54 protein-coding genes (1 of these 54 running past the window's edge) are annotated in these 55,521 nt (G+C 73.0%); 19 read left to right on the top strand and 35 right to left on the bottom strand.

Annotated elements, in window-relative coordinates; genetic code table 11:
- Positions 1–157 precede the first annotated feature (157 nt).
- The 3 genes from ACZ53K_RS25140 to ACZ53K_RS25130 all read left to right on the top strand — a co-directional run bounded on the left by ACZ53K_RS25140 (position 158) and on the right by ACZ53K_RS25130 (position 3,893).
- Positions 158–988, top strand: a complete 831-nt coding sequence (locus tag ACZ53K_RS25140; RefSeq protein WP_468840620.1) for a Tat pathway signal sequence domain protein — start codon at positions 158–160, stop codon at positions 986–988.
- Positions 989–1,154: 166 nt separating this feature from the next.
- Entirely contained in the window at positions 1,155–2,525 is a 1,371-nt protein-coding gene (locus ACZ53K_RS25135; protein ID WP_468840618.1) for a copper amine oxidase, read from the top strand.
- Positions 2,526–2,627: 102 nt separating this feature from the next.
- Entirely contained in the window at positions 2,628–3,893 is a 1,266-nt protein-coding gene (locus ACZ53K_RS25130; RefSeq protein WP_468840616.1) for an SAV2148 family HEPN domain-containing protein, read from the top strand.
- Between the two features lie 16 nt (positions 3,894–3,909).
- Here the strand turns inward: ACZ53K_RS25130 and ACZ53K_RS25125 are convergent, their stop codons facing one another.
- Positions 3,910–4,344 carry a nuclear transport factor 2 family protein gene (locus tag ACZ53K_RS25125; protein ID WP_468840614.1) on the bottom strand — a complete coding sequence of 145 codons (435 nt, stop codon included), beginning with the start codon at positions 4,342–4,344 and terminating at the stop codon, positions 3,910–3,912.
- Between the two features lie 129 nt (positions 4,345–4,473).
- Here ACZ53K_RS25125 and ACZ53K_RS25120 point away from each other — a divergent pair, with 129 nt between their 5' ends.
- Positions 4,474–5,085, top strand: coding sequence for a hypothetical protein (locus ACZ53K_RS25120; protein ID WP_468840612.1), 612 nt, complete (start codon positions 4,474–4,476; stop codon positions 5,083–5,085).
- Between the two features lie 154 nt (positions 5,086–5,239).
- Positions 5,240–6,022: an exonuclease domain-containing protein gene (locus ACZ53K_RS25115; RefSeq protein ID WP_468840610.1), complete on the top strand. Its 783-nt coding sequence runs from the start codon at positions 5,240–5,242 to the stop codon at positions 6,020–6,022.
- A gap of 40 nt (positions 6,023–6,062) precedes the next feature.
- On the opposite strand, the gene ACZ53K_RS25110 is transcribed toward ACZ53K_RS25115, so the two are convergent.
- Positions 6,063–6,953 (bottom strand): aminoglycoside phosphotransferase family protein, encoded by an 891-nt coding sequence (locus ACZ53K_RS25110; protein ID WP_468840608.1) that lies wholly within the window; start codon positions 6,951–6,953, stop codon positions 6,063–6,065.
- 345 nt (positions 6,954–7,298) lie between these two features.
- Here ACZ53K_RS25110 and ACZ53K_RS25105 point away from each other — a divergent pair, with 345 nt between their 5' ends.
- The 5 genes from ACZ53K_RS25105 (at position 7,299) to ACZ53K_RS25085 (ending at position 12,926) form a co-directional block, all read left to right on the top strand.
- Positions 7,299–8,189 (top strand): carbohydrate ABC transporter permease, encoded by an 891-nt coding sequence (locus ACZ53K_RS25105; RefSeq protein ID WP_468840701.1) that lies wholly within the window; start codon positions 7,299–7,301, stop codon positions 8,187–8,189.
- Positions 8,186–9,028 carry a carbohydrate ABC transporter permease gene (locus ACZ53K_RS25100; protein WP_468840606.1) on the top strand — a complete coding sequence of 281 codons (843 nt, stop codon included), beginning with the start codon at positions 8,186–8,188 and terminating at the stop codon, positions 9,026–9,028. The genes ACZ53K_RS25105 and ACZ53K_RS25100 overlap by 4 nt, the downstream gene beginning before the upstream one ends.
- Positions 9,028–10,434: an ABC transporter substrate-binding protein gene (locus ACZ53K_RS25095; RefSeq protein ID WP_468840604.1), complete on the top strand. Its 1,407-nt coding sequence runs from the start codon at positions 9,028–9,030 to the stop codon at positions 10,432–10,434. The genes ACZ53K_RS25100 and ACZ53K_RS25095 overlap by 1 nt, the downstream gene beginning before the upstream one ends.
- Positions 10,435–10,607: 173 nt before the next feature.
- Entirely contained in the window at positions 10,608–10,868 is a 261-nt protein-coding gene (locus ACZ53K_RS25090; RefSeq protein ID WP_468840602.1) for a GlsB/YeaQ/YmgE family stress response membrane protein, read from the top strand.
- An 822-nt stretch (positions 10,869–11,690) separates the two neighbouring features.
- Positions 11,691–12,926: a S8 family peptidase gene (locus ACZ53K_RS25085; RefSeq protein WP_468840600.1), complete on the top strand. Its 1,236-nt coding sequence runs from the start codon at positions 11,691–11,693 to the stop codon at positions 12,924–12,926.
- Positions 12,927–13,090: 164 nt separating this feature from the next.
- Here ACZ53K_RS25085 and ACZ53K_RS25080 read toward each other — a convergent pair whose 3' ends face one another.
- From ACZ53K_RS25080 to ACZ53K_RS25015, 14 genes are all read right to left on the bottom strand, one after another.
- Positions 13,091–14,035 (bottom strand): glycosyltransferase family 2 protein, encoded by a 945-nt coding sequence (locus tag ACZ53K_RS25080; protein WP_468840598.1) that lies wholly within the window; start codon positions 14,033–14,035, stop codon positions 13,091–13,093.
- Entirely contained in the window at positions 14,032–14,154 is a 123-nt protein-coding gene (locus ACZ53K_RS25075; RefSeq protein ID WP_468840596.1) for a hypothetical protein, read from the bottom strand. Before ACZ53K_RS25075 ends, ACZ53K_RS25080 begins: the two co-directional genes overlap by 4 nt.
- The gene (locus tag ACZ53K_RS25070) at positions 14,151–15,074 is read right to left on the bottom strand and encodes a glycosyltransferase family 2 protein (protein WP_468840594.1); all 924 of its coding nucleotides are present in this window, start codon (positions 15,072–15,074) and stop codon (positions 14,151–14,153) included. Before ACZ53K_RS25070 ends, ACZ53K_RS25075 begins: the two co-directional genes overlap by 4 nt.
- The gene (rfaE2, locus tag ACZ53K_RS25065) at positions 15,071–16,492 is read right to left on the bottom strand and encodes a D-glycero-beta-D-manno-heptose 1-phosphate adenylyltransferase (RefSeq protein ID WP_468840592.1); all 1,422 of its coding nucleotides are present in this window, start codon (positions 16,490–16,492) and stop codon (positions 15,071–15,073) included. Before rfaE2 ends, ACZ53K_RS25070 begins: the two co-directional genes overlap by 4 nt.
- 25 nt (positions 16,493–16,517) lie before the next feature.
- The gene (locus ACZ53K_RS25060; RefSeq protein WP_468840590.1) at positions 16,518–17,165 is read right to left on the bottom strand and encodes a D-sedoheptulose-7-phosphate isomerase; all 648 of its coding nucleotides are present in this window, start codon (positions 17,163–17,165) and stop codon (positions 16,518–16,520) included.
- A 135-nt stretch (positions 17,166–17,300) separates the two neighbouring features.
- A complete protein-coding gene (locus tag ACZ53K_RS25055; protein WP_468840588.1) occupies positions 17,301–18,542 on the bottom strand; it encodes a glycosyltransferase in 1,242 nt (413 codons plus the stop codon).
- Positions 18,539–19,504 carry a glycosyltransferase gene (locus ACZ53K_RS25050; RefSeq protein ID WP_468840586.1) on the bottom strand — a complete coding sequence of 322 codons (966 nt, stop codon included), beginning with the start codon at positions 19,502–19,504 and terminating at the stop codon, positions 18,539–18,541. Before ACZ53K_RS25050 ends, ACZ53K_RS25055 begins: the two co-directional genes overlap by 4 nt.
- Positions 19,501–20,604 (bottom strand): glycosyltransferase family 9 protein, encoded by a 1,104-nt coding sequence (locus ACZ53K_RS25045; RefSeq protein ID WP_468840584.1) that lies wholly within the window; start codon positions 20,602–20,604, stop codon positions 19,501–19,503. Before ACZ53K_RS25045 ends, ACZ53K_RS25050 begins: the two co-directional genes overlap by 4 nt.
- Positions 20,601–21,296: an HAD-IIIA family hydrolase gene (locus ACZ53K_RS25040; RefSeq protein ID WP_468840582.1), complete on the bottom strand. Its 696-nt coding sequence runs from the start codon at positions 21,294–21,296 to the stop codon at positions 20,601–20,603. The genes ACZ53K_RS25045 and ACZ53K_RS25040 overlap by 4 nt, the downstream gene beginning before the upstream one ends.
- A gap of 24 nt (positions 21,297–21,320) precedes the next feature.
- A complete protein-coding gene (locus ACZ53K_RS25035; protein ID WP_468840580.1) occupies positions 21,321–22,376 on the bottom strand; it encodes a glycosyltransferase family 2 protein in 1,056 nt (351 codons plus the stop codon).
- A complete protein-coding gene (locus tag ACZ53K_RS25030; protein ID WP_468840578.1) occupies positions 22,373–24,154 on the bottom strand; it encodes a carbamoyltransferase family protein in 1,782 nt (593 codons plus the stop codon). Before ACZ53K_RS25030 ends, ACZ53K_RS25035 begins: the two co-directional genes overlap by 4 nt.
- A gap of 111 nt (positions 24,155–24,265) precedes the next feature.
- Positions 24,266–25,225: a UDP-glucuronic acid decarboxylase family protein gene (locus tag ACZ53K_RS25025; protein WP_468840576.1), complete on the bottom strand. Its 960-nt coding sequence runs from the start codon at positions 25,223–25,225 to the stop codon at positions 24,266–24,268.
- A 239-nt stretch (positions 25,226–25,464) separates the two neighbouring features.
- Entirely contained in the window at positions 25,465–26,406 is a 942-nt protein-coding gene (locus tag ACZ53K_RS25020; protein WP_468840574.1) for a polysaccharide pyruvyl transferase family protein, read from the bottom strand.
- Positions 26,403–27,464 (bottom strand): glycosyltransferase family 9 protein, encoded by a 1,062-nt coding sequence (locus tag ACZ53K_RS25015; protein ID WP_468840572.1) that lies wholly within the window; start codon positions 27,462–27,464, stop codon positions 26,403–26,405. The genes ACZ53K_RS25020 and ACZ53K_RS25015 overlap by 4 nt, the downstream gene beginning before the upstream one ends.
- A gap of 762 nt (positions 27,465–28,226) precedes the next feature.
- On the opposite strand from ACZ53K_RS25015, the gene ACZ53K_RS25010 reads away from it, so the two are divergent.
- The 4 genes from ACZ53K_RS25010 (at position 28,227) to ACZ53K_RS24995 (ending at position 33,661) form a co-directional block, all read left to right on the top strand.
- Complete coding sequence (locus tag ACZ53K_RS25010) at positions 28,227–29,495, top strand: MFS transporter (RefSeq protein ID WP_468840699.1); 1,269 nt, start codon at positions 28,227–28,229, stop codon at positions 29,493–29,495.
- 255 nt (positions 29,496–29,750) lie between these two features.
- Complete coding sequence (locus ACZ53K_RS25005; protein ID WP_468840570.1) at positions 29,751–31,049, top strand: ATP-grasp domain-containing protein; 1,299 nt, start codon at positions 29,751–29,753, stop codon at positions 31,047–31,049.
- Positions 31,050–31,101: 52 nt separating this feature from the next.
- Complete coding sequence (locus tag ACZ53K_RS25000) at positions 31,102–33,135, top strand: CocE/NonD family hydrolase (RefSeq protein ID WP_468840568.1); 2,034 nt, start codon at positions 31,102–31,104, stop codon at positions 33,133–33,135.
- Between the two features lie 19 nt (positions 33,136–33,154).
- On the top strand, positions 33,155–33,661 hold the full coding sequence (locus ACZ53K_RS24995; protein WP_468840566.1) for a metallophosphoesterase family protein: 507 nt from the start codon (positions 33,155–33,157) through the stop codon (positions 33,659–33,661).
- Here the strand turns inward: ACZ53K_RS24995 and ACZ53K_RS24990 are convergent.
- Positions 33,621–34,274 carry a GNAT family N-acetyltransferase gene (locus ACZ53K_RS24990; protein WP_468840564.1) on the bottom strand — a complete coding sequence of 218 codons (654 nt, stop codon included), beginning with the start codon at positions 34,272–34,274 and terminating at the stop codon, positions 33,621–33,623. The genes ACZ53K_RS24995 and ACZ53K_RS24990 overlap by 41 nt on opposite strands.
- The gene (locus ACZ53K_RS24985) at positions 34,271–34,876 is read right to left on the bottom strand and encodes a hypothetical protein (protein ID WP_468840562.1); all 606 of its coding nucleotides are present in this window, start codon (positions 34,874–34,876) and stop codon (positions 34,271–34,273) included. Before ACZ53K_RS24985 ends, ACZ53K_RS24990 begins: the two co-directional genes overlap by 4 nt.
- A 772-nt stretch (positions 34,877–35,648) precedes the next feature.
- Here ACZ53K_RS24985 and ACZ53K_RS24980 point away from each other — a divergent pair.
- Entirely contained in the window at positions 35,649–36,164 is a 516-nt protein-coding gene (locus ACZ53K_RS24980; RefSeq protein ID WP_468840560.1) for a hypothetical protein, read from the top strand.
- Positions 36,157–36,540, top strand: a complete 384-nt coding sequence (locus ACZ53K_RS24975; RefSeq protein ID WP_468840558.1) for an ATP-binding protein — start codon at positions 36,157–36,159, stop codon at positions 36,538–36,540. Before ACZ53K_RS24980 ends, ACZ53K_RS24975 begins: the two co-directional genes overlap by 8 nt.
- Before the next feature lie 175 nt (positions 36,541–36,715).
- Here ACZ53K_RS24975 and ACZ53K_RS24970 read toward each other — a convergent pair whose 3' ends face one another.
- The 16 genes from ACZ53K_RS24970 to ACZ53K_RS24895 all read right to left on the bottom strand — a co-directional run bounded on the left by ACZ53K_RS24970 (position 36,716) and on the right by ACZ53K_RS24895 (position 52,132).
- Entirely contained in the window at positions 36,716–37,474 is a 759-nt protein-coding gene (locus tag ACZ53K_RS24970) for a sirohydrochlorin chelatase (RefSeq protein ID WP_468840556.1), read from the bottom strand.
- 3 nt (positions 37,475–37,477) lie between these two features.
- Positions 37,478–38,422 carry an ABC transporter permease gene (locus ACZ53K_RS24965; protein ID WP_468840554.1) on the bottom strand — a complete coding sequence of 315 codons (945 nt, stop codon included), beginning with the start codon at positions 38,420–38,422 and terminating at the stop codon, positions 37,478–37,480.
- Positions 38,409–39,248 (bottom strand): ABC transporter ATP-binding protein, encoded by an 840-nt coding sequence (locus ACZ53K_RS24960; RefSeq protein ID WP_468840552.1) that lies wholly within the window; start codon positions 39,246–39,248, stop codon positions 38,409–38,411. Before ACZ53K_RS24960 ends, ACZ53K_RS24965 begins: the two co-directional genes overlap by 14 nt.
- Before the next feature lie 34 nt (positions 39,249–39,282).
- Positions 39,283–40,386, bottom strand: a complete 1,104-nt coding sequence (locus ACZ53K_RS24955; RefSeq protein WP_468840550.1) for an aliphatic sulfonate ABC transporter substrate-binding protein — start codon at positions 40,384–40,386, stop codon at positions 39,283–39,285.
- 101 nt (positions 40,387–40,487) lie between these two features.
- On the bottom strand, positions 40,488–40,625 hold the full coding sequence (locus ACZ53K_RS24950; protein ID WP_468840715.1) for a hypothetical protein: 138 nt from the start codon (positions 40,623–40,625) through the stop codon (positions 40,488–40,490).
- Between the two features lies 1 nt (position 40,626).
- Positions 40,627–41,988: a sulfate adenylyltransferase subunit 1 gene (locus ACZ53K_RS24945; RefSeq protein ID WP_468840548.1), complete on the bottom strand. Its 1,362-nt coding sequence runs from the start codon at positions 41,986–41,988 to the stop codon at positions 40,627–40,629.
- 2 nt (positions 41,989–41,990) lie between these two features.
- The gene (gene cysD / locus ACZ53K_RS24940) at positions 41,991–42,944 is read right to left on the bottom strand and encodes a sulfate adenylyltransferase subunit CysD (RefSeq protein WP_468840546.1); all 954 of its coding nucleotides are present in this window, start codon (positions 42,942–42,944) and stop codon (positions 41,991–41,993) included.
- Positions 42,941–43,474 carry an adenylyl-sulfate kinase gene (cysC, locus tag ACZ53K_RS24935; RefSeq protein WP_468840544.1) on the bottom strand — a complete coding sequence of 178 codons (534 nt, stop codon included), beginning with the start codon at positions 43,472–43,474 and terminating at the stop codon, positions 42,941–42,943. The genes cysD and cysC overlap by 4 nt, the downstream gene beginning before the upstream one ends.
- A gap of 68 nt (positions 43,475–43,542) precedes the next feature.
- Positions 43,543–44,250 (bottom strand): phosphoadenylyl-sulfate reductase, encoded by a 708-nt coding sequence (locus tag ACZ53K_RS24930; protein WP_468840542.1) that lies wholly within the window; start codon positions 44,248–44,250, stop codon positions 43,543–43,545.
- The gene (locus ACZ53K_RS24925; protein ID WP_468840540.1) at positions 44,247–44,444 is read right to left on the bottom strand and encodes a hypothetical protein; all 198 of its coding nucleotides are present in this window, start codon (positions 44,442–44,444) and stop codon (positions 44,247–44,249) included. The genes ACZ53K_RS24930 and ACZ53K_RS24925 overlap by 4 nt, the downstream gene beginning before the upstream one ends.
- On the bottom strand, positions 44,441–46,138 hold the full coding sequence (locus ACZ53K_RS24920; RefSeq protein WP_468840539.1) for a nitrite/sulfite reductase: 1,698 nt from the start codon (positions 46,136–46,138) through the stop codon (positions 44,441–44,443). The genes ACZ53K_RS24925 and ACZ53K_RS24920 overlap by 4 nt, the downstream gene beginning before the upstream one ends.
- Positions 46,139–46,332: 194 nt before the next feature.
- Positions 46,333–46,416 carry a putative leader peptide gene (locus tag ACZ53K_RS24915; RefSeq protein ID WP_312024626.1) on the bottom strand — a complete coding sequence of 28 codons (84 nt, stop codon included), beginning with the start codon at positions 46,414–46,416 and terminating at the stop codon, positions 46,333–46,335.
- Positions 46,417–46,578: 162 nt separating this feature from the next.
- Positions 46,579–47,145 carry a GNAT family N-acetyltransferase gene (locus ACZ53K_RS24910; RefSeq protein WP_468840536.1) on the bottom strand — a complete coding sequence of 189 codons (567 nt, stop codon included), beginning with the start codon at positions 47,143–47,145 and terminating at the stop codon, positions 46,579–46,581.
- 537 nt (positions 47,146–47,682) lie between these two features.
- Complete coding sequence (locus ACZ53K_RS24905) at positions 47,683–48,534, bottom strand: LLM class flavin-dependent oxidoreductase (protein ID WP_468840534.1); 852 nt, start codon at positions 48,532–48,534, stop codon at positions 47,683–47,685.
- Positions 48,535–48,784: 250 nt separating this feature from the next.
- Positions 48,785–50,065 carry a GAF domain-containing protein gene (locus ACZ53K_RS24900; RefSeq protein WP_468840532.1) on the bottom strand — a complete coding sequence of 427 codons (1,281 nt, stop codon included), beginning with the start codon at positions 50,063–50,065 and terminating at the stop codon, positions 48,785–48,787.
- Positions 50,066–50,464: 399 nt separating this feature from the next.
- Complete coding sequence (locus ACZ53K_RS24895) at positions 50,465–52,132, bottom strand: acyl-CoA dehydrogenase family protein (RefSeq protein WP_468840530.1); 1,668 nt, start codon at positions 52,130–52,132, stop codon at positions 50,465–50,467.
- Positions 52,133–52,150: 18 nt separating this feature from the next.
- On the opposite strand from ACZ53K_RS24895, the gene ACZ53K_RS24890 reads away from it, so the two are divergent.
- The 3 genes from ACZ53K_RS24890 to ACZ53K_RS24880 all read left to right on the top strand — a co-directional run bounded on the left by ACZ53K_RS24890 (position 52,151) and on the right by ACZ53K_RS24880 (position 55,187).
- On the top strand, positions 52,151–53,362 hold the full coding sequence (locus tag ACZ53K_RS24890) for a YihY/virulence factor BrkB family protein (protein ID WP_468840528.1): 1,212 nt from the start codon (positions 52,151–52,153) through the stop codon (positions 53,360–53,362).
- A 685-nt stretch (positions 53,363–54,047) separates the two neighbouring features.
- Positions 54,048–54,746 carry a restriction endonuclease gene (locus ACZ53K_RS24885; RefSeq protein ID WP_468840697.1) on the top strand — a complete coding sequence of 233 codons (699 nt, stop codon included), beginning with the start codon at positions 54,048–54,050 and terminating at the stop codon, positions 54,744–54,746.
- A 63-nt stretch (positions 54,747–54,809) separates the two neighbouring features.
- Positions 54,810–55,187, top strand: coding sequence for a VOC family protein (locus ACZ53K_RS24880; RefSeq protein WP_468840526.1), 378 nt, complete (start codon positions 54,810–54,812; stop codon positions 55,185–55,187).
- 50 nt (positions 55,188–55,237) lie between these two features.
- Here ACZ53K_RS24880 and ACZ53K_RS24875 read toward each other — a convergent pair whose 3' ends face one another.
- On the bottom strand, positions 55,238–55,521 hold the end of the coding sequence (locus ACZ53K_RS24875) for an IclR family transcriptional regulator domain-containing protein (RefSeq protein ID WP_468840524.1). The gene runs 1,429 nt beyond the window's last position; 284 of the gene's 1,713 nt are visible here — the last part of the coding sequence; its start codon lies beyond the right edge, outside the window — the gene reads right to left on this strand; it ends in the stop codon at positions 55,238–55,240.

Below are 55,521 nucleotides of genomic sequence, written 5' to 3'. Positions count from 1 at the left end.
TGCGTCGCCGTGTTCGATTGCTGCGTACGGTGCTGCGTCCGTCTCGTGTTTCAACCTGCCCAATACGGCTGGTTTTTCGCGCGATCTGCGCCGAAAGGCGGGCAACCCGCGGCGAAGTCGGATCGTCGTACAGGACGACCGATATGTGCTGAGCACCATGAGGCAGCAGGGGGGAACAGTGCGCAAGATGATGCACCGCCACCTGGGCAAGCTGGTGGCGGGCGCGGCCGTGGCGCTGGCGGGTACCGCCGTGCTGGCCGCGGTGACCCTGCCGGAGGACGCGGGGGCGGCCGGCGGGGGGAGCCGGGCCGCCGCGGCCGAGGGGCCGGGGGCGGGAACGGGCCAGGCGCAGCAGGTACGGCCGGGGGCGGTCGAGCGGGCCCCCGCGGAGGGGCGCGCGGGCGTCGGCCGGGACCCGCTCACGGACGACGAGGCCGCGCGGGCCCAGGCCCTCGCCGCGCCCCGTACGTTCCGCGGCGCCACCGAGGACGTCAAGGGCAGAGCGGGGCCGGAGCGGCTGACCACCGATCTGGCCGAGCCGGGCCCGGACGAGACCGGCCTCGCCGACCCGCCACGCCGGGCGAACGTGTCGTTCTACGACTACCGGACCGACGCGTACGTGACCAGGACCGTCAATCTCACCACCGGGAAGGTGGAGAAGGCGGCCAGTCGGCACGGCGTCCAGCCGCCGCCCAACCGGACCGAGAGCGAAGCCGCGGCCGGACTCCTGATCGCCGCCCCCGAGGGAGCCGGGCTGCGGGAGGACTACAAACACGCCACCGGCAAGGAGCTGACCGGCCCCGGCCAGCTGACCGTGCGGGGCTTCGTCTACCGGGGGGAGGCGGAGGGGCCGGCTCCGGAACGGCTGCGCGCCTGCGGGGAACACCGCTGCGTGCGGCTCTTCACGAAGGTGCGCAACGGCCAGTGGATCGACACCCGGCGCTATGTGGTCGACCTGAGCGCCCGTACGGTCGGCCGGCTGGACTGAGCCGCCCGGGCCCGGGGCGGTGCCCGCACGGCCGCCCGCGTCCGGGACGGTGCCCGCGCAGCCGGCCGGACCCGGGCGGGTGGTCGTGTTCGTGCGCCTGCCACCCGGCCCCGCACCACCCGCGTACTCCGTAGCTTCCGTATCACTGTCGTACAGGAGCGTTTCCATGCACGAAAGACCCTTCCGCCGCGCCGGTGCCGGCCACGGCCGTGTCCCTGCCCGTATCCACGTCCGTACCCACCGTGCCCGTGTCCGGCGCGCCGCACTGCTCGCCGCGCCGCTGCTGCTCGGTACGGCCGCGCTGACGACCGGACCGGCCACCGCACAGGCCGCTCCTGCGCCCGCGCCCACCGCCGCAGGGTGCAGTACCCCGTACAGCATCACGCAGACCCTCGAAGGCGGCACCACTTGGCGCATGTGCTGGCACTACGAGACGAACGCCGGGCTGGCCCTGGACAACGTCTCGTACCAGCCAAAAGGCGAGCCCCGGCCGATCCAGGTGCTGACCGGCGCGAAACTGGCCCAGATCCACGTCCCGTACGACGACGGCGGCATGGAGTACGACGACCTCACCGGGCAGAGCTTCGCCCAGGGGCTGCAGACGCTGGACCCGGGAGAGTGTCCCGGCGGCACCATCAAATCGGTCAAGGTGCCGGACGCCTGGGACCCGGAGCACCCGGACGTCAACGGCCTGTGCGTCACCACGCGCGCCCGCGGCCACGCCTACCGCCTGGGCCGCTACCCCGGCGAAACCTCCAAGACCTACCAGCTCCAGGGCAAGGACCTGCTCGTCTACACGGTCAACAAGACCGGGTGGTACGAATACATCGTCGAATGGCGTTTCTCCGCCGACGGCACGATGAACATGCAGGTCGGCGCCACCGGTACGCTCTCACCCGCCGATTACGACGCGGGTGACGGCCGAGGCTGGCCGATCGGCAAGGGCGCCAAGGACTACGCCACCAGCCACAGCCACAACGTCTTCTGGCGCCTGAACTTCGGGCTGGACGGCTCGTCGGCCAACCGGGTGGAGCAGTTCGACTCCACGACCACCCCGCAGAGCGGCGGACGGACACCCAAGACGCAGACGGTCCGCACGCCGGTGGCCAAGGAACTGGCGGGCGACGCCGGGCCGACCCGCTGGTGGCGGGTCGTCAGCAACATCGGCAAGAACAAGGACGGTCATCCCCGGTCGTACGAGATCGTCCCCGGTCGCTCCAGCAAGTACACCGGACGCGGCTTCACGCAGCACGACGTGTATTTCACCGAACACAACACCTGCGAGCAGTTCGCCAGCAACAACCTCGCGAACTGCGGCGCCGGCGCCGGCACCAGCGTCGACAGCTGGGTCAACGGGCAGCCGCTGCGCCACCCCATCGCGTGGATCAACATCGGGTACCACCACATCGCCCGGGACGAGGACCAGGAGCCCATGCCGGTCCACTGGCAGGGCTTCCAGCTCGCCCCGCGGGACGTCACCGCTATGAATCCGCTCACTCCGCCCGAGCTTTCCGGGCACAACGGTCACGCCGGATAAGGGGAGTTGGCCGAGGACTCGATCCATCCTGCTGCACCGCCTCCCGGACCCGCAGTAGTCTGCCTTGATCGTTGGCACGGGGGTTCGGAAGGCGGTGCGCAGGTGAGCTCGGGCGGGCTGGAGTTGCCCCCTGGTGACGACGGCCATGAAGGCCAGGACGGTCACGAGGGACACGAGGGCGGCTCCGTCGACGCCCCGCCCGGGGCGGTGTCCCTGGCCCGGCCGATGGAGATCGGCGCGGAGCTGGACTGGGGCGCCGAGGCCTGGAGCGAGGTGCGCACCCGCGCCCGGCGGGCCGGGCGCGCCTACATCTGGCTGAACCTCGTCGAACAGCGGCTGCGCGCCGTCGTGGCGGCCGTGCTGTGCCCCATCTACGAACCGGTGCACGGCGACGAATGGGTCATCGCCGCCGCCGGGCCCACCGGGCAGGAGTGGGTCCAGCGGGCGGTCGCGGTCCGCGAGGTCAGCCGCCGCAAGGGCTACCTCCTCGACCCCGCCGACGACAACATCCTCAGCTTCCTGACCCTTCCGCAACTGCGCGAGCTGATGGTGCAGCACTGGCCCTGCTTCGAGCCGTACTTCGACGACCGGCGGGAGGTGGAGCTGGCCCTCGACGAGCTGGAGGTGGCCCGCAACATCGTCTCCCGCAACCGCGCCCTGACCGGCACCGTCCTCGCCCAGGCGGAGCGGGCCTCGGCCCGGCTGCTGGAGATACTCGGCTCCGGCATCGGCACCCGCACCGCGGGACGGCTGCCCATCGACGCCGTCGAGGACCTGGTCGGCGACCGGTACGCGGACGTCGTCGGCGTCCACACCGACCGGGTGCGCCTCCAGCGGCAGCTGCCCGCCGAGGACCTCTTCGGCGGCGCCCGCCGCCTGGACGCCATCGGCATCGGCCTCAACCTCCTCGTGCAGAACTACTCCGGCCGCCGCATGGTCCGCCTCGCGGAGTCCGGCTGCCGGGTCCGGCTGCTCTTCCTCAACCCCGCCAGCAGCGCGGTCCGCCGCCGCGAACGGGAACTGGGCCTCAAGAAGGGCGAGATGAGCCGCTCCATCGAAATGAACATCCTGCACATGCGACGGGTACGGGCCCGGCTGCACGACCCTGGCGCCTTCGAGATCCAGGTCTTCGACGAGACCCCGCGCTTCACCGCCTATCTGGTCGACGGCGACGGCCCGGACGGCGTGGCCGTCGTCCAGACCTACCTCCGCCGGAGCCGGGGCATGGAGTCACCGGTCCTCGTCCTGCGCGGCGGCGCCCGCGAGGTGCTGCGCCAGGAGGCGGACCGGGATGACGACCACGGCCTTTTCGCGACATACCGGGAGGAATTCGAGAACGTGTGGGCAGACTCGCGGCCGGTGTCGTGAGGGGGAGGGCGGGGGACTACGGTGCCGCGTCCTGCACGACGGTCCCCTGGTGGTAGAGGACGCGCCAGTCCTCGCCGTCGCGCTGCCAGAGGGTGGCCCGACGGGTGGTGCGGCCGTCGAGGACCAGGGTGTACGTCAGCAGGTAGACGCTTTCGGCCGGCTCGCGGCAGTGGAAGCCGGAGGTGTGCCATGTTCCGGCCGGCGGGGCGGTCGGGGTGGCCGTGGCCGCCGGGGTGCGGAAACGTTCCTCCAGGGCGTCGAGCACGTACGCCCTGCTGTAGCGCCGCCCGGACGCGCCCACTTCCCAGAAGTCCGGTGCCGTCATGCGCTCGAAGTCGGCTCGGGCGGTACCGAACTCAGGGCGGTGGAAGAGCGGCTCGCGGGCGGTGAGGGCTTCCAGCACGGGCGTGAGGCGTGCTTCCGTAGTGGGGAATGTGCCGGCGTCGTCCATGGCACAGACCTAGCAGAAGCGGCCCCGGGCCGTATGCGCCCAGGGGACGCCACGGCAGGTCGGAGCGGTGCGACTTCGGTGTCCCAGGCGGGGCGGACCACCACGTTGACGCCGTGGCAGAGTCCCTACATGCAGATCTACAGATCCCGCCACAGATCCCGCTACATAGCTGCGGGCTTCCTCCTGAGCGCTGTGCTGACCCTGACCGCCTGCGGCCAGCAGCGCACGGGCCCGGCGAGCGCCGATCCGCCGAGCGCCGGCCCTGCCCCGAGCCCTACGCCCACGCCCTCCGCCGTAGGCCCCGCACGAGGCAACGTGGAATCCGGCTCCCACGACGGCGCCCCGCACTACCGCGAGAACAACGGCTTCAAATTCCCCCGCGAGATGACCCCCGACGGCGAAAGCGCCGCCCGTAAGGAAGCCGCCCGCATCGAACCCGTCCTCAAACGTCTCTGGGCGGACCACGTGTGGGACCCGGACAGCGTGCGGGCGGCGCTGCTCCGCCTCGGCTACCGATCCGGCGACGACGACCTGCAGCCCGGGACGCTCGTCGTGAGCGGCATGGGCACACAGCACATACTCACCCAGACCGCCCCGGTCACCCCGGAGGGCGCCCTCTTCGCCCTGCGGGTGCGCAAGGACGCCTGCGTGCACGGCGCCGTGAAGCCGTCCGGCAGCCAGCTCGAAGTCAGCGGCCCGTTCCTGGAGACCGGCTGCTTCGAGCCACGCGGCGGCCACTGAGAGCCGGACGACTGGCTCGCTCCTCTTCCCGTAGGGGCCCTTCAGCGCGACCGGTCACCGTCGCCCGACGGAAAGCGGGCGGAGGCCCGGGCGTTGTCAGTGTCGCGTGGGAGAGTAGGGGAACACGGGGGAAGCAACACCGAAGGAGGCCGTCATGGGCTGGCATCAAGGGCTGCTCGTCAGCTTCGACTTGGAGACCACCGGCACGGACGTCGAGCAGGACCGCATCGTCACCGCCGCGCTGATAAGGCTGGACGCGGACGGCCGGGAGGCCATGCGGCATTCCTGGCTGCTCGATCCCGGCGTGCCGGTTCCCGACGAGGCGGCGGCCATACACGGGCTGACCACCGCCCATGTGCGGGCACATGGGCAGCCGGCGGCGGACGGCATCGAGCAGATCACCACCGCGCTCGCCGCGGCCCTGGAGGCCGGCCTCCCGCTCGTGGTGATGAACGCGCGGTACGACCTCTCGCTGCTGGACCGCGAATGCCGCCGGTACGGCCTGCCCACACCGGCCGAGCGGCTCGGCCGGGCGCCCGCCCCGGTCATCGACCCGCTGGTGCTGGACAAGCACGTCGACCGTTACCGCAAGGGCAAGCGGACCCTCCAAGCCCTCTGCCGGCATTACGGCGTCCCGCTGGAAGCGGCGCACGAGGCAGGCGCGGACGCGGTGGCCGCTGCCGGTGTGGCGCGCCGGATCGGGGAGCGGCATCCGGAGGTGGCCGGGACGGCGCTCGCCGCGCTGCACGCCCTCCAGGAGAAGGCGGCCGCCGACCAGGCCGCCTCGTTCCAGCGGTATCTGCGCCGCTCCGGTGACCCGGCGGCGATAGTCGAGGCGGCCTGGCCGCTCATTCCGTACCAGCGGACGCGGGAAGCCCCCGAGGAGCTGGAGCTGGATCTGCCCGGGCAGGCACCGGCCGCGCGCGGCAGCGCCTAGAGGCTTAGGAGGGGCTTGAGGGGAATAGGGGAGGGGAGCGTCAGAAGGGGTACCAGCGGACGGTGGTGTCGCCTTCGCGGAGGGAGGCGATGCGACGGCGGAACTCCTTGAGGGCGGCGGGGTTGCCCGGGGCGTGCTGGGAGACCCAGGCGCAGCTGGCCGTCTCCCGGGAGCCGCGCAGCACGGCGCAGCCCTCCCAGTCGCGTACGTCCCAGCCGTAGATCCGCACGAACGCGTCGTACGCCGCGGCGGACAGGCCGTAGCGGTCGCGGCTGAGAGCCATCACGACGAGATCGTGTTCCCGCAGATCGGAGGAGAAGGTTTCGAGGTCGACCAGCACCGGGCCGTCGGGGCCCACATGGACATTACGGGTCAGCGCGTCACCGTGGACGGGGCCGCGCGGCAGATGCGGTTCCAGTGCGGTGGCGGCAGCGGCGAACGCGTCGCGGCGGCCCCGCAGATACTCGGCGTCCCGCGCCGAGACCGCGTCGCCGGCCAGCCGCAGCCAGCGCTCCACTCCGCCCAGCAGCTCACGCCGGGGGAGGGTGAACGGCGGTTCCGGCAGCGCGTGCACCAGGCGCAGCAGGGCGGCCAGGTCGGCCGGTTCGGCGGGGCGTACGGGGTCGGGCAGCCGCTCCCAGAAGGTGACCGGGTGCCCGTTCACCAGACGGGCCGACGGCTCGGCCGCGCGTACGGCAGGCACGCCCTGATCCGCCAGCCAGACGGCGACGCGCAGCTCCCGTTCGGCGCGCTCCAGCAGTTCGGCGCTGCGTCCGACCCGTACGACCGGGCCGTTGCCGCCCATGGTGAAGACCGCGTTCTCGCCGAGCGACAGCAGCCGGGCGTCGGCGGCGGCGTCGGGCCGTCCGGCCGCGGCCAGGACGTCCCGGGCGTACGCCTCCGTGAACGGAGTGGTGCTCGGTGCGGTCATCGGGGCGCCTCCTGCGGTGCGTGATCGGTACCAGTCTCGCAGGTGCCCGCGTCGCGGGGGCGGGAGGCGGAGTTCCGGCGGGGTGCTTGACTGCGCCGGGCGCCGTCACGACGATGACGGCGGCCGTCTGCCCCGTTCCGCCCGGGGTCGTGCGGTCCGTTCGTGGTGGTCGCAGTCGTTCCGGGCGGAAACGTTCGCGGTCGGCGGGTGCCGTCCGGGGTGTACGGAAGCGGGGGAATCGCGTTGGGCCGAGACGGTCCCGTACGAGGCCAGGGGCGTACGACGAAGACGGGTGCGGGGCCGGCGGCGCGGGCCCGGGGCGCGGGGCCGAGGGCGCGGACCGGGATCCGGTCGGTGCCCGGGCGCGGCAACGGCACGTGGTTCCTGGTGCTGCCCGCGCTCATCCCGATCCTGGTGCTGAGCGTGGGACCGCTGCTGTACGGCATCGGGCTGGCGTTCACCGACGCGCAGTCCGGGCGTACCCAAGCCACCCGGTGGGTCGGTCTGCTCAACTTCTCCGACCTGCTCCAGGACACCCTGTTCTGGGACTCGTTCCGGATCGGGCTGGTGTGGGCGGTGGGCGTCACGGTCCCGCAGTTCTTCCTCGCCCTCGGGCTGGCGCTGCTGCTCAGCCAGGACCTGCGGCTGCGCTGGCTGGCCCGGGCGCTGGCGATCATCCCGTGGGCGATGCCCGAGGTCGTGGTGGGCATCATGTGGCGGCTGGTCTACCACCCGGACGCGGGCGTCCTGAACGAGACGCTGCGCAGCCTCGGGCTGGGCCCGGACGAGGGCCGGGACTGGCTGAGCGGTACGGCCACCGCCCTGCTCGCCGTGATCGTCGTGGGCGTCTGGGCGGGGATGCCGCAGACCACCGTCACCCTCCTCGCCGGACTGCAGAACGTGCCCCGTGAACTGCACGAGGCCGCCGCGATGGACGGCGCGGGAGCGTGGCGCCGGTTCCGTACGGTCACCTGGCCGGCCATCAAGCCGGTCGCGCTGGCCATCTCCGCGCTCAACTTCATCTGGAACTTCAACTCCTTCGCGCTGGTCTTCGTGCTGACCGACGGCGGCCCCGGCGGCCGTACCCGGCTGCCGATGCTGTTCGCGTACGAGGAGGCGTTCCGGTACGGGCAGTTCGGTTACGCGGCCGCGATGGGCCTGGCGATGGTCGCGGTCATCGCGATCCTGCTGGCCGTCTACCTCTCACGGCGGCTGAGGGGAGAGGAGGAACGGTGACCCCCGACTCCCGCCGTACCGTCGGCCGGGCCGGCCAGTACCTGGCTCTGCTCTGCTACCTGGTCTTTCTCGCCTTCCCCTTTCTCTGGCTGGTCTCCACCGCCTTCAAACCGCCGCGCGAACTGGGCAGCATCCATCCGACCTGGCTCCCCAGGGCGCCGACGCTGGACAACTTCCGTGCCGCCTTCGACGAGCAGCCGCTGCTCCAGGCCGCCGCCAACAGCCTGCTCGCGGCCGTGGTCTCGGCGCTGGTCGCGATCGTCCTGGCGACCCCGATGGCGTACGTCCTGGCGCGCCGCCGCACCCGCTTCGCACGGGCGGCGACCGGCTGGGTCGTGGTCAGCCAGGCGTTCCCGCTGGTCCTGGTGATCATCCCGCTCTTCCTGGTCCTGAAGAGCCTCCACCTCGTCGACGCCCGTACCGGCCTGGTGCTGGTGTACGTGGTGTGGTCGCTGCCGTTCGCGCTGTGGATGCTGACCGGTTACGTACGGGCCGTACCGCCGGAACTGGAGGAGGCCGCGGCGGTGGACGGCGCGGGCCGGCTGCGCATCCTGGTCTCGGTCACCGGGCCGCTGCTGGCGCCCGGCATCGTCGCCACGGGCCTGTTCGCCTTCATCACCGCATGGAACGAGTTCTTCTTCGCGCTCGTCCTGCTCAAATCGCCGGAGAAGCAGACGATGCCGGTCGTACTGACCCACTTCCTCGGGGCGGAGGGCGTCGCCGACCTCGGCCCGCTCGCCGCGGCGGCCCTGCTCGCCACCCTGCCCAGCCTGGTGCTCTTCGCCGTCATCCAGCGCCGTATCACCGGCGGCATGCTGGCCGGGGCGGTGAAGAACTGATGGGCGCGCCCGGTGGTGGCGGTGAACGCCGTACCGCGTCCGGTGACGGTCCGGACCGTCGTATCGCGTCCGGTGACGGCCCGGACCGCCGTACCGTTGGCCGCGGCGGTCCCCGCCGTCGGGCCCTGCTCGCTGCCGCCGCGGCCGTGCCCGCCGCGGCGCTGCTGCCCGGCTGTTCGGGCGGGGGCGGTCGGCGGGGCGACGGCGGCCGGCGCGTACTCCGCTTCCAGTCGCTGGCCTGGCAGAAGGAGTCCGTGGACGCCAACAAGCACCTGGTGGCGGAGTGGAACCGGCGGCATCCGGACACCCCCGTCCAGTACGTCCAGGGAGCCTGGCCCACCGTCCACGACCAGCTGCTCACCTCCTTCGAAGGCGGTGAGGCACCGGACATCATCCACGACGCCTCCGACGACCTCGCCGACTTCGCCTACGGCGGCTACCTCGCCGACCTCACATCGCTCCTCCCGCGGCGCCTCAAGGACGACATCCCGCGGCGCGGCTGGGAGTCGGGCACCTTCGACGGCCGGGTGTACGGCATCCCCTTTCTCCAGGAACCGCGCGTCCTCATCGCCGACCAGGTGAAACTACGGCGCTCCGGGGTGCGCGTGCCGACCGCGCGCGACCCGTGGACATGGGAGGAGTTCGGGGAGGTGGCCAAGGAGCTGACGGGCGGCGGCGGGTACGGCGTCGCCTGGCCACTGAAGGAACCGGTGTCCGCCACGCTCAACCTCGCCCTGTCCACGGGCGGCCGCATCTTCCGGCGCCGCCCCGACGGCAAGGCGGAGGTACGGTTCGACGCTGCCGACCAGGTGGTGCCGCGCGCCATCCACGACCAGGTCAACGTCGCCCGCAGCGCGGCCCGTACGACTCTCGGCATGGGCGGCGCCGACACGCTCCCCGGCTTCTTCGCGGGCCGGTACGCGATCCTGCCGCTCGGCTTCTCCTACCGGCAGCAGATCGTGCAGCAGGCCCCGAAGGACTTCGAGTGGACGGTGCTGCCCGCGCCCCGCGGGGCCGATGGCGCCGACCAGGGCGTCAGCCCGCAGACCCTGTCGATCGCGGCGGACTGCCCCCGCAAGGAGGAGGCGATGGCCTTCGTCGACTTCCTGCTGAGGCCGCCCAACATGGTGCGGCTCGCGCTGGGCGACTGGATGCTGCCGACGGGACAGGAGGCCCTCAAGGCTCCGGAACTGCACGTGGACCGGTATGGCTGGGCGACGGGCACGGCCCTGGCCGGCACCTTGCGGGCGGCACCCGCGCAGTCGGTGCGGGGCTATCCCGAGTGGAAGGACAAGATCGCCACACCGGGCTTCCAGGAGTACTACAGCGGCGCCATCGATCTGGACGAGCTGCGGAAGCGCCTGGTCCACGACGGGAACCTGGTGCTGGCCCGGTATCAGCGCTGACCCCGCCCCCCCCCCGTAGGGAGCCGTCCGGTACGGCCCGGGCCGTACCGGACGGACGCCGGCAGCGTCACCAGGTGGCCGGACAAGGGGATTTCTCCGGAACTCGATGCTTACGGCGGGCTCCGGTGGGCACGTGGAGGAATGTCCGAAGCGGACGATCGGAAGGAGAAGTCGTGTCGTTCCTGTGGGCCATCATCGCGGGGCTCGTCATCGGCCTGCTGGCCAAGCTCGTCGTTCCCGGACGGCAACCCGTCCCCCTGTGGCTGACGGTCATCCTGGGCATGATCGGCGCCGTCGCGGGCAACGGGCTCGCCACCGCCTTCGGCGTGCGCGACACCGGCGGCATCGACTGGATTCGCCATATCTTCCAGATCGGCATCGCCGCTGTCCTCCTTGCCGCCGTCACCCCGTGGTGGCTCCGGCGCCGCGCCTGACAGCAGACGCCTGACAGCGGAGACCTGACAGCGGAGATCTGACAACAGGTGCCTGTCAGCAGTCGATCCAGCTTGACGGGGCCGGAGCCGGCTCCGTCGGCCGGGACCAGTTCCATCGGGTTCCGGTTCGACGGAGCTGGTTTTGTGTTTGTGGGCCGGCCGCTGCCGATCTGCCGTGGTGGCCGACCCCGGTGTCCCTGGCCCGGGATACGGGAGCCCGGCGACCGCCCCACGCCGACCCGCAAACGGCGTTCTGTGCCGGAATATCGGTGCATTCCCAATAAGGCGGCGAGAAGTGGGCGAGAAGTGCTGTCGCCCTGTTGCGCGGTGTGTCGAAGGAAATGCGTTGTGTATAGGGCGGGTTCGGCCGGGGTGGGTGTGAGTGAGCGATGCCACGCCCGGGGGAGTCGTGTTCGGGGATTGAGGTGCGCGGCGGCCGGGGATTGTTGAGCTGTGAAGAAGTGAGGGGAGGGCGGGGGCGATTGCCCGCCTGGTCCCCATCGTGGCCGGTTGTATCGGCTTTTGGGGGCCGCGTTCCGTACCGCCGGTAACGGGGGTGTCCGTATCGGGCCTGACCTGCGTCATGTTGCCGGTATGTGAACGGAGTTGACCCGCCGTCGGCTGCCCGTGGTGCGTATTTGACCCCTTCTGCGGTCCTTTGCAATTACGCAGGCTTGTTGCCTATCTCACAACGCCCGGCCGGCCTTGAATTGACCCCGTCAATCCGACAAGGTTTCGAACCAGCCCGGCGGAGATCTTCTTGTCCGTCCGGGCTGTTGCGCAACGCTTTCCCCCCACACCCCGAACGAGGAGAACCCTCGAATGGCTCACGCTCACAAGCGTTCCAGCAAGAAGCGGCTCGTCACCGCGATAACCGCCGTGGTCGCCGCGACCGGTATCGCCACGGTCACCGCGGTCACCGCGGGCGCGTCGCCCGCCGAGGGCAAGATCTACGGCGCCGAGGCCAAGGGCGCCGTCAGCGGCAGCTACATCGTCATGCTGAAGAACCCTGAGAACACGGTCCGCGGCGCCGCGGTCCAGGCCGAGCAGAACAAGGACCTGGCCGGCAAGTACGGCGGCGACGTCAAGCGGACCTACTCCGCCGCGCTGAACGGTTTCTCCGCCACCGGCCTCACCGCCGAGGAGGCCCGCCGGCTGGCCGCGGACCCGGCCGTCGACAAGGTCGTGCAGAACAAGAAGTTCCACATCGACGGCACCCAGGACAACCCGCCGTCGTGGGGCCTGGACCGCATCGACCAGGCGGACACCCAGGGCGACAAGAAGTACACCTACCCCGACAGCGCGGGCGAGGGCGTCACCGCGTACGTCATCGACACCGGTGTCCGCACCACGCACAAGGACTTCGAGGGCCGCGCGTCCTCCGGCTTCGACGCGATCGACGGCGACAACGACGCCACCGACGGCAACGGCCACGGCACCCACGTCGCGGGCACCATCGCCGGCAAGGCGCACGGCGTCGCCAAGAAGGCCAAGATCGTGGCCGTCCGCGTGCTGGACGACCAGGGCTCCGGCTCCACCGAGCAGGTCGTCGCCGGCATCGACTGGGTGACCAAGAACCACAAGGGCCCCTCGGTGGCGAACATGTCGCTGGGCGGCGGCGCCGACGAGGCGCTGGACGCGGCGGTCCAGAAGGCGGTCGCCTCCGGCGTCACCTTCGCCGTGGCGGCGGGCAACGAGTCCACCGACGCGGGCCAGGGCTCCCCGGCGCGGGTCAAGGAGGCCATCACGGTCGCCTCCAGCACCAACACCGACGAGCAGTCCGACTTCTCGAACTACGGCACCGCCGTGGACCTCTACGCGCCCGGTTCGGACATCACCTCGGCCTGGAACGACAGCGACCAGGGCACCAAGACCATCTCCGGTACGTCCATGGCCACCCCGCACGTCGCCGGTGCCGCCGCGGTCTACCTGAGCGCCCACCAGGACGCCAAGCCGGACGCGGTCGCCAAGGGGCTGACCGACACCGCCACGCCCGACAAGATCAAGAACGCGAGCGAGGGCACGCCCAACAAGCTGCTGAAGGTCGGCGAGAAGTAACCTCACCGCTGTTCGGCACCGCCCGCCGGCCGTCGCGCTCGCCCCCACGGGGCGCGACGGCCGGCGTCGCGCTGCCCGGAGCCGTAGCCGGGGCCGGCGGCAGGCCGAGGCAGGTACCGGCTCGGCCGCTGCCCGCTGCCCGCGGCCGAAGGCACGTAACAGCCTCAGCCGCAGTACCGCCGCGCCGTCGACTCCCGCTGCGGCGCCTCCAGCAGCCGCAGCCGGCTCTCCACCTCCCGCGGCAGCCGGCGCCGTTCCCGCAGGACCCACGGCAGACCACCGGCGGCCTCGGCGAACGCCCGTACGGACACCGCGTCCCTGGGCACGGTCGAGGCGAGGGTGCGCGTACGGCGCACGGCAGCCGGCAGCGGTCTGCGCAGCCAGGTGAACCACAGCGTGTTGCGGATGCCCTGGCGCCGGCGCAGTGTCGCGTCCCGGTGCGGCGACGCCCGGTGGTGCACGGTGAGCCGGTCGGCGTACGCCAGCCACCAGCCGTCCGCCGCGAGATCGGCGGCGAGCAACTCCTCCTCGCCGCCCAGGACCAGCCGGGGCGAGAAACCGCCCGCGGCCCGGAAGGCGTCGGTACGCAGCACTGTGGCCGCCGCGAGGAACGAGCCGAGCGCCGGGCCGGGCAGCCAGGACGGTGCGGGCAGCGGGGAGTGCCGCAGCTCTTGGACGATCGCGTCCTCGACGGGTTCGCCCGGCCCGGCCCCGGGTGCGGTGCCTGCCTCCGGGGCGTCCGGGTGCGGGTGGACCATGATGCGCGCGGTCACCGCGCCCAGCCGCCCGTACATGTCCAGCAGGTCGGCGGCCCCGGCCAGCGCGCCGGGCTCCCACCACGAGTCGTCGTCGCAGAACGCCAGGTACGGCGTGGTCGCCACCCGCGCGGCCAGATTGCGGCCCACCGCACCGGCGTTGTGCTCCAGTGGGATGAGCCGTGGCGCGAGGGGATGGCGGCGGGCGGCGGACGCGCTCCCGTCCGTGGAGCCGTTGTCCACCACGATGACGGGCGGCTTCTCCGGCAGTTCGGCGAGCCGGTCCAGAGTGTGCAGCAGGTCGTCGCTGCGGTTGCGGGTGATGATGATGACGGTGGTGCGCGGATCGGTCACGGGGGTTTCCTCGGGTCGGTGCGGGCGCGCCGGGGCGGTGTCGCGGACGGCTCGCCCGGCACGTCGGCGCCCTGCGGGACGTGCGGGCTGCGCGGCGTGCGGGTGCGGCCCGGTGTCATGGCGCCGTCTCCAGCGTCCGCACCCGGCGTTCCACCCGCGTCGGCAGGAGCCGTCGGCGGGCGAGGGCGGCGGGGAGCCGGCGTACGGCCTCGGCCAGTGCCAGCCGTGCTTCCGGGTCGGTGCGGCTGTCCAGGGCCAGCCGTACGGTGTGCGCGAGGGCGTGCCGCAGTGGCCGGCGCAGCCAGGCGGTGAGCAGGACGTTGCGCCGTACGCGGGCGGTGCGGCCCGGCCGTGGGACGCCGCCCGCGCCGTCGGGATCGTGCCGGGCGACGAGCGCGGGGCAGTAGGCGACGCCCCAGCCGTCCGCCTCCAGGTCCATGGCCAGCAGAGTTTCCTCGGCGCCGAAGTGGAGTACGGGGTGGTAGCCGCCGGCTTCCAGGAAGGCGTCCCGGCGGGCGACGGCGGCGCAGCCCAGGAAGCCGAGGACGGACGGGCCCGGCAGGTCGGGTTCGTGGCCCAGTGGGGAGGCGGCGAGGACCGCGTTGAGCGGGTCGGCGTCGGCGTCCGTACCGACCAGCGTCGCGGCGGCGGCCAGGCCCAGCCGCGGGTGCGCCGCGAACACGTCGGCGGCCCGTGCCAGCGCGCCCGGTTCCCACCACGAGTCGTCGTCGCTGAACGCGACGAGCGGGGTGTCGAGCGCGGCGGCACCGTAGGTACGGCCGACCGCGCCGAGGTTGCGGCCCGGGGTGAGGACCCGTACCGAGGGGAAGTGGGCGCGGACGGCGTCCGCCGTGCCGTCCGACGAGCCGTTGTCCACGACCACGACGGGCGGTTCCTCGGGCAGCCGCGTGACCCGCTCCAGCGTGCCGAGCAGCCGCTCGCGGCGGTCCCGGGTGATCATGACGACGCCCACCTGCGGTGCGGCCCGGGGGGCCGGCGCGGGCACGGTGTCCGGCAGCTCCGCCGTCCGTGCGGTCACGATCGGCACCCCGGACCCGGCGCGGCGGCGCGGGCCGCCCGCCGGGCCAGCGCGGTCGTCGACCTGCCGTCCAAATACGGCAGGACGAGTGCCTGGCCGCCCCACTCCAGCAGCGTGGCCGCCTCCGGCAGCGCGTCCACCGAGTAGTCACCGCCCTTGACCCACACATCGGGACGCAAGCGGCGCAGCAGTTCGACGGGCGAGTCCTCGTCGAAGACGGCGACGGCGTCGACGCTGCCCAGCCCGGCCAGTACGCGGGTGCGGTCGGCCGCCCTGGTCAGCGGCCGCCCCGGGCCCTTGAGGCGGGTGACGGACGCGTCGGAGTTGACGCAGACGATGAGGCAGTCACCGATCCGCCGGGCGCTCTCCAGCAGGCCGACGTGCCCGGCGTGCAGCAGGTCGAAGCAGCCGCCGGTGGCAACCACCGTGCCGCCCCTGGCCTGCACGGTTTTGGCCAGTTCGAACGGGTCGGCGGGCCGCTCCGGCGCCGGCCGGTCCGGCGGCGGCGCGGCCCGCCACAGGCCGCGGTTGCCCGCGCCGCCCGCCGCGACGAACGCGGCGGCCTCGGCGACGGCCCGCTGCACGGCCTCCTCGGGCAGCGCGCCGTCGGCCAGCGCGGCGGCCGCCGTGGCGGCGAAACAGTCGCCCGCCCCGCAGGGGTCACCGTCGGCCCGGTACGGCGCGGGCACCAGCATCGGCGAGTCACTGCCCGCCCTGGCCAGCAGCGCGCCGCGCGCACCGAGCGTCACCGCGACGGCCGCGGCCCGCCATTCGGCGGCCAGTTGGGCGCCCCGTACGGCGCAGGCGTGCAGCGACCGGTCCTCGCCGGAGGTCAGGGCGCGAGCCTCGGACGCGTTGGGCGTGACCAGCCGTGCGCCCGGTACGGGCGTGCCGCCCTTGGGGTGCGGGTCCCACAGCAGCGGGACGCGGTGCGCCACGTCGGCGAGCAGGCCGCGTACGGCCGACGCGGTGCCGCGTCCGTAATCGGCGACGAGGACGGCACGGGCTCCGGCGATCGCCTTGTGCACGGCGGGGCCGGGCTCCCCCGGACTGCCGCCGCCGCGGTCGAACCGCACCAGAGGCCGGCCGGACGCCATCACCCGGGTCTTCTCCGGCAGCCGGCCCTCCAGCGGGATCTCCACCAGGCGTACGACGCCGTGCAGTGCGCGCCGTACCGCCTCGCTCGCCGGATCCTGGCCCAGCGCGGTCACCAGGACCACCTCGCGCCCGGAGCGCCCGGACCGCCCGGCCCCCGCGGCGAGCGCGGCGGCGAGGCCCGCGCCGCCCGGCCGGCTGCGGTCGTCGGCCACGTCCACGACCGGTGCGGGCGCGTCCGGCGCCAGGCGTGCGGAGTTGCCGTCGATGTCCCGGTCGAGGAGGGCGTCTCCGACGACCACGAGGGGCCGGCGGGCACTCATCGCGGCTCCCGGATACGGCGGGCGGTCACAGCGCACCGTCCCGGTCGGCCACCGCGACCTCCAGCGGGACACCCGCCGTGGCCCGCGCGGGCCGGGGTGTGCCGCTGACGGCGTCGAAGTGCTCGCACAGGATGTGCACCGCGATCAGGTGCGCCTCCTGGACCGTCGCGCTGCTGGGGGAGTCCACGCACACCGCCTCGTCGGCGGCGTCGGCCAGTGGGTTGGGGCGGGGGCCGGTGAGCGCCCAGACCCGCAGTTCGGCGTCCCGCGCGGTTTCGGCGGCGGCCAGCAGGTTGTCGCTGCGGCCCGAGGTGGACAGCAGCAGGAGCACGTCGCCGGGGCGGCCGTGTGCGGCGACCTGCCGGGCGAAGACCTGGTCGAAGCCGTAATCGTTGCCGATGGCGGTGACGCTGGAGGTCTCGGCGTGCAGCGAGATGGCGGAGTAGGCGGGGCGGTCCTGCTGGTAGCGGCCGACGAGTTCGGCCGTCAGATGCTGGGCCTGGGCGGCGCTGCCGCCGTTGCCCGCGGCGAGCAGCCGGCCGCCGACCGGCAGCACGGTGCCGAGGTGGGTGCCCCACTCGGCGATCCGGCGCAGGCTGTGCCGGCGCAGCGCGGCCACCGCGTCCTGGAGCGACTGACAGTGCCGGTGTGCGGCGTCAAGGGGATGGCTCATGGTCGTCGGGCTCCCGGGGGCGCCGGGTGGCGCTGGGGCCCGCACCTCCTTCGTACGTCTGCGGCGGGGACAGGGCGTCGGACGGCGACGAGGGGAGACCGGACGTCGGAACGGGGGCGGCGCCGCGGCCGGCGCTCACACCACCTCGGTGACAGCGGCCGGCCGCGGGCTCAGCACGCCCGCGTAGGCGGCCTCGGTGCCGGCCGCGACCTTGTCCCAGCCGTACCGGGCCAGTACGCGGCGGCGTCCCGCGGCGCCGCAGGCGGCCCGCCGTTCGCCGTCCCGGAGCAGTTCGCCGACGGCGTGGGCGAGCGCGGCCGGGTCGCGGGGCGGTACCAGCCGCCCGCAGTCCGGGTCGGACACGGTGTCCAGCTGCCCGCCGACCGCGGTGGCCACGACCGGTGTGCCGCAGGACATGGCTTCCAGGGGCACGATGCCGAACGGCTCGTAGTCCGCCGGGCACAGCACCACGTCGGCGGCGCGCAGCAGTTGCGGTACGTCCTCGCACCGCACGCCGCCGGTGAAGCTCACCCGGTCGGCGACCCCGGCGGTGCGGGCCAGGTCGCGCAGCCGCCGTACCTCGGGGTCCTGGTCGAGCCGGCCGGCGGGCGGCCCGCCGGCGATGACCAGCCGGGCCTCGGGCAGCCGGGCCAGTGCGGCGACGGAGACCTCCGCGCCCTTGCGCGGGACGAGCCGGCCGAGCTGGAGGAGCAGCGGGTGGTGCGAACGGTGGTCCGCGACCGGCCCGTCGGGGGTGAAGCGCGCCGTGTCGACGCCGCACGGCACCACGTCTATCTTGCTTTCCGGGATGCCCATCCGGCCCAGTTCGGTGACCTCGTCCCGGCAGGTGGCGATCACCCGGTCGCAGCCCTCGCCCACCGCTATCTCGCTGCCGACGCGGGAGCGCGGGCTGGTGTCGGAGTCCCGCTGGTGGCGCCGCTTGACGGTGCCCAGCGCGTGGTACGTGTGGGCCAGCGGCAGCCCCAGTTCGCGGGCCGCCTGGAGTGCGGCCAGGCCGGACATCCAGAAGTGCGAGTGGACCACGTCCGGTGCCCGTGCCCGCCACCGTTCGGCGAGGAAGTCGCCGAACGCCGGCATGTACGGCAGCAGCGCGTCCTTGGGCACGTGCCGTGGCGGCCCCGCGGGGACGTGCCGGACCCGCACACCGGGCCGCAGCGGGACCTCGTCCGGCGGTTCGGTGGAGTCCCGCCGGGTGTACACCGTCACCCGGTGCCCCCGGTCGGCCAGCGCACCGGCCAGTCGGGCGACATGGACGTTCTGGCCGCCCGCGTCGACGCCGCCGAGGACCGCCAGCGGGCTGGCGTGCTCGGACACGAGCGCGACGGACAGCCGCGGGGTGTTGCCGAGAGGGGTCATGCTTGCACCTCCGTGATCAGGCGTTCCCAGTCGTGCAGGAAGCGCTTGAGCCCGTACCGCTCCAGCGCGGCCTGGCGGGCCCGCGCGCCGTCCTCGGCCGCCGCGTCGGGGTCCTCCAGGTACGTCCGGGCGGCCCGGGCCAGCACCTCGGGCCGGTTGGAGAGCGTGCCGGTGCCGGGCAGCACCGCTTCGGCGGCCTCGGTGGTGGCCAGGGCGACCACCGGCATGCCCAGATGCATGGCTTCCAGGAGCGACAGGCCGAGCGAGGTCCAGCGCACCGGGTGCAGGTAGAAGCGGCGCTGCGCCATCGCCTCGTGAAGTTCGCCCTGCGGGAGGTCGGCCGTGCGGCAGCGGTCCGGGGGCAGGCCCAGGTGCGCGGCGAGTCCGTCGGTGCGCATGCCGAAGACGTCCAGGGGCGCGGCTTCCGACAGTGCGGGCAGCAGGTCGGTACCGACCGTACGGCCGCGGCGGACCGGCTCGTTGGTGACGACGGCGGCGCGCGCGAGCCGGCCGGTGTACTGGTGGCCGGGGTCGACGATGCCGTGCTCGATGACTTCGGTGCGGGTGCCGCCGTTGTCCCAGAACAGCCGGTTGAAGTGGGTGACGTGCACCAGGGTCAGGTCGTCGCGGCCGGCGCACGGGTGGCGGGTGTGCGGGACGTCGCCGTCCGGCGCGTTGTGCTCCAGGTAGACGGCGGGCACGTCCCGGCCGGGGCGGCGCCCGCCCAGCCAGCGTTCCGCCAGGCCGGCCTCGTGCGGCCGTTGCAGCACGACGAGGTCGACGGGGGCGTGCCGCAGTTCCGCCGGGGTCTTCTCCACCACCGATTCGGGCCAGGGGAAGGTGCGGGCCCGGCCCAGTCCGTCGGGACCGCGGTCCGGGGTGACCGGCACCAGATAGGTGTGCGGTCCCTGGACGAACGCGGTCGTCCAGGACCCGTGGACATGCCAGAGCAGGATGTTCATACGGTCGCACCTCGTTCGGTGTCGGTGGCGGTCCGGGCGGCCCGTGCGGCGGGCCGGGCGCCGTCCTTCGGCGGCTCCGGCGGCCGGCCGGGGCCGGTCAGCCGGGACACGGCGGCGAGCAGCGCGGTGTCGCTGACCGTGTCGAGACAGGGGTGTCCCGGCACCGGGCAGCGCCGGGCGCGGCTGCCGGCGCACGGCGCTTCCTGGTCGCCGAGCAGTACGTGGGGCACGCCGTACGGTGCCCACAGCAGCGCTGGGACCACCGGCGCGAACAGGCAGACGACGGGTGTTCCCACGGCGGCGGCGAGGTGCGCGGGGCCGGTGTTGCCGACGACCACTGTCCGCGCGCGGGCCAGTACCCCGGCGAGCTGGTGGGCGTCGGTGCGTCCGCCGAGGTCCAGTGCGTGACCGCCCGCGACGGCGGCGGTCAGGTCCCGTTCGCCGGGGCCGCCGGTGACGATGACCCGGTGCCCGGCGGCGCTCAGCGCGCCCGCCGCGCGCGCCGCCCGGGCCGCGCTCCAGGCGCGGGCCGGTACCGCGGCACCCGGGTGCAGCACCACGTACGGGTCGCCGCCGGTCAGCGGTGTGGTGTCGGGCGGCGGAAGGACGCCCAGGGCGCCGTCGTCGTCCGGCGGCAGGGCGAATCCGGCGTCCCGGGCGAGGTCCAGTGCCGCCTCGGCCTCGTGGCGTTCCGGTTTGCGGTGGTGCCGCAGGTCCAGGAGGGCGCCGGGGTAGTCCACGCTGTCCGCCGCGATCCAGCCGATCCCGGCGAGCTTGAGCAGCAGCGCGGCGGGCAGCGGGCTCTGGTGGTACGACACGAGCACCAGCGCCCGGTCGAACCGTCCCGCCGCCAGCGTGTCCACCAGTTCCTCGGTGACTCGCCGGTCCACCGGCGCGGGCCGCAGGCCCACCCATGGCGCGTCGTGCACGATCACCTCGTCCACTCCGGGAAGCAGCCGTGCCGCGCGTTCGCCCAACGGGCCGCACAGCAGCGCCGTGTACGAGGAGCCCGCCGCCACGGCACGTACCGCCGGACCGGCCAGCAGCACATCGCCCGCGCTGTCCAGCCGGACGACGAGCGTTCGCGGGGCGGTGCTCATACGGCGGCCTCCCCGGTGCCCGGCCCGCGCAGCAACAGGCGTACAGCGCACGGCAGATCAGGCGCGCTCTCCCGTGCCGCCGCGACCTCCTGCGCGCGCGTCACCGGCGTCGGTACGAGCACCCCGCGCGCACCGGCGGCCCGTGCCGCGTCCACGTCCGCGCCGATGTCGCCGAGCACGGCGGTCCGCGCGGGGGAGACCCCGAGGAACGCGCAGGCGGCGAGGATCAGGCCGGGCGCGGGCTTGCGGCAGCCGCAGCCGTCGCCGGGCCCGTGCGGGCACACCGCCCAGACGCCGAACGGCCCGAGCCGCGCCTCGACCTCCTGCCGTACGGACGCGACGTGAGCACCGCTCAGCAGGCCGCGCGCGACCCCGGACTGGTTGCTCACCACGCCCACCGCGAGCCCACGCGCCCGTACCGCGTCCAGGGCCGCGCGCGCTCCGGGCATCGGCTCCACCAGCGACGGGTCGCCGTTGTACGGCACATCGGCCACCAGCGTCCCGTCCCGGTCGAAGAGCACCGCCTCCAAGGGGCCCGCGTCGCCGGGCGGCTGCGCCCCCGCGGGCACCGGCACCCGCGCCGGGGCATTCCGCCCCGGCGCGTACAGCCACAGGCGCCCGGGCTCCTCCCGGCTCGCCGCCAGGACGGCGATGTCCGCCGCCGGGTCTGCGACCGCCGTCGCTCCCCGCACGGCAACCAGATTCCTGTCCACCGGCTACACCCGCTCCGGAACCGGCTGCGGCTCGGCCGGCGGCACCGCGGGCACCGGCCGGACGCTCAGCGGCGCCACCCGGCGGTGCCGCACCAGCCCGCGCAGCCAGTGCCCGGCGGCGGACGGCGGGATGAGCGCGCTGGTCACAGCCATGGTGACCACTTCGTCCCGGGTACGGGGACCCGGCGCGATCCGCGCCCACGCGAACTCCGCCGTGCCGCCCAGCCACAGCCCGGCCAGCGCCAGCGCCGCCCGGCGCCGCCCGGCCGCGGCGCAGGCCAGCGAGGCCCCCGCCGCCGCCGTCACCGTCAGGTGCCGCGGCAGCCGGCCGCGCGGCGCGTCCGCGTGGTGCCACCAGTCCCGGCCGTGCTTACGGGTCATCAGGACGTCGTCGGCGTTGCCCGCCTGGAGCCGTACGGAGACCCAGCGGCCGGCGGGCCGCACCGGATGCGTGGTGCGGCGGGTGCCGGCCGCCAGCGTCCAGCCCGCCGCCAGGACCCGCAGCGCCAGGTCGGCGTCCTCCCGGAAGGCGCGCCGGAACCGTTCGTCGAAGCCGTCCACGGACTCCAGCGCGTCCCGCCGGTACGCCATGTCCGCGGTGATCCACTTGGCGGTGGCCAGGCCCGCGGTGTTGCGCTCCCAGTCCGTGGACCGGCGTTCCGGGGGCACCGGAACAGCGATGCGCGCGGTGATCCCGGCCGTCCGCGGTGACGCGGCGGCGAGGTCGGCGGCCAGGTCCGTACCCCAGGTGGGGCCGGGCACCACGTCGTCGTCGAGGAAGACCACCCACGGTGTCGCGTCCGCCGCCCGCCAGCCGGTGTTGCGGGCCGCCGCCGGTCCTCGCGCGCAGCCCGGCACGGTCTTCGTGCGGTCGCGCAGCTTCTCGGGGATCTCGGCCGGCAGCGGGGTGCAGTCGTCCAGTGGCCGGTCGTCCACCAGCACGACCTGGAGCGGCGGCGGGCCCTCGGCCGCGGCCAGCGCCCGCAGGCACGCCGTCAGGCTGGGCCGCCCGAGGGTGGGGATCACCACCGAGTGGTCGGCGGCGGTCGGCGAGGTCATCGGACCGCTCCCTCACCGCTGCCCGCGACCGGCGCCTGTACGGGCCGCGCCAGTCGGTCGTACGAGGCGGGCGCCAGCTCCTCCTCGGCCCCGGCCGGGAAGGACAGCACCTCGGAGCGGTGCGCCGACCGGTTCCCGGCGGCGAAGAACGCGTCCCGCCGTACCGCGAACGGACCGATGGCCAGCAGGTCGACGGGTGTCGAACCGAAGCACTCCAGCGCGTCCCGCGGGTCGTCGACCATCGGGCGGCCCGCGGTGTTCAGGCTGGTGTTGACGACGACGGGCAGCCCGGTGAGCCGCTCGAACTCGGCCAGCATCCGGGCCACCAGCGGCTCGTCGTCCCGGTCCACGGTCTGGATGCGGGCGGTGCCGTCGACGTGCACCACGGCCGGGATGCGCTCCCGCCACTCCTTGGCCACGTCGTGCACGAACAGCATGTACGGGCTGGGCAGCTGCCCGTCGAAGATCCGGCCCGCCCGGTCGGCGAGCACCATCGGCGCGACCGGCCGGAACTGCTCGCGGCCCTTGACGTCGTTGAGCCGCTCCAGGTTGGCCGAGTGACCGGGGTGCGCCATCAGGGAGCGGTGGCCGAGCGCCCGCGGCCCGTACTCCGAACGCCCCTGGAACCAGGCCACGATGGAGTTCTCCGCCAGTGCCTGGGCGACGGTCGCGGCGATGTCGGCCGGCCGTTCGAAGGGCACGGCGGCGGTCCGCAGCCACGCCTCCAGCTCCGAGTCGGACCAGCCGCGGCCGAGGTCGGCGCCGGGCATCGGCGCGGGTTCCTCACCGCCGTCGGCGCTCAGCAGCAGCGCGCCGCCGAGCGCGGTGCCCGCGTCACCGGCCGCGGGCTGCACCCACATCCGGTCGAACGGCCCCTCGCGGGCGATCCGGGCGTTGGCCACGCAGTTCAGCGCCACCCCGCCGGCCAGTGTCAGCACACTGTCGTGCGTCCGGCCGTGCAGCCAGCGGGCCAGATCCAGCAGGGTCTCCTCCAGGACGAGCTGGGCGCTGGCCGCGAGGTCCGCGTGCGCCTGGCTCCACGGTTCTTCCGGATGGCGCGGTACGCACAGGTCGCTCCACGGCACATGCGCGGCGTGGAAGCCGCCGTCGCCGGTGGGGTACACGTGGCGGCGCAGCTCGGGCAGCATCCGCGGGGTGCCGTACGAGGCCAGCGCCATCACCTTGAACTCGTCGGAGGAGCGCAGGAATCCGAGGTGCGCGGTCAGCTCCTCGTAGACCAGGCCGAGCGAGTGCGGCAGCTCCTGCCCGTACAGCGGTTCCAGCTTGCCCTGTACGCGCTGTGCGGCCAGGTGCGAGGTCGCCTCGCCGCGGCCGTCGAGCACGAGCACCGAGGAGCTGTCCGCGTCCGGCGCGCCGAACGCGGCGGACGCGGCGTGCGCCATGTGGTGCGGGACGTAGCGGACCCGCTGCGGGTCCAGGCCCGGCAGCGCGGTCTTGAGGAACCCGGGGGCCTCGCGCGCGTACGTCAGGCGCAGGTGGTCCCAGGGGTCGTCCAGGCCCATCTGATCGGCGGGCCGGGCGAGCCGGGGGTCGAAGGAGTACGCCACCGCGTCCAGGTCCTCGGGGCGCAGACCGGCCGTGGCCAGGCACCAGGCGGCGGCCTGTTCGGGCATCTCCCAGGCGGCGAAGGGCACCGGCCGTTTGCCGTGTTTACGTCGGGAGAAGCGTTCCTCTTCGGCGGCGGCCACGGTCTGCCCGTCGACGACGAGAGCGGCGGCGGGGTCGTGGAAGAGCGCGTTGATGCCGAGAATGCGCATGGGGTTTCGCTGGCCTTTCGTCAGGATGGACGGCGCCCGGCCGCCGCCCGGTCGGGGCGGCCCGGACGTCCGGTACCCCGGTCCCGGCGGCTGCCGGAACCGGAGGCGGTGTCAGGCCCCTTGCCGCTTGCGGAACCACTCGACGGTGCGCGCCAGGCCGTCCCGCGGCGCCACTTCGGGCTCCCACTGGAGCTTGCCGCGGGCCATCGTGATGTCGGGGCAGCGGACCGCGGGGTCGTCCGTGGGCCGTTCGATGAAGCGGATCTCGGAGCGGGAGCCGGTCAGTTCGATGATCAGGCGGGCGAGTTCGAGCATGGTGATCTCGACCGGGTTGCCGAGGTTGACCGGTCCCCGCAGGTCGGAGGCGGCCGCCGCGAGGATGCCCCGGACGGTGTCGTCCACATGGCACAGCGAGCGGGTCTGCAGCCCGTCGCCGGTGACGGTGAGCGGTTCCCCGGCCAGCGCCTGCCGGATGAACGTCGGCACCGCGCGGCCGTCGTGGCCGCGCATCCGCGGGCCGTAGGTGTTGAACAGCCGCACGATGCCGGTGTCGGTGCCGTGGGTGCCCGCCTCGGCCGTGGTCATCGCCTCCCCGAAACGTTTCGCCTCGTCGTACACGCTCCTGGGGCCGACGGGGTTGACGTTGCCCCAGTAGGTCTCGCTCTGCGGATGCTGCTGCGGATCGCCGTACACCTCCGAGGTCGAGGCGAGGAGGAAGCGCGCCCCGTGCGCACGGGCCACGGCGAGCGCGTTGCGCGTCCCGAGGCTTCCGGTGTCCAGCGTGTGCAGCGGCAGCCGCAGGTAATCGGCGGGGGAGGCGGGGGAGGCGAAGTGCAGGACGAGATCCACTTCGAGGCCGATCCGGAACGGCTCGGTCACATCGGCTTCCACGAACGTGAACCCGGGGATCCCCCGCAGCTGCGCGGTGTTCTCCGGCACCCCGGTGCTCAGGTCGTCGATGCAGGTGACGGTGGCGCCCTGGGCCAGCAGCGCGGTGCACAGGTGGGAACCGACGAAACCCGCGCCGCCGGTCACCACGGCGTGTTTCCAGTTCCGGGAAAGAGCGTTCATGGGACTCCCTCGACTAGGGGTGTGCCCAGAATCGGGTGCCTCGCCCGCTTCAAGAAAAACGTCACGCTAAGCGATGCTGCATCCTGCTAAGCCATCAATTATCCTGAAAAGCTCTCCATAGTGGCGGCCTTCTGTCCGGCCGACCGCCCACGCGCCGCCGCCTCCGCGACACCCCAGGACGCCCCGTACGACGCGGAGCCCACCCCCGGCACGCCACGAGGACAACTGCCGTCCCACACTCACCCGTACGGCTGGGCCAGGCGCCGCAGCAGCCCGTCGAGCAGCCCGCCACCGGCAGGCCGCGCCGTGTGCCGCGCGGCCTGCGCCCGGCCCCGCGCCGACAGACACCAGGCCAGCAGCCGGTCCAACTCGGCCGCGCACACCTGCTCGCAGCGCAGGACGCCGGGCCAGCCCAGCGCCGCCGCCTGGGCACTCACCTTCGCGCCGCCCCCGACGGGATCCACGGCGAGCGCCGGGATGCCCGCCCGCAGCGCCAGGACCATGCCGTGCAGCCGGGTGGTCACCACGACGTCCAGCCGGGCCAGTACGGCGTGCAGTTCGTCCGGTGTCGCGGGCAGCCGCCAGTCCCGCGAGTCGAGACGGGTGTCCATCGGCAGGCGCGCCGCTTCGACACCGCCCAGCCAGTCCGCCAGGACGTCGCCGACCTCGGTGTGCCGGCGGCGGGCGCCGTACTCGTGCTGCCCGCCGGTCAGCACGACGCCGACGAGCGGCAGACCGGACGGCGCCGGACCCCACAGGCTCAGGTCCCGCGCCCCCGACGGCTGCCCGGCGGCATCGCGGGCCAGTACGTCGTCGAAGCGGGTCACCGCCGGGTCGTCCGGATCGGGTACGGACACGCCGACGGCGACGCGGCGGCAGCCCGCGAACCGGTCGTGCAGCGCGAGCAGCGGACTCGGCCCGCCGTCCGGCGGCGGGCGGGAGTGCACCGGGCCGCAGGCGAAGACGAGGTCCGTGTAGCGGGCGGGGTCGGCGCCGTCCAGCTGCAGCCTGCCCGGCCGGAACACCGGCGACCAGGCCGTGTCGAATGCGAGCCCGGCGCCGCCCAGCGCGTCCTGGACCGCCTCCGCCGCGAGCAGGTCGCCCGCCGTCACCTCGCCGTGCAGGAAGCTGAACCAGCCGGTGAGCAGGACCCGGGGCGGACGGCCGCCGTACGCCCTCACGAAACCGGCGCGGCGACCGGCCGCTCCGGCCTCCGCTCCGGCCTCCGGACCGGCTCGGGCAGCCGCGCCACGGCCATCAGCACCTCGGCCGCGGTGATGCGCAGCAGCCGCCCGTCCGGCTGCTCACCGTGCGCGTCCCCGGGGCGGGCCCGGTCCAGCTGGTCCGGGTGCCACAGCACCCGGTGCCGGGGCACCCGCGGCGGGCCCCACAGCCGGGGCGCGACCGGACCGAAGAGCACGACGGACGGCGTCCCGAGGGCGCTGGCGAGATGCGCGAGCCCGGTGTCACCCACGATCACCGCGCGGGCCCGGGCGACCAGCGCCGCCAGCGTCGCGAACGGCACGTCCGCCTCGCCGCCCAGAACGGCCGACGGCGGCAGCCCGGCCTGCGCGGCGACCTGCCGGGCGAGCGGCCCCTCGCCGGCGCCCGCGGTGACCACGACCCGGCGCCCCGCGCGGTGCAGGGCGTGCGCCACCGCGGCGAACCGTTCCGGCGGCCAGCGGCGCGCCCCGGCATCCGCGCCCGGGTGCACCACGACGGCACCGGGCGCGGGCGAAAGCTCCGCCGGCGCCCCGATCCGCAGGTCGTCCGGGTCCGCCGGAATGCCGTACCAGGTCAGCAGGCGGCACCAGCGGCTGCGCTCGTGCTCGTCCTCGCGCCAGACCGGGCCCGCCACCCGCGGCGTGGCCGGATGCGCGTACGCGAACAGCCGGGCCGGGCGCAGCGCCAGCAGCGGCAGGTGGCTGGCGGGCCCGCTGCCGTGCAGATCCACGGCGACGGCCGGCGGCGGCCCGGACCAGTCGATCGCGTGCGGCACGTTGCGGGCGGGCGCCGCCGCGGGCAGCAGCCGGTCGACCACGCCCGTCGCCGCGGCGGCCGCGGCGAGACGGCGGGGCGCCGCCAGCACCAGTTCATGCTGCGGATGAGCCGTGCGCAGGGCGCGCAGGGCAGGCACCGCCGTCAGCAGGTCCCCGAGGCCGAGTGCCCTGAGCACCAGGATGCGGGGCCGTCCGGCGGGAAGCAGTGGGTCGCGCGGGCTGGGGCGGGCCGGGGTCATACGGGGCCTCCTAGACGTTCTGCGAGCCCCGCGGGCGCCGGGCCCCCGGCGCGGGGCGGTACGGGGGCGGCGCGGGCCCGCCTGCGCGGTACGCACCGCTGCACACCAATGTGCGGGGGGCGCGGGCGGGCCGCGACCGGGAAAGCCCACAGTCGGCTACGGAGAGTGACTGATGCTTGCGCACTTGCGTGGGCCCGGCATGCGCGCCGGCCGGACACCTTGCCGCCTCCCTGGCCTCCCCCGCGTCCCCGGCCTCGCCGAGCCGCCCCTGTGAGCAACCCCACCCACCCCCTGGAACCCTTGCGGCACACGGGATCCAGGGGGTTCGCGCAGGTCCACGGCGCAGCCGGCTCCCGGCGGGGTGTTCCCCCGGCCGGGAGCCGTCTGTGAAGATGTGACATTGCTGCGCCTGAAAGGGTCCGTCGCCACGGACCGGGAGAGGCCGGCACTCCGACCGAATCGGCGCCCACGCCGCGCACGCAGACGTGCCCCCGTGCCCGCCGAGCCGCTCTCCGAGCCTGCTGGGCTCTTCACGAAGTTTCTGCCGCTGTGTCTTCTGCGTCTTCTTCCGTCCGTTCCGCTGCCCGTATCCCGGCGCAGGCGGACTCCCACGAAACGATTCCCGCACCGGAAACCCCCGAAACAGTAGAAACCGAGAAAAATACGCGCCGGCGGGCCGGCGGCTTCCGGTACCTCCTGGGCCGCAAGGCCAAGGGCGACGGCGGCGACCACGCGCCGTGGCGCTCCCTGCGGTACCGCAGCATGCGCTGGTGGTCGGTGGCCAACCTGGTCTCCAACGCGGGCACCTGGATGCAGCTCACCGTGCAGAACCTGCTGGTGCTGCAGCTCACCGGGTCCGCGGCGGCCACCGGCCTGTCACTGTCCGTGCAGGCCGGTCCCGGGCTGGTCATGGGCCTGTTCGGCGGCGCCGCCGTCGACCGCTGGCCGCGCAAGCTCACCGCCGGGCTGAGCCAGGCCGTACTGGGCCTGGTCGCCTTCACGACCGCGGCCCTGGTCGCGACCGGCCAGCTCAACTACGGGCTGCTGATGGTGCTGGCCGCCGTCACCGGCCTGATCGCCACGATCGACGGCCCCGCCACCGCCCTGCTCGGCAACGACCTCGTCCGCCGGGAGGACGTGCCCTCCGCCATCGCGGTCGGCTCGCTGGTGCACAGCGTGGGACGCCTCGGCGGTACGGGGCTGGCCGGTGTCGCCGTCGGCTTCCTGGGCACCGGCGCCGCCTACGCGGCCAACGGCGTGTCCTTCCTGTTCGTCGCGGCCGTCATTCCCTTCCTGCGGCCGGTCGGCGAGGCGTTGCGCGCTCCGGCCAAGTCCTCGCAGGCCACCGAGAAGGCCGTGGAGGCCGTGGGGGCGCCGGAGGAGGAGATCGGTGACCGGGCCCGGGACGGGCTGGCGTTCTTCATGCGCCGGCCGCGCCTGGTCGCGCTGGCCGCCATCACCGGGCTGAGCGCGATCTTCGGCCGTAACTACCAGCTGACCCTGGCCGTCCTGGTCACTGGTCCGCTGGCGGCGGGCGCCGGAGCGTTCGGCACCGTCTCCTCGGTCCTGGCGGCGGGCGGCATCGTCGGCGCGATCCTCGCCGCCCGGCTGCGCAACCCCTCGGTCAAGCTGGTCGGCGCGCTGGCCGCGGCCGGTGCGCTGCTCCAGGTCTTCGCCGGGCTGTCGCCGTCGCTGATCGTCCTGCTCGTGCTGGTGCTGCCGATGTCGGTGGTCGAGTCGGTCTCCGACACGGCCGGTACGACGGTGCTCCAGACGGACCCGCCAGCGAACATGCGGGGCCGGGTGCTGGGCGTGTGGCGCAGTGCGAGCACGGCGTGGGGCCTGGTGGCGCCGCCGCTGCTCGGCCTGCTGATGGAGGCGGTCGGCGCCCGGGGCGCCCTGGTGGCCGGCGGTCTGATCATCGCCGTGGCGATCGGCGCGGGCGCCTTGCTGCGCTCCCGTGAGCGGATCACCTGGCTGACGCGGTCTCCCGCCCCGGCCGTGGCGGCGAACTACCGATCCGTGGCCTGAGCGCCGCTCCGGGGGCCGGCGGGAGGTGTGTCCCGCCGGCCCCCGGAGGCTTTCACCGGTCCCGCGGGGCACCGCTCGCCGGGTAGCGCGCGCCCTTGAGCGCCTTCTCCCGTGCGGGGGCACCCCGCCTCCCCGCCGCACCACGCCGTCCACCAGCCCTCTTGCCGCCGACTGGACAGTTCCCCGGGGTTTGCCGCGATCCCGGCGGGTACCCGCGTGCCTCGCCGGACAGTAAGCGGCGAGGAGGATCCCCCGGTGAGTCAGAAGAACATCTTTGTGATCGGCCTGGAGGCGGCCAACCTGCCCGCCCTGAACGACGTCCCCGACGCGGACCGGTACCGCTTCCACCCGCTGCTCACCATCAAGGAACTCCAGGTCGGCGAGGTGTCCGTACCCGGCCTCCTGGAGAAGGCCCAGCAGGTACTGGACTCCTTCGACGGCAGCATCGACGCCATCGTCGGCTACTGGGACTTCCCGGTGAGCACCCTCGTACCGATCCTGAGCGAGCGCTACGGCACCCGCAGCACCACCCTCGAATCGGTCGTCAAGTGCGAGCACAAGTACTGGAGCCGGCTGGAGCAGGAGAAGGCAGTCGACACCCACCCGCGCTTCGGCCGGGTCGACCTCCACGCGGACCCTCCGAGCCCGCCCGAGGGCGTCGGTTTCCCCATGTGGCTCAAGCCCGCCCTCGCGTACTCCTCGGAACTGGCCTTCGGCGTCAAGGACGAGGCGGAGTTCCGCGCCGCCGTCGACAAGATCCGCGGGGGCATCGGCCGCGTCGGCGAGCCCTTCGAGTACATCCTCGACCGCCTCGACCTCCCCCAGGAGATGGCGGGCGTCGGCGGCCGGGTCTGCCTCGCGGAGGAGGCGCTCTCCGGCATCCAGGTCGCCGTCGAGGGGTACGCGCACGACGGCGAGGTCACGGTCTACGGCGTCCTGGACTCCATCGACTACCCCAGCAGCTCGTCCTTCCTGCGCCACCAGTACCCCTCGACGCTCCCCGAGGCCGTGCTGCAGCGGCTGCGCGACACCTCCCGCCGCGTCATGCGGCAGATCGGCATGCGGGAGGCGACGTTCAGCATCGAGTTCTTCTACGACCCGCACACCGACGTGATCAACGTGCTGGAGGTCAACCCCCGGCACTCCCAGTCGCACGCCGAACTCTTCCAGTACGTCGACGGCGCCCCCAACCACCACGCCATGCTGCGCCTCGCCCTCGGCGAGGACCCGGCCATGCCGCACCGCGAGGGCCGCTACAAGACGGCCGCCAAGTGGTACTACCGCTGGTTCGCCGACGGCGTCGCCTGCAAGGTGCCCTCCCAGGAGGAGATCGAGCGCATCGAGCGCGGGATCCCGGGCACGCGGATCCACGTGATTCCCGAGCCGGGCCAGCACCTGTCGGACATGGAGCAGCAGGACAGCTACAGCTTCGAACTGGCCCATGTCGTCACCGGGGGCGACAGTGAAGAGGAGCTGCGCGAGAAGTACGACCACTGCGTGGCGGCCCTGAACCTGGCCTTCGAGAAGGCCGCACCCGCCGACGGGGACGGCTGAACCGGTCCGCCCGGCCGCGCCGACCGCACGACAGCAAGGAGAAGGTCGCCCCATGCGTTTCGTCAGCAATCTGCCCTGCGCGACGACGGAGGAGGACCATGTCACCATCCCCGTCTCCGACGGCACCCGCCTGTCGGCGCGCATCTGGCGCCCCACGGCGTCCGACGAGGAACCGGTTCCGGCGGTACTGGAGTACATCCCGTACCGCAAAGGGGACCTGACCGCCGTACGCGACTCGATCCACCACCCCTACATCGCCGGCCACGGCTACGCCTGCGTCCGCGTCGACCTGCGCGGCACCGGCGAGTCGGAGGGCGTCCTGGAGGACGAGTACCTGGAACAGGAGCAGACCGACGCCGAGGACATCCTCGCCTGGCTGGCCGACCAGCCCTGGTGCGACGGCAACACCGGCATGATGGGCCTGTCCTGGGGCGCCTTCGCGGCCCTCCAGGTCGCCGCCCGGCAGCCCGAGAGCCTGCGCGCCATCGTCATCGCGTCCTTCACCGACGACCGGTACGCCGACGACATGCACTACATGGGCGGCCAGCTGCTCTCCGACAACCTCGCCGAGGCGGGCACCATGCTCGCCTACGCCACCTGCCCGCCCGACCCGGCCGTGGTCGGCGGCCGATGGCGCGAGATGTGGCGGGAACGGCTGGAGAACACCCGGCCGTGGGCCCTGAACTGGCTGGCTCACCAGCGCCGCGACGCGTACTGGCGGCACGCCTCGGTCTGCGAGGACTACAGCTCCGTACGCTGCCCGGTCCTCGCCTCCAGCGGCTGGGCCGACGGTTACTCCAACGCCGTGACGCGGCTGCTGGGCAACCTCGACGTACCGCGCAAGGGCCTGATCGGCCCCTGGTCGCACAAGTTCCCCCACCTGGGCGAACCCGGGCCCGCCATCGGCTACCTCCAGGAAGTCGTGCGCTGGTGGGACCACTGGCTCAAGGGCGCCGACAACGGCGTCATGGACGGCCCGATGCTCAGCGCGTGGATGCAGGACAGCGTGCCCCCTTCCACCTCCTACGAGACCCGGCCGGGACGCTGGGTCGGCGAGCCGGACTGGCCCTCGCCGCACATCCGCTCCGTCGCCCGCCCGCTCTTCCGGCACCGCATCGGCGCCGACGGCGAGGAGTGCGGTGACCGGGGCTGCGGTGTGCTGACCGTGCAGTCGCCGCTGTCCGTCGGCCAGTTCGCCGGCAAGTGGGCGTCCTACAACGCGCCGCCGGACCTGCCGTACGACCAGCGCGAGGAGGACGGCGGCTCGCTGGTCTTCGACAGCGACCGGCTCACCGAACGCGTCGAGATCCTCGGCTCACCCACCGTCGAACTGGACCTGTCGGTCAGCGAACCGGTCGCCATGGTCGCCGCCCGCCTCACCGACGTGGCCCCCGACGGCCGGGCCACCCGCGTCACCTACGGCGTGCTCAACCTCGCCCACCACGAGACGGTCGGCGAACCGCAGCCCCTGGAGCCCGGACAGCGCTACCGTGCCATCATCCAGCTCAACGGTGTCGCCCAGGCCTTCCCGCCCGGCCACCGCATCCGGCTGTCGCTGTCCACCTCGTACTGGCCGCTGGCCTGGCCGCCGCCCCGGCCCGCCATGCTCACCGTCCACGAGGGCACCAGCACCCTGACCCTGCCGGTGCGGCCCACCACCGAACCGGACCGGCTGCCCCCGCGCCCGTTCGGCGAACCGGAGGGCACCTGCCCGCTCGCCACCACCCAGCTCACCCCGCCGGAGGAACGCTGGGACGTCAAGCGCGACCTGGTCGGCTACACCTCCGAGCTGGAGATCGTCAAGGACCGCGGGCTGGCACGCCTGGAGGACACCGGCATGGAGGTCGGCCGGCGCGCCTACGAGCGGTACACCACCGTCGCCGACGACTTCACCTCGGCCGCCGGAGAGACCCTCTGGACCATGCGCTTCCGGCGCGGCGACTGGGACGTACGGGTGGTCACCCACCAGAAACTGCGGTGCTCCGAAAAGGAGTTCATCATCGACGCCACCCTGGACGGCTACGAGAACGACCGCCGCGTCTTCTCCCGCACCTGGAACGAGACACTGCCGCGCGACTGCCTGTGAGAGAGGTTACGGTCGGCCCGTGCGCCTGCTGCTGACGTCCGACACCCACCTACCCAAACGCGCCAAGGCCCTGCCGCCGGAGCTGCTGGAACAGGTGGCGCGCGCCGACGTGGTCGTGCACGCCGGGGACTGGGTGGACACCGCCACCCTGGACCTGCTGGAGGACCGCTCCCGCAGGCTCCTCGGCGTGTACGGCAACAACGACGGCCCGGACCTCCGCGCCCGCCTGCCGGAAGTGGCGTACGCCGAACTCGGCGGTCTGCGCTGGGGCGTGGTCCACGAGACCGGCCAGAAGCTGGGCCGCGAACGCCGCTGCGCCGCCCAGTACCCGGACCTGGACGTCCTCGTCTTCGGCCACAGCCACATCCCGTGGGACACCACAACGGAGGACGGCCGCCTGCGCCTGCTCAACCCGGGCTCGCCGACTGATCGACGACGGCAGCCGTATTGCACGTACATGACGGCGGCGGTGGGGGAGGGGCGGTTCACGGAGGTGGAGTTGCATCGCTTGCCGCCGCGCCGATGACATCGTGCGACGGCGACAACGTATGCGCCGCAGCCGCCGCGCCCCTGAGCTCCGACGGATTTCCGGGCCACGGTAGCTCCCGGATCATGGCGTTGTAGTTCGGGGCGTCCTCCCACGGATGTGAGACGCCGACCATGCGATACCCCCATGCCGCGTATGCGGCCTGGGCCGGGGCCGCTTCCGGCTCGGGCCGGACGGTCAGGGTGACCCGTTCGGCGTCGAGGCCGTCCAGGGGCTCGGCGTGCAGGCCGGCGGCGATGCCTCGGCGCCGCCACGCCCTCCGGGCGGCCAGCTCGATGATCACATACGTGCGGTGGCCATCCTCCCGCGTGAAGACTTCGGGCAGAGTTTCCCGAAGGTTCTGCCACCAGCGTGTGTCGGCGGCCAGAAGGTACCCGAAGGTGAACCCCACCACCTCGCCCTCGTCGTGGGCGAGTACCAGTCGCATCCCCGGGCGCCGCACCTGCACCTGGTAGTGCTCGATGAAATCCCGCACGTCCCGTGGCGTCTCGCAGTACGGCGGCTCCGCGTACACCTCCTCGTACGCGGCGAGGAGGACGTCGAGCTGCTGTGCGGCATCTCGGCCCTCGTACCGGTGGAACGTCGGCATCATGCCGCTCCCCTCGCATGGACGTACCCGGATAGTTGATCCGCTGCGTCACGGGCGCAGGCGGCGTCCACCGCGCCCAAGATCCCGGCCACCTCTTTCACACGCCGCAGTACCCGGCCCGACTCGACCTCTGTGAGATGGTCCAGGCTTTCGACAGCCTGCGCCGCGCTCTCATCGGTTTCACCGGATTTGGCCAGGCCGCGGCTGAGCGTGAGCCGGTACAGTGCGCGGTTGCGGCCGTAGATGCGGTCCTGATGCGCGAGTGCGGCACGGAGAAACCCGACCGCGGCGTGGTGGTGGCCGGTCTCCGAGTACAGCAGCCCTTGCGCGTAGTCCAGTTCGGCTTGCCCGTGGAAAGCCGCCCACTCCGGGGCCGGGCGATCGCGGCTGCCTCGCTCGATCAGCCGCATCGACTCGGCAAGCCGCCGGCCGGCCGCCCTGCCATCCCTCATGAGGGAGAGGGCGCGGGCTTCGCGGACGGCGGGGAGGGACTGGAGCACCGGCGAGCCCAACGGCTTCGCCCGCTCCTGCGCGGCTCGGGCCAAGTCGTACCCGTCCCGCGGTCGGCCCTCATGGCTGGCCTGCATGCTCAGGGACGCCAGCACGAGGATTCCGAGGCTGGGATCCCGGAGCATGGTGGCTTGCGTCAGGGCCTCGCCCCAGTAGCGGCGGGCGGTGTCCTGGTCGTCGGCGTCGTAGTAGAGCCACGCGCGTCCAGGTGGTAGAGGGACCGCAGCCCTTCGGTGAGTTCGAGCAGATGGGAGGTTCCGATAGCGCCTTGCTGTCCGGCGACGGGCGTCCGTGACATGGGTGGCAGCTTCGCGGCAGCGGTGACGCTTATGGAATCAGTGATGAACGCCCGTCGGTCCACGCCCGAATCCTCCTGTGCCGACAACGCTGCTCTTCCTACGGTGGTACCAGGTGGGGGCCCGGGGAAACCCAACTTGCTGGGGTCTACACCGAACATGGCGTGCAGCACGCGCCAGGCGTGCAAGCGAGGTGCCGGCGGCGCCGGCTGTCGCCAGCGACGGAACTGCCGGTCCGTGACCGTGACGGGCTCGTGCAGAAGATGCGCGGCCCTTGCGAACGCCGGCAGAAAATCGGCAGGTTTCTGCCACCCGCGCGCCATGCACGCGTACTCGAAGGGCGTCGGGTCCATGCTGCACCTCCGGTGAGCCGGTCGTGCACCGACCGTAGCGCCGCAGGCACGCACAGGAAGACCGGTCGCCCCGGAAAGTCCGGCCACCACGGAAAGTCCGGGTGAACGTCCGGGCGGAGGTCCGGCCGCCCGAATGCCCCTGCAGTTGGCTTGCAGCGAGAGAGCAATCGAGGGGAGCGCGGAGCGTGCGAAGCACAAGACGGACTCAGGCAACGCGCATGGTCACCTCTCGTGCCGAACGGTGGCTCGCGGCAGGGCACTGGCTCCTCGCCGCAGCACCGGACGTCCGGCAGGCGCGGCACGAGTGGTCGACGTCCGGCCTGGCGCTCCTGCGCTGCGGCAGTCTCTTCGCCGCTATCCGCTTGCCGGCCGCACTCGTGCACGACGCAGTCGGCAGGGACGAGCAGGATCATCAGGGCGTCGCGATATCCCTCACCGAGGCTCTGGCGGGCGGCCCGGTGTTCTTCGACGCACGGTCGCGTCGCTACTTCGCTCTCACGCCCGCGAGCACTGCCCGCAGTTGGCGCCTGCCGGAAGCCGAATGCCTTGGGACGAACGCCTTCCTGGGCGTGCCCGCTGCGCACCTCACCGAACCCACACTCCACTGCGGCGCGTACTGGTCTGTTCCCCTCGACGGCCCGGGGCTGCTGTGCTCACCCGAAGCCGTGACGCGTCTGGTCACCGCTGGCCGACAGGCCGCGGCTCAACAGCAGAACGAGGACGGCCATGTCTGAAGCGCGCGCGCTCACCACCCTCTCGGCTCCCGAGGTGCCGACGTACTCCAGGTCCCTTCCGCGCACGCCGGAGTCGGCAGCCGTGGCGCGCCGCCTGGTGCGCAACGCACTGGACATCTGGCATCTGACCGATCTCGCCGAGAACGCGACTCTCGTCGTATCCGAACTGATCGCCAACGCCGTCCGCCATGCCCGCGGCTCCTGCATCCGCGTCACGGTGTCCCGCGCCGCACAACGCCGCGTACTGGTTGCCGTCACGGACAAGGACCGAGGCCACCCGTACCGCAAAACCGTCACCTCCGACAGTCCGGGCGGGCGGGGCTTGCAGCTTGTGGAGGCAATGTCGGACGGCTGGGGCGTTGACGTAATGCGGTGAGGAAACGGGTGTGGGCCGAGGTGGCGGAAGACGATTCATTCGGGAGCGGCATGAACTCCCCCAGCACTACCGATCCTGGGGCGGCTGCGGACCCGCGACCGTGACCGCCTGCTTCTGTACCGCGGGGTACCCGGCCATGCCCCCTGACAACGGTGCTCGGTGGCGGCCCCGCCGGTCACGCCACCAACGCCGGGGTCTCCCGCCCCAGCGCCCCCTCGTACCGCCGCACCAGCAGCCGCGCCACCTCCGGCGCCGGCCCCAGCACATCGGCCAGCACATCGGCGCCCGCCTCCTCGGCGCCGTGTGCGATGCGGTCCGGGAGGCGGCCGGGGGCGAGGACGTACGGCGCCACCGCCACCCGTTCGGCGCCCTCGGCCCGCAGGGCCCGTACGGCGTCGGCCGTGCGGGGGAGGGAAGCGGAGGCGAACGCAGGCCGCACGGAGTACCAACCGGTGGTACGCCGCCACTCCCGCGCGATTTCAGCGATCACTGCGATCGCCTCCGGGTCGGAGGAGCCCGCCGAGGCCAGGACGACCCCGGTCGAGCGCCGGTCGCCGGGCCGCAGCCCGGCTTCGTACAGCCGCCGTTCCAGGGCGGCGGTGAGCAGGGGAGAGGGGCCGAGGACATCGGCTTGGTGCACCGTGAGGCGGGGCAGCCGTGCGCCGGCCTCCCGCAGCACGGCCGGGATGTCCGTCTTGGCGTGGAAGGCGCGGGTGAGCAGCAGCGGCAGGGCCACCACCTCCCGTACGCCGTCCGCCGCCAGCCGCTCCAGTGCCCGTGGCACGCCCGGCGCGTTGAAGTCGAGGAAGGCCACCTCGACGCGCAGGCCGGGCCGCTGCGCCCGGACTCGCGCGCGGAGCGCGGTGACGGTCGCGGCGTGCCGGGGATCGCGGCTGCCGTGGGCGATGACGAGGAGGGCCGGTCGTGCGTCCATGGGTCAGCTCTTCACCAGCAGGCCGCGGCTGCGCAGCACCCGGCGTTCGAGCGGCGCGAAGATCAGCAGTTCGATGCCGATGCCGACGATGAGGATGAGGAGGATGGCGGAGAGCACCCAGGACATGTCCTGGAGTTCGCGGCCCTGTTCGAGGAGCTGGCCGAGGCCGGTGCCCAGGTCGGCGGCGTTGACGATGAGTTCGGCGGCCATCAGCGAGCGCCAGGAGAAGGCCCAGCCCTGCTTGAGTCCGGCGAGGTAGCCGGGCAGCGCGGCGGGCAGCAGGACGTGCCGTACGCCGGTCAGGCCGCGCGCGCCGATCGTCCGGCCGGCGCGGAGGTAGAGGGGGGAGATCTGGTCGACGCCGGCGACCAGGCCGTTGGCGATGGAGGGGACGGCGCCGAGCAGGACGACCGTGTAGATCGTGGCGTCGCTCAAGCCGAACCAGATGATCGCGGCGGGCACCCAGGCCACCGACGGCAGCGACTGGAGGCCGCTGAGGATGGGGCCGATCGCGGCGCGTACCGGTTTGACCCGGGCGACGATCAGACCCAGCGGCGTGCCGATCGCCACCGAGGCCAGGAAGCCGAGCGCGCCGCGTGACACGCTCGTCCACACGTAGTCGAGCAGGGTCCCTTCGAGCCACTTGTCCTGGAGCGACCGGGCCACGTCGACCGGGCTGGGCAGCAGGTAGTGGTCCTTCAGCTCGAAGTGGTAGGCGAGCTGCCACAGGCCGAGGACGAGGGCGACGGCGACGATCGGCGGCACGGCCTTGGAGACCAGCGTCCGCAGCCAGGGCTGGCGGTCGGAGACCGTGGTGTCCAGGGCGTCCAGGCCGGCTTCCAGCCCGGCGAGGTCGCCGGAGGCGCCGTCCGGCTTCGCGGCTGCGGGCGCCTCGGCGGTGGCGGTCCCGTCGGCCGTGTCGGCGGTGCCGGTCTCAGTGCTGGCCATGGCGGCGGATCTCCCCACGGAGCTGTTCGGTGATCTCTACGGAAAGGTCGGCGACCGCCGCGTCCTCGATGCGCCGCGGGTGCGGGATGGCCACGGTCCACTCGCGGGCGATCCGGCCGGGCCGGGAGGACAGCAGCACCACCCGCTCGGCGAGCCGCACCGCTTCCCGGACGTTGTGGGTGACGAACAGGACGGACAGGCCGCCGCTGCCGGAGGCGTTGTCATTGGCGTCCCGCCAGATGCGGGTCAGCTCGTCGTGCAGCACGTCCCGCGTGATGGCGTCGAGCGCCGCGAACGGCTCGTCCATGAGGAGGAGCTGACTGTCCTGGGCGAGCGCGCGGGCCATCGCGACGCGTTGCCGCATACCGCCGGACAGCTCGTGCACCCGCTTGCCGTACGCGCCCTTGAGCCGTACGAGCTCCAGCAGCCGCTCGGCCTCGTCCCGGCGCTCGGCGCGCGGCACCCCGCGCAGCCGCAGTGCCAGTTCGATGTTGCGGCCCGCGGTGAGCCACGGGAACAGCGCGTGCTCCTGGAACATCAGGGCAGGGCGGCCGCCGGGTGTCTCGATGCTGCCCGCCGAGGGCCCGTCGAGTCCGGCGACGAGGTTGAGCAGCGTCGACTTGCCGCAGCCCGACGCCCCCAGCAGGCACACGAATTCGCCCGGTGCGACATCGATGCTGATGTCGTCCAGCACGTGCTGCTGCGCGCCGGGGCGGCCGAACGACTTCGAGACATGGTCGATGCGAGCGGCGTAGGCAGCGGCGGCGCCCGGGTCCGCCGTGGCGGACGGCCGGCTGCCGGGCTTGCTGAGCGTGGTGGTCGTCATCGGTGTCACCTCCTGGGAGTGCGGTGCGGCGGGACTATTCGCTGCCGAGTCCGGCGTCGTCGACCGCCGGCTTGCCCTCGGCCTTGAGCACCTTGTTGAGCAGCGTGAGGTCGTAGATGCCCTTGAGCGCGGGCTTCTTCAGCAGGCCGGCCCGGACCGCGTGGTCCGCCTCCTGCCGGAGGGTGGCGGCCAGCGGGTCGTCGGTGACGTCGGTGTTGCGGAACGCCGGGTCGATGACGTCGGGCGGCAGCGCCTTGCCGGCCGTGGCGGCCAGCTTGTCGTTGAGTGCCTGCTTGGCCTCGGCCGGGTGGGTCCTGATGTACGTGTTGGTCCGCACCGAGCCGCGCAGCACCGCCTCGACGGCCTTCGGGTGCTCCTTGAGGAACTTCTGCGAGACGATCACGTTCGTGATGACGAACTTGCCGTCCTTCCACAGCTTCTTCTCGTCCAGCAGCACCTTGCCGCCCTCGGCGACCAGCTTGGAGGCGGTTGGCTCCGGCACCCACGCGGCGTCGATGCTGCCCTGCCGGAAGGCGACCGGGGCGACCTTGTTCTCGGTGCGCTGGACGGTCACGTCGCCCTTGCCGGTGGTGGCGTCGACCTGGTAGCCCTTCTCGGCCAGGTAGTTGAGGAGCGCCACGTCCTGGGTGTTGCCCAGCTGCGGGGTGGCGATCGTCTTGCCCTTGAGGTCGTCCAGGCTCTTGATCTTCTTGGGGTCGACGACGAGCGAGACGCCGCCGGACGCCGAACCCGAGATGATCTTCAGGCTCTTGCCCTGGGAGGTGGTCCAGCCGTTGATGGCGGGGGACGGGCCGATCCAGCCGATGTCGATGGCGCCGGAGTTCAGCGCCTCGATCTCCGCCGGGCCCGCGTTGAACACCGACGGCGCGAACTTCGTACCGCCCAGCTCCTTCTGGAAGAAGCCCTTCTGGTCGCCGACCAGCGCGGTCGCGTGCGTGGTGTTGGCGAAGTAGCCGACCTTGACCCGGTCGAGCCCGTCGGTCTTCGGGCCCTTCGCCGCGACCGCGCCCGGCCCGTCCTGCTTGGCGCGGGAGCCGTATCCGCACGCGCCCAGTGCGCCGGTCAGCAGGGGGACGACGGCGAGGGCCGCCAGGAGGCGGTGGCGTACGGCAGGCACGGGAGGGGTCCTCTCGGAGGGCCGGGCGGCGAGCGCCTACGGCGGGCCCGGCAGAGCGGTGGATCTTCGGAAGGGGGGCGTGGGGGATACGTGGCGGTACGTCATCGGCACACACATCGCCCGACGCCGCCCTGGCCGCTGCCCAGGGCGCCACTGCCGATCCGGCCGCCTTCCTTCGCAAACGTCGAGAAGGCGTCCGCGAAGGTCGTGACGGCGTCGAGGGGCAGGGGAGCGCTCATGTCAGAAGTCCCATTCCGCGTCGTCGTCCGCGGCGGCCGCCGCGGCCTCGGCCGCCTCGGCGAACGCGGACCCGGCCATCCCCGCGGTCAGCGTGGTGCCGTCCGCCGGGTCGATGAGCAGGAACGATCCGGTACGCCGGGAGTCGGCGTACGGGTCCAGCGCCAGCGGCTCGGCGGTGCGCAGGACGACCCGCCCGATGTCGTTGGCGGCCAGCTCGCCGGGCGCCGGGTGCTGGGAGAGGTCGTCGAGCGTCAGCCGGGACGGGATGTCCTTGACGATCGCCTTGACCGTACGGGTGGTGTGCTTGAGCAGCACCCGCTGGCCGGTCTTCAGCGGCCGGTCGGCGACGTGGCAGACGGTCGCCTCGACGTCCTGCGTGGTGGCCGGCGGGGTGGCGGCCGGGGCGATCAGGTCGCCGCGGGAGATGTCCAGGTCGTCGGCGAGCCGTACGGTCACCGACTGCGGCGCCCAGGCCACGTCCACCGCCTGGCCCAGCACGTCCAGCGCCTCGACGGTGCTCGTACGGCCCGACGGCAGCACGGTCACCGCGTCGCCGACGCGCAGCACACCGGAGGCGATCTGCCCCGCGTAGCCGCGGTAGTCGGGCAGGTCGGGGGTCTGCGGGCGGATGACGTACTGCACCGGGAAGCGCGCCGGGTCCTCGGACGGGTCGGCCACGACCGGCACGGTCTCCAGGTGCTCCAGCACGGTCGGGCCGCCGTACCAGTCCATGTTCGTGGACGGGCTCACGACGTTGTCGCCCGCCAGCGCCGAGATCGGGATCGCGGTGATCTCCGGTACGCCCAGTGAGGCGGCGTACGTGGTGAACTCCTCGGCGATCGCGGCGAAGACCGGCTCCGCGTAGTCCACCAGGTCCATCTTGTTGACGGCCAGGACGACGTGCGGGACGCGCAGCAGCGCGGCGACGGCGGCGTGCCGACGGGTCTGCTCGACGACGCCGTTGCGGGCGTCGACCAGCACCACGGCCAGCTCGGCGGTGGAGGCGCCGGTGACCATGTTGCGGGTGTACTGCACATGCCCCGGGGTGTCGGCGAGGATGAACCGCCGCCGGGGCGTGGCGAAGTAGCGGTACGCGACATCGATGGTGATGCCCTGCTCCCGCTCGGCGCGCAGCCCGTCGGTCAGCAGAGCCAGGTCCGGGGCCTCCTGGCCGCGGCCCAGCGACGCCCGCTCGACGGCTTCGAGCTGGTCGGCCAGCACCGACTTCGAATCGTGCAGCAACCGCCCGACCAGGGTGGACTTGCCGTCGTCCACCGAACCGGCGGTGGCGAAGCGCAGCAGCGAGGTGGCCGCCGTACCGGTCGCATCGACCGGGTCGACCGGATCGACAATCGTGCTCATGATTAGAAATACCCCTCGCGCTTACGGTCCTCCATGGCGGCCTCCGACAGCTTGTCGTCGGCCCGGGTGGCGCCCCGCTCGGTGAGCCGGGAGGCGGCGATCTCCGCGATGACGGCCTCGATGGTGACCGCGTCGGAGTCGACGGCGCCGGTGCAGGACATGTCACCGACGGTGCGGTAGCGCACCCGCCGCGTCTCGGTCCGCTCGCCGTCCTTGGGGCCGCCCCACTCGCCCGGGGCCAGCCACATGCCGCTGCGGGCGAAGACCTCGCGCTCGTGCGCGTAGTAGATGGCGGGCAGTTCGATCTTCTCGCGGGCGATGTACTGCCACACGTCCAGCTCGGTCCAGTTCGACAGCGGGAAGACCCGGACGTGCTCGCCGGGGGAGTGCCGGCCGTTGTAGAGCTGCCACAGCTCGGGGCGCTGGCGGCGCGGGTCCCAGCCGCCGAACTCGTCGCGCAGCGAGAACACCCGCTCCTTGGCGCGGGCCTTCTCCTCGTCCCGGCGCCCGCCGCCGAACACCGCGTCGAAACGGTTCGACTCGATGGCGTGCAGCAGCGGAACGGTCTGCAGCGGGTTGCGGGTGCCGTCCGGGCGCTCGCGCAGTTCGCCGCGGTCGATGAAGTCCTGTACGGAGGCGACGTGCAGCCGCAGCCCGTGCCGGGCCACCGTGCGGTCGCGGTACTCCAGCACCTCGGGGAAGTTGTGGCCGGTGTCGACGTGCAGCAGCGCGAACGGCACCGGTGCGGGCGCGAACGCCTTCAGCGCCAGGTGCAGCATCAGGATCGAGTCCTTGCCGCCGGAGAAGAGGATCACCGGCCGCTCGAACTCGCCCGCCACCTCGCGGAAGATGTGCACCGCCTCGGACTCCAGCGCGTCCAGGTGGCTCAGCGCGTACGGGTTGTCGGCGTCTCCGGCGTTTCGGGCGCTCTCGCTCACGGCAGTGGCGGTCGTCATGCCAGTCCCCTCTCGGTGAGCAGCGCGTACAGCGCCGCCGCGGACTCCTGCACGGTCTGGGTGTGCGACGCGATGCGCAGGTCGGGCGCCTCGGGCGCCTCGTACGGGTCGTCGACGCCGGTCAGCCCGGAGAGCTCACCGGCCGCCTGCTTCGCGTACAGGCCCTTCACGTCCCGCTCGGAGCACACCTCGACGGGCGTGGCCACATGCACCTCCAGGTACGGCGTGCCCTCGCGCTGATGGCGCTTGCGCACCGCCTCCCGCGAGTCCGCGTACGGCGCGATCACCGGCACCAGCGCCTTGACGCCGTTGCTCGCCAGCAGCTCGGCGACGAAGCCGATGCGCTGGACGTTGGTGTCCCGGTCCGCCCGGCTGAACCCGAGCCCCGCCGAGAGGAACTCGCGGATCTCGTCGCCGTCCAGCACCTCGACGCGGTGGCCCTCACCCCGCAGCCGCTCCGCCAGCGCGTACGCGATCGTGGTCTTGCCGGCGCTGGGCAGTCCGGTCAGCCACACCGTGGCGCCCGTCATCTTTCGCTCCCGAAGGTCCTGGGTCGTCCTGTCGTCCGGCGCCTGACGGCCGGACATCGTGGAGCCGCTCATCCGTGCAGCCCGCATTCGGTCTTGTTGCTGCCGGCCCAGCGGCCGGCCCGCGCGTCCTCGCCCGCCTGCACCCGGCGGGTGCAGGGCGCGCAGCCCACCGAGGCGTAACCGTCGAGCAGCAGCGGGTTGGTGAGCACGCCGTGCTCGGTGACGTACGCGTCCACGTCCTGCTGTGTCCAGCGCGCTATCGGCGAGACCTTCACCTTGCGGCGCCGTGCGTCCCAGCCCACGACCGGGGTGCCGGCGCGGGTCGGCGACTCGTCGCGGCGCAGTCCGGTCGCCCAGGCGTCGTACCCGGCCAGGCCCTCTTCGAGGGGCTGGACCTTGCGCAGCGCGCAGCACAGGTCGGGGTCGCGGTCGTGCAGCTTCGGCCCGTGCTCGGCGTCCTGCTCGGCCACCGTCCGCCGCGGGGTGAGGGTGATGACGTTGACGTCCATCACCTCGGCCACCGCGTCCCGGGTGCCGAGGGTCTCGGGGAAGTGGTAGCCGGTGTCGAGGAAGACCACGTCGACGCCGGGGAAGGCGCGCGACGCCAGGTGGGCGACGACCGCGTCCTCCATGGAAGAGGTGACGCAGAAGCGCTTGCCGAAGGTGCCGGCGGCCCAGGTGAGGATCTCCAGCGGGGAGGCGTCCTCCAGGTCGCGGCCCGCCCGCTCGGCGAGCGCGGCCAGTTCGGTCTCCGTACGGTGCTGAGTCGTCGTCATATGCTGCTGCCCCCTTGGCGGTTGTCGTGCTGCCCGGCCGGGGCGGTGACACCCTTGGCCAGCAGTCCGAGGAACGAGAGCCGGAACGCGCGGTTGCACGCCCCGCATTCCCACGAGCCGTGCCCCTCCTCGGAGGGGCGCAGGTCCTCGTCCCCGCAGTACGGGCAGTAGAACGGCGCGGCCCGCCCGCTCACTTCAACGCACCCTCTTCGGCGCGGGCGGCCCAGGTGGCGAACCGCTCGCCGTCCTCGCGCTGCTCCTGGAACCTGGTCAGCACCCGCTCGACGTAGTCGGGCAGTTCGTCGGCCGTGACCTTCAGGCCGCGGACCTTGCGGCCGAAGCCCGCCTGGAGGCCGAGCGCGCCGCCCAGGTGCACCTGGTAGCCCTCGACCTGGTTGCCGTCGGCGTCCAGCATCAGCTGGCCCTTGAGGCCGATGTCCGCGGTCTGGATGCGGGCGCAGGCGTTCGGGCAGCCGTTGATGTTGATGCTGACCGGCTCCTCGAAGTCCGGCATCCGGCGCTCCAGTTCGTCGATGAGCGAGGCGCCGCGCGCCTTGGTCTCGACGATCGCCAGCTTGCAGAACTCGATGCCGGTGCAGGCCATCGTGCCGCGCCGGAAGGGCGACGGCCGGACCTGGAAGTCCAGTGCCTCCAGCCCCGCGATCAGCGGCTCGACCTGGTCCTCGGTCACGTCGAGGATGATCATCTTCTGCTCGACGGTGGTGTTCAGCCGGTCCGAGCCGTGCGCCGCGGCCAGTTCGGCGATCTTGACGAGGGTGGCGCCGTCCACCCGGCCGACGCGCGGCGCGAAGCCCACGTAGAACCGGCCGTCCTTCTGGCGGTGCACACCCACGTGGTCGCGCCAGCGCGAGCTGGGCTCGGCGGGCGCCGGGCCGTCGGCCAGCTTCCGCTTCAGGTACTCGTTCTCCAGCACCTCACGGAACTTCTCCGGGCCCCAGTCCGCCATCAGGAACTTCAGCCGGGCGCGGTTGCGCAGCCGTCGGTAGCCGTAGTCCCGGAAGATCCCCACGACGCCGGCCCACGCCTCGGGTACGTCCGCCAACGGCACCCACGCGCCGAGGCGTTCGCCGAGCCGCGGATTGGTGGACAGGCCGCCGCCCACCCACAGGTCGAAGCCGGGCCCGTACTCGGGGTGCTCGACGCCCACGAACGCGACGTCGTTGATCTCGTGGACCACGTCCTGCACCGGCGAGCCGGAGACCGCCGTCTTGAACTTCCGCGGCAGGTTGGAGAATTCCTTGCTGCCGATGAAGCGCCGCTCGATCTCCGCGATCGCGGACGAACCGTCGATGATCTCGTCGGCCGCGATGCCGGCGACCGGCGAGCCGATGATGACACGCGGGCAGTCGCCGCACGCCTCGGTCGTCGACAGCCCGACGGACTCCAGCTTCTCCCAGATCGCCGGGACGTCCTCGATGCGGATCCAGTGCAGCTGGATGTTCTGCCGGTCGGTGATGTCGGCGGTGCCGCGCGCGTACTCCTGGGAGACCTCACCGATGGCCCGCAGCTGCGCGACGCTCAGCCGTCCGCCGTCGACCCGGACCCGCAGCATGAAGTGCTTGTCGTCCAGCTCCTCCGGCTCCAGGACCGCGGTCTTGCCGCCGTCGATGCCGGGCTTGCGCTGGGTGTACAGGCCCCACCAGCGCATCCGGCCGCGCAGGTCGCTGGGGTCGATCGAGTCGAAACCGCGCTTGGCGTAGATCGTCTCAATGCGTGTCCGCACATTGAGACCGTCGTCGTCCTTCTTGAACTGCTCGTTGCCGTTCAGCGGGGTGAAGTGGCCCACGGCCCACTGGCCCTCACCGCGGTGGCGTCCGGCCTTGCGGCGGGTCGTGGCGGAACCGGTTCGTTCGGGGGTGGCGGCCATGGCGGTATGTCCTTCTGGGCGGCTCGGTGAGGGCGGGGGCGGGCAGCGGAAACTCCACCGTGACCTGCGAAGACGCACCTCGGCGCGGAATGGCGCGAGGTACTGGGCGCAAGGGGTCCGGGGCAGGTCGGATCAGGGGTGCCCGCGCGTCCGCAACGGTGGGGACGGCGACAAAGATGACGTTGCTGAGACTGTCAGCCCGCCGGACAGATGGCGCTGGACATGCGGCCGAGGTCGACGTGCCGCCGACTCACCAAGGCAATTCCAGCTGTAGACATGACGGAAGCGTGTCATGGCGCTCTTGAGCCAGTCCACCACTATCCGGAATATGGACAAGAGTGTCCCGCTCATTGAGACGATGTGATGCCGGCCACGCTTGCGGAAGGACGGGTCTTTGCGCCCCCGCCCTCCCCTTTCCCGGCGGGAAGCCGGGCCTCCGCTCAGGCGCCCGGCCAGGCGCCCGGAGCGGGCGCCTCCGGCTCCTCGGTCACCTCGGTCGCGCACACTCGGAAACCGCGCCGCCGGTAGTTGTCCAGCGCATGCGGACCGTCCTGGCTGCACGTGTGCACCCACACCCGCCGGGTCTTCGCCTGCTCCGGCCACCGCTCGGCCAGGTCCCAGGCGCGCGCGGTCCCGTACGCCAGCAGGTGCCCCCCTATGCGGCGGCCGCGGAACGCCGGCAGCAGCCCGAAATAGCTGATTTCCACGACCCCTTCGGGCTGCGCGTCCAGCTCGATGTACCCGGCCGGCGTCCCCCGCTCGTACGCCACCCAGGTCTCCACACCGGGCCGTTCCAGGAACTCCCGCCACCGTGCGGACGACCACCCCAGCCGGTCCGTCCACGCGATGTCCCCACCCACGGACGCGTACAGGAACCGGCTGAATTCAGGCGACGCCACCTCCGCACGGACGATCTCCACCCGCTGCTCCGCCGGGGGAGCAGCGGCCGGGGCGAGGTCGCCGTGGGCGGTCTGTTCGAGGTGCCAGGTGGTTACGGTGATGGTCATGGGGGCAGCACATCACAGCCCTGACGAGGGGATGGAGGACGGGCCATGGGATGGGTCGAGGAGCTCTGGCGCGCCGGGGACATGCCGGGTCGCGACGGGCTGTACCGTCCGGACGACATCGGCTCGGAACTGCATGTCGAAGGCCCGGGGGCGTACCACCGTGATGCCGGGCAGCCGATTCCGTTCCATGTCGGAGGGCCGTTGGACGTGGCCCGTGCCATCGAGGAGTACGGCTTCGACCAGGCCGACACCTGTTTCGAGAGCCCCCTGCCGGACGGAACGGGGTGGCTGTCCGGTGGTGGCGGCGGGATGGGCAACATCGGCCACCTCGCCCGTCTCGACGCCGGCCGCTCGCTGCGGTGGGTCGCCGTGATGTTCCACTCCAACCCGTTCGTCGGGGGGGCGTTACGAGGGCACGAACGCCGTGTTCACCAACGACTGGGGAAACCGGCTGGCGCTGGACCTCGGGAATCCCGCTCTCGGCTGACCGTGCCCGCGTCCGGGCCGCACGGGAAGCGCCCGCGCGGCCCGGACGGATCACCGCACCGCGTCCGCGATGCGGTGCACCTGGTCCGGGTCGGTGGCCCAGCAGTAGAGCATCACCTCGTCGGCGCCGATGGCGCGGAAGACGGACACCGCGTCGCGGATGCCGCGTGCCGTGGTGAGCAGCCCGTTCACCACGTGATCGGTGTACTCGAACGGGCCGTAGTACGCGCGCACCTCGCGCCGGGCCTCATCGAGGACGGACTCCGGGCCGAGCGCCACGTTCACCTGGGCCACCAGCCGCGGGCGGCCGGGCCGCCCCGCCTCGTCCCAGGCCTTCTCCACATCGCGGAACAGCCCGTCCATCATCGCCGGGGGCAGTGCCGCGCCGAGGAAGCCGTCGCCCCAGCGGGCGACCCGCCGGACCACGGCCGGCACGAAACCGCCGAAGAGGACCTCCGGGCCGCCGGCGCGGGCCGGCGCGGGACCGATCGGGCCGGCCTCCTCGCCGTACGGCTCACCGGACCAGGCGGCCCGCAGCCGGGACAGCTGGCCGTCCAGCCGGCGGCCGCGGGTATGAATGTCCACGCCCGCCGCCGTGTAGTCGTCCGCGCGCCCGCCCAGCCCGATGCCGAGCGTGAACCGTGCGCCGGAGAGCACGTCGAGGGTGGCCGCCTGCTTGGCGAGCAGCGCGGTGCGGTGCAGCGGCGCGAGCAGCACCTCGGTCTGCAGCCGTACGCGGGAGGTGGCACCGGCCAGCGCGGCCAGGGTGATCAGTGGTTCGGGGTTGCCGTACGCCAGCCGGTCGAGCAGCGCGATGCTGCGGAACGGGGCGGCGTCGGCGCGCCGGGCCCAGGTCAGCAGGGATGCGGGGTCGCCGATGGGCAGGCCGAGGCCGATGGACATGAGAGGTCCTCCAGGAGGGCAGGGCCGAGCGCGAAAGGTCGTGTCGCCCGCTCGCCTGGCCGCACGCGCGCTGTGGCGTGGGCTGCTCCCGTTCTGCGACGTCCTCCTGGGGAGCTGATGTTCGAAGCGGTTCCAGATTACTGGAGGGGTGCGGGAGGCCGCATCGTATTTTTGCGGCGTGCGGCGTGCGGCGTGCGGCGTGCGGCGTTATGCGCGGTGCCCGCGCACCGCGCCGGGCCCGCGCTCCCCGTCACGCCTGCCGCGCCGCCACCACCGCCGGCGCCGTCGAGTGCGGCAGCAGATCCACCGGGCTCGGCGGCAGCCGCAGTTCCACGTCCACCCCGTCGGCGAACCGGTACGGCCGGTGCGCCAGCACGCTCGCGAGATGGCGGCGCAATCGCGACAATTCGGCCCGTACCGTGACTGTACGGGCGCGGTCCCCGAAGAGGTCCTGCGCCAGGTCGGCCGCGCTGCGTCCCTCCGGCCGGTGTGCCAGCACGAACAGCACCTCCGCATGGCGCGGACTCAGCTCGTGCGTCCAGCTGCCCGCCGGTCCGGTGACCGTCACCGCCGGCCGGGTACGGCTGCCGAGGTCCAGCAGCACCCGGCTGGCCCGGGGCTCCTCGCCCTGCGGCGCGCCGACCCGCACCAGCCAGCCGCCGGGCAGCGGCTCCAGCGTGCACATGCCGTAGCGCGGCAGCCACAGTGGCCCGGCCTCCGGGGACTTGGGCAGCGCGACCCGGTCCGGCGGCGCCAGCCCGGTGACCGCCGCCGTCCAGCCGTCCTTGTCGACGGCCAGCGCCTGCCCGCCGAGCCGGGCCAGCACGGGCGCGGCGCTCGCCCGCAGCCGGTCCAGCGCACTGTGGTGCCGGTCGCGCAGCTCACTCTCCGCCAGCCGGGCCACCGCGGAGACCAGCGAGAGGGTGGTGGGGTGGAAGGTGTACGCCGGGCCGCTCACGTCCACGATGCCCAACAGCCGCCCGTCCCGCGGATCGTGCAGCGGCGCCGCCGCGCAGGTCCACTGGTGGTGGGTGCGCACGAAGTGCTCGGCGGAGTGCACCAGGACGGGTCGGCGGGCCACCAGCGCGGTCCCGATGGCGTTGGTGCCGACGATCTCCTCGGTCCAGTCCGCGCCCTTATCGAAGCCGTGGCGGTCGGCCATCCGCCGCACCGGCGCGCAGCCCTCCCGCCACAGCACCCGGCCCTCGGCGTCCGTGACCACCATGATCTGCTGGGCGGCGTCCGCGGCCGGCAGTAGACCGCTGTTGAACAGCGGCAGCAGCGAAGCGAGCCGGGAACTGTGCCGCCGGTGCTCCAGTTCCTCCACGGTCAGCGGACGCTCCCGGCGGTCCCGGTCCGGATCCACCCCGCGGTCCAGCGCCCGGCGCCAGGACTCGCAGATGACGGCACGGGGCGCGGCGGCCGTCCGGCCGCCGCAGAGCGTGGCCTCACGGAGCGAGGCGAGCCGCCGCGTCGTCTCGCGTACCTCCTGGGCCGACCAGATACCCATGTCGCTCGGTCTGTCGCTCACGCTGTTCTCTCCGTCGTGCACGGTCCGTGGTTGCCGCCCATGGTGCCGTCACCGGGCCGGTCCCCACGCGGTATTGCGTCAATTGGTTGCAACCGGCTGCAACTGTTGTGGCGTATGACGGCGGCGAGGAAGGTGACCGGCAGGCCGACAGGGAACGACGCCACGGTGTGGCGTCCCCGCCGTACACCGGCCGGACGCCACGGGCCGGGTACGCCGTCGGGACGGCACAGCGGCAACAGTGGCGGCAGACCTCGCGGGCCGGTCCTGAGGACCGGTCCGAGACCGGGGGGCGGCGCCGGGTCGGCGCGGCACCGCTCCCCGCCCACACGGTGGCGGGCTCCGGGCCCCACCCCCCTCTTGAGGGACCGGAGCCCGCCACCGCGTACCCGTGCCGGTGTCTCACTCCGCCACCGGGCGCGCCCGCGCCACGATCGCGCGCAGGTCGAGCGTGTGCGGCAGGGTGCCGAAGGAGGCGCCGTGGTCGGTGCCCAGACGCGAGGCGCAGAACGCGTCGGCGACCTCCGGCGGCGCGTACCGTACGAGCAGCGCGCCCTGAAGGACCAGCGCCATCCGCTCCGCCAGCCGCCGGGCGCGGGCTTCGATGCCCTCCAGGTCGGCCAGTTCGGTCAGCAGCCCCTTGATCGCGCCGTCCAGCCGGTGGTCGGCGCCCCGGGCCGTACCGATCTCCGTCAGGAACGCATGCAGCGCCGCCGGTTCGCGGCGCAGCGCCCGCAGCACGTCCAGCGCCTGGATGTTGCCCGCCCCCTCCCAGACGGAGTTCAGCGGTGACTCGCGCAGCAGCCGCGGCATCCCGGACTCCTCCACGTAACCGTTGCCGCCCAGGCACTCCAGCGCCTCGGCCGCCACCGGCGTGCAGCGCTTGGTCACCCAGTACTTGGCGGCCGGGACCGCCAGCCGCAGAAAGGCGCGCTCCTGCTCGGTATCCGCGTCGTACGCCGCCGCCAGCCGCAGCGCCAGCGCCGTGGCCGCCTCCGACTCCAGCGCCAGGTCGGCGAGGACGTTGCGCATCAGCGGCTGGTCGGCGAGCGGCTTGCCGAACGCGCTCCGGTACGCGCAGTGGTGCAGCGCCTGGGCCACCGCCTGCCGCATCACCGCCGCCGAGCCCGTCACACAGTCCAGCCGGGTCGCCGCGACCATCTCGATGATCGTCGCGACGCCGCGTCCCTCCGCACCGACCCGCCGCGCCCACGTCGTACCGTCGAACTCCACCTCCGCCGACGCGTTCGCACGGTTGCCCAGCTTGTCCTTGAGCCGCTGGATGCGGAAGGAGTTGCGGCTGCCGTCCGGCAGCACCCGCGGCAGCAGGAAACAGGAGAGCCCGTCCCCGTCGGCCCGCTCCGACGCGTCCCCCGACGTCCGCGCCAGCACCAGGAACGCGTCCGACATCGGCGCCGAACAGAACCACTTGTGTCCCGTCAGCACATACTCCCCGTCGGCGGACAGGGGCTCCGCGACCGTCGTGGCCGCCCGCACATCACTGCCTCCCTGCTTCTCCGTCATCGCCATCCCGGCCAGCGCGCCGGGCTTCTCCGCCACCGGCCGCAGCCCCGCCTCGTACACCCGCGAGGTCAGCAGCGGCTCCCACTCCGCCGCCAGCGCCGGATCGGCCCGCAGCGCCGGCACCGCCGCGTGCGTCATCGACAGCGGACAGCCGTGGCCCGACTCGGCCTGTGTCCACACCAGGAACCCCGCGGTACGCCGGACATGCCCGGCCGGCCGCGACCAGGCGTCGGTGAGCCCGGACGAGACGGCGTGCCCCAGCAGCCGGTGCCACGCCGGGTGGAACTCCACCTCGTCCACCCGGTGGCCGTAACGGTCGTGGGTACGCAGGACGGGGGGATTTCCGTCGGCCAGCGCGCCCCAGCGCTGCGCGTGCGCGGAGCCCGCCGCGCGCCCCAGCTCGCCCAGCTCACCTTGCACCTCGTCCCGCAATCCGGGCGGGACATGCCGCGCGACGCCCTCGGTGAGCGCCGCGTCCGCCGCGAAGACGTCGTACCCGACCAGCGGCGGAGGCTGGTTCGTGACCGTATGAGTGGTGGCTGCCATGGCAGCTACGGTAAGGAGGTGCAGCCAGTGAAAGAAGCAGCGCAGCGGCCGTCCGGCCGTCTGCACAGGGCCCGGGTCCTGTATCGGAACGTCTCCAAACGCCGCCTCGCCTGGCTGCTGCTGAAGGACACCGTCAACTCCTGCATGGAGTACCGCGTCACCGGGCTCGCCGCCGAGGCCGCGTTCTTCTGCCTGCTGTCGCTGCCGCCGCTGCTCCTCGGCTTCATCGGCCTGCTCGGCTACATGGAGCCCTGGATCGGCCAGGAGACCATCGACCACATCCGCGAGAACATCCTCAGCGCGTCCGACACCCTGCTGTCCAGCAAGGGCGTCAACGAGATCGCCCGGCCGCTGCTCGACGACATCTTCACGGGCCGCCGCCCGGACGTCATCTCCCTCGGCTTCGCCATCGCCCTGTGGTCCGGCTCCCGCGCGGTCAACGTCTTCGTCGACACCATCACGATCATGTACGGGCTGGACGGGCGGCGCGGCATCGTCCGCACCCGGCTACTGGCCTTCGTCCTCTACCTGGCCGCGCTGGTCGTCGGCGCGGTCGCGCTGCCGCTGATGGTGGTCGGCCCGGACACCGTCGTCAGCTGGATGCCGGCGAGCGAGACCGCCATCCGCATCCTGTACTGGCCCGTCGTCCTCATCCTCTCCGTCGCCTTCCTCACCACCCTCTACCACGTGTCCGTCCCCGTGCGCTCACCCTGGTGCGAGGACATCCCCGGCGCGGTCGTCGCCCTCGCCATGTGGGTCCTGGGCAGCCTCCTGCTGCGCGTCTACCTCACCCAGACCGTGGAGGGCCCCACCATCTACGGCTCCCTGGCCGCGCCCGTCGCCGTCCTCCTCTGGATCGGCGTGTCCGCCTTCGCCGTCCTGGTCGGCGCGGCCATGAACGCCGCCCTCGACCGCGTATGGCCCTCGGTCGCCACCGCGGCGGGCCGCGCCGAGAAGGAACACCGGGCCCGCGAGGTCGCCGCGGCGCAGCGCTCGGCCCTGGCCGCCCTCGGCCTCCTGGCCGCGGCCCCCGAGGCAGCCACTCCCGCCGGCACCCCACAGGCGGACGACGCGGAAGATGACGAGAACGATGACGACGAGGACGACGAGGACGACGACCCGGGCCCGCCGCCCCCAGCCGAATACCCCGAACGCTGGACCCACTTCCTGCCACCGGCCGACATCAAGACCCGGCTGCACATGTACGCGAAGGGGCGCCGGCGGCGCTGAGGGCGCCGGGGCCAGGCCGCGGACACCGGCCCGACCGGCTCAGACGCGGGTCAGCCGCCCCTCGAACAGCGCCCGCAGCCGGTCGACGTCGGTATCGCGAGCCGCGCTGCGCTTCGGCAGAATCGTCATGTCCGTGAGTTCCGGTCCCCGCCCAGGAGCACGAACGCCCGCGGCGTCTCGCCAAAACGGTCCGCCGCCTGACCGTTCGGGGGTAGGGGCAGCATTTGTCTTTGGGGCGCGGGCAGGGTGGTCTCCGTGTGGTGAATTCGGGTGACGGGTGCGTGGGGCGGAGGTAATGGGCGACGGGGTGGCAGGCGGGTGCCGCATGGTGCTTTCCAGGGGTTGGGGAATTCGCCGCCTGCCGCTGCCTTTTGTTGGGAGATCCGTGCATCCGATGGTGATTTCGTTGGCCGCGCTGGGAGCGGTGGTGTTCATCGTGGTGGTGGTTGTGCTGGCGGTGGTGCGGGATCTGGAGAACGTTCGACGGAGACGGAGACGGAGACGGAGACGGAGACGGAGACGGGGCGGGGACGGCTGCGGCAGCGTGGTGATCATGGAATGGGTTCCGTGGGGCAGGAGGTGAGTGAGGAGCCGTAACCGTTCCGTGGAAGTGAAGGAGTAGCCTGTGGCCGCACCCATGGGAGTTGACGGGCCGTCGGCCCGGCGCCGTGCCCGTACGTACCCGATGCGGCGGACGGTGTTCGTCCTGGCCGTCGTCGGGGTCCTGGTGTGCGGCGGGTTTCTCGCCGTCCGTGAGGTGGTCCGGTGGGCGGCGGAGCATCCGGGTATGGCCTTGCTGGTGGGCGCCGTCCTTCTCCCGTTCCTCATGGCCGGGGTCGTCGTGGCGGTACGGGGAATGCCGCGCCTGCGCGAACTGCGGCGGGCGGCCCGGGCGGGGAAGGCCGAGGCGGAGGCGGAGGTGGCCAGGGCGGTCGTGGCGGAGGAGGCCGTCCCGCCCGTCGTGGACGAGCCCGCGCCCACGGCCGTCGCGTCGTGGAGCGTCGACGGCTTCCTCGCCCTGGACGCGTACGCCTTCGAGCAGGCGATAGCCCGCCTCTGCGAACGGGACGGCTGCCGGGACGTCGAGGTCGTCGGCGGGGCCGGGGACCTGGGTGCCGATGTGCTGGCCACCACGTCCGACGGCCGGCGGATCATCATCCAGTGCAAGCGCTACTGCCCGACGAACAAGGTCGGCTCCCAGGACATGCAGCGCTTCGGCGGTACCTGCTACACCGTGCACGAGGCCGAGATCGCAGCCGTCGTCACCACGAGCGCCTTCACCGAACCCGCCACCGATTACGCCGGCACCTGCGGCATCCGCTGCTTCGACGGTGACCGGCTCGTCGCGTGGTCGAACGGGGCCGGGCCCGCGCCCTGGGAATGACGGTGCGGCCTGCCGCCCCCTCCGGGTAGGGTCGCAGCCCCCGGCGGAAGGGTGGGCAAGTCGATGGCAAGCCGTATCAGTGAGCTGGTGCTCGGTTGCCGGGACCCCGAGGTGCTGGCGCGCTTCTGGTGCGAGGTCCTGGACTTCGTCGTGCTCGGTCGTGAAGAGGGCGACATCGAGATCGGGCCGCGCGAAGGGTTCGGCGGCCCGCAGCCGACGATCATCCTCAGCCGCGGCGACGGGCCGAAGGCCGGGAGCTCCCGGCTGCACATCGACGTCAACGCCACCGACCGCGATCAGGACGCCGAACTCGCACGCCTCCTGGACCTCGGGGCGCGCCCGGCCGACATCGGCCAGACCGGCGAAGAGTCCTGGCACTGCCTGGCCGACCCCGAAGGCAATGTGTTCTGCCTGCTCAAGGGGCGTGTCGAGCCGCTTTGACGGCTCTTGCGGCGGATGTCGTGCGGCGGCATATGTCCTGGGAGTGCGTCTCAGGCGAGTGGTATCCGCAGGTAGCGTTCCGCCGTGTGCAGGTCCGCTTCGATGCGGGCGGCGGCCGCGCGCAGCGGTGGCAGGAGGGTGTCGCGGTCCTCGGCGGGGGAGCGGCGGCCCGCGTGGGTGGAGACGTTGACCGCGGCGACGACGCGCGAGCGGCGGTCGCGTACGGGGACGGCGATCGAGCGCAGGCCTTCCTCCAGCTCCTCGTTCACCAGGGCGTAGCCGTTCTCGCGGGTCTCATCCAGGAGAGCGGCGAGTCGTTCGGGGGAGGTGACCG

The sequence above is a fragment of the Streptomyces sp. NPDC033221 genome, from assembly GCF_055577005.1.
This window is presented reverse-complemented; position numbering and strand designations above follow the sequence as displayed.

What these genes read in the sequence shown, in the direction of transcription:
- ACZ53K_RS24950 (WP_468840715.1), bottom strand. Translation starts at nt 40,625, where the DNA reads ATGAGCGCTCCCCTGCCCCTCGACGCCGTCACGACCTTCGCGGACGCC.
- ACZ53K_RS24895 (WP_468840530.1), bottom strand. Translation starts at nt 52,132, where the DNA reads ATGGCAGCCACCACTCATACGGTCACGAACCAGCCTCCGCCGCTGGTC.
- ACZ53K_RS24920 (WP_468840539.1), bottom strand. Translation starts at nt 46,138, where the DNA reads ATGGCCGCCACCCCCGAACGAACCGGTTCCGCCACGACCCGCCGCAAG.
- ACZ53K_RS24910 (WP_468840536.1), bottom strand. Translation starts at nt 47,145, where the DNA reads ATGACCATCACCGTAACCACCTGGCACCTCGAACAGACCGCCCACGGC.
- ACZ53K_RS25140 (WP_468840620.1), top strand. Translation starts at nt 158, where the DNA reads ATGAGGCAGCAGGGGGGAACAGTGCGCAAGATGATGCACCGCCACCTG.
- ACZ53K_RS25010 (WP_468840699.1), top strand. Translation starts at nt 28,227, where the DNA reads ATGCGCTGGTGGTCGGTGGCCAACCTGGTCTCCAACGCGGGCACCTGG.
- ACZ53K_RS25035 (WP_468840580.1), bottom strand. Translation starts at nt 22,376, where the DNA reads ATGACCTCGCCGACCGCCGCCGACCACTCGGTGGTGATCCCCACCCTC.
- ACZ53K_RS24975 (WP_468840558.1), top strand. Translation starts at nt 36,157, where the DNA reads ATGTCTGAAGCGCGCGCGCTCACCACCCTCTCGGCTCCCGAGGTGCCG.
- ACZ53K_RS25060 (WP_468840590.1), bottom strand. Translation starts at nt 17,165, where the DNA reads ATGAGCCATCCCCTTGACGCCGCACACCGGCACTGTCAGTCGCTCCAG.
- ACZ53K_RS25110 (WP_468840608.1), bottom strand. Translation starts at nt 6,953, where the DNA reads ATGACCGCACCGAGCACCACTCCGTTCACGGAGGCGTACGCCCGGGAC.
- ACZ53K_RS24930 (WP_468840542.1), bottom strand. Translation starts at nt 44,250, where the DNA reads ATGACGACGACTCAGCACCGTACGGAGACCGAACTGGCCGCGCTCGCC.
- ACZ53K_RS25095 (WP_468840604.1), top strand. Translation starts at nt 9,028, where the DNA reads ATGGGCGCGCCCGGTGGTGGCGGTGAACGCCGTACCGCGTCCGGTGAC.
- ACZ53K_RS25055 (WP_468840588.1), bottom strand. Translation starts at nt 18,542, where the DNA reads ATGACCCCTCTCGGCAACACCCCGCGGCTGTCCGTCGCGCTCGTGTCC.
- ACZ53K_RS24915 (WP_312024626.1), bottom strand. Translation starts at nt 46,416, where the DNA reads ATGTCTACAGCTGGAATTGCCTTGGTGAGTCGGCGGCACGTCGACCTC.
- ACZ53K_RS24905 (WP_468840534.1), bottom strand. Translation starts at nt 48,534, where the DNA reads ATGTCCATCGGCCTCGGCCTGCCCATCGGCGACCCCGCATCCCTGCTG.
- cysD (WP_468840546.1), bottom strand. Translation starts at nt 42,944, where the DNA reads ATGACGACCGCCACTGCCGTGAGCGAGAGCGCCCGAAACGCCGGAGAC.
- ACZ53K_RS25075 (WP_468840596.1), bottom strand. Translation starts at nt 14,154, where the DNA reads ATGACACCGGGCCGCACCCGCACGCCGCGCAGCCCGCACGTCCCGCAG.
- cysC (WP_468840544.1), bottom strand. Translation starts at nt 43,474, where the DNA reads ATGACGGGCGCCACGGTGTGGCTGACCGGACTGCCCAGCGCCGGCAAG.
- ACZ53K_RS24945 (WP_468840548.1), bottom strand. Translation starts at nt 41,988, where the DNA reads ATGAGCACGATTGTCGATCCGGTCGACCCGGTCGATGCGACCGGTACG.
- ACZ53K_RS25050 (WP_468840586.1), bottom strand. Translation starts at nt 19,504, where the DNA reads ATGAACATCCTGCTCTGGCATGTCCACGGGTCCTGGACGACCGCGTTC.
- ACZ53K_RS25015 (WP_468840572.1), bottom strand. Translation starts at nt 27,464, where the DNA reads ATGACCCCGGCCCGCCCCAGCCCGCGCGACCCACTGCTTCCCGCCGGA.
- ACZ53K_RS24960 (WP_468840552.1), bottom strand. Translation starts at nt 39,248, where the DNA reads ATGACGACCACCACGCTCAGCAAGCCCGGCAGCCGGCCGTCCGCCACG.
- ACZ53K_RS24880 (WP_468840526.1), top strand. Translation starts at nt 54,810, where the DNA reads ATGGCAAGCCGTATCAGTGAGCTGGTGCTCGGTTGCCGGGACCCCGAG.
- ACZ53K_RS25120 (WP_468840612.1), top strand. Translation starts at nt 4,474, where the DNA reads ATGCAGATCTACAGATCCCGCCACAGATCCCGCTACATAGCTGCGGGC.
- ACZ53K_RS25125 (WP_468840614.1), bottom strand. Translation starts at nt 4,344, where the DNA reads ATGGACGACGCCGGCACATTCCCCACTACGGAAGCACGCCTCACGCCC.
- ACZ53K_RS24980 (WP_468840560.1), top strand. Translation starts at nt 35,649, where the DNA reads ATGGTCACCTCTCGTGCCGAACGGTGGCTCGCGGCAGGGCACTGGCTC.
- ACZ53K_RS24990 (WP_468840564.1), bottom strand. Translation starts at nt 34,274, where the DNA reads ATGATGCCGACGTTCCACCGGTACGAGGGCCGAGATGCCGCACAGCAG.
- rfaE2 (WP_468840592.1), bottom strand. Translation starts at nt 16,492, where the DNA reads ATGAGTGCCCGCCGGCCCCTCGTGGTCGTCGGAGACGCCCTCCTCGAC.
- ACZ53K_RS25085 (WP_468840600.1), top strand. Translation starts at nt 11,691, where the DNA reads ATGGCTCACGCTCACAAGCGTTCCAGCAAGAAGCGGCTCGTCACCGCG.
- ACZ53K_RS25025 (WP_468840576.1), bottom strand. Translation starts at nt 25,225, where the DNA reads ATGAACGCTCTTTCCCGGAACTGGAAACACGCCGTGGTGACCGGCGGC.
- ACZ53K_RS24965 (WP_468840554.1), bottom strand. Translation starts at nt 38,422, where the DNA reads ATGGCCAGCACTGAGACCGGCACCGCCGACACGGCCGACGGGACCGCC.
- ACZ53K_RS24885 (WP_468840697.1), top strand. Translation starts at nt 54,048, where the DNA reads ATGCGGCGGACGGTGTTCGTCCTGGCCGTCGTCGGGGTCCTGGTGTGC.
- ACZ53K_RS25115 (WP_468840610.1), top strand. Translation starts at nt 5,240, where the DNA reads ATGGGCTGGCATCAAGGGCTGCTCGTCAGCTTCGACTTGGAGACCACC.
- ACZ53K_RS25135 (WP_468840618.1), top strand. Translation starts at nt 1,155, where the DNA reads ATGCACGAAAGACCCTTCCGCCGCGCCGGTGCCGGCCACGGCCGTGTC.
- ACZ53K_RS25000 (WP_468840568.1), top strand. Translation starts at nt 31,102, where the DNA reads ATGCGTTTCGTCAGCAATCTGCCCTGCGCGACGACGGAGGAGGACCAT.
- ACZ53K_RS24970 (WP_468840556.1), bottom strand. Translation starts at nt 37,474, where the DNA reads ATGGACGCACGACCGGCCCTCCTCGTCATCGCCCACGGCAGCCGCGAT.
- ACZ53K_RS25030 (WP_468840578.1), bottom strand. Translation starts at nt 24,154, where the DNA reads ATGCGCATTCTCGGCATCAACGCGCTCTTCCACGACCCCGCCGCCGCT.
- ACZ53K_RS25045 (WP_468840584.1), bottom strand. Translation starts at nt 20,604, where the DNA reads ATGAGCACCGCCCCGCGAACGCTCGTCGTCCGGCTGGACAGCGCGGGC.